This window comes from Pelagibius litoralis (assembly GCF_011683915.1).
Taxonomy (GTDB): Bacteria; Pseudomonadota; Alphaproteobacteria; order Kiloniellales; family Kiloniellaceae; genus Pelagibius; species Pelagibius litoralis.
Genome location: NZ_JAAQPH010000022.1, coordinates 56,939 through 98,212, shown reverse-complemented (window position 1 = coordinate 98,212; position 41,274 = coordinate 56,939). Strand labels below are relative to the sequence as shown.

The 41,274-nt window shown below is 60.2% G+C and carries 26 protein-coding genes and 1 pseudogene (1 of these 27 running past the window's edge); 17 read left to right on the top strand and 10 right to left on the bottom strand.

Going from position 1 to position 41,274, the window contains the following annotated elements:
• A pseudogene (locus HBA54_RS29265) lies at positions 1-217 on the top strand (transposase); the annotation flags it as partial.
• A 156-nt stretch (positions 218-373) separates the two neighbouring features.
• Here HBA54_RS29265 and HBA54_RS29960 read toward each other — a convergent pair.
• The gene (locus HBA54_RS29960) at positions 374-826 is read right to left on the bottom strand and encodes a GFA family protein (RefSeq protein ID WP_167229156.1); all 453 of its coding nucleotides are present in this window, start codon (positions 824-826) and stop codon (positions 374-376) included.
• Between the two features lie 432 nt (positions 827-1,258).
• On the bottom strand, positions 1,259-8,569 hold the full coding sequence (locus tag HBA54_RS23070) for a type I secretion C-terminal target domain-containing protein (RefSeq protein ID WP_167229138.1): 7,311 nt from the start codon (positions 8,567-8,569) through the stop codon (positions 1,259-1,261).
• Positions 8,570-9,195: 626 nt separating this feature from the next.
• On the opposite strand from HBA54_RS23070, the gene HBA54_RS23065 reads away from it, so the two are divergent.
• From HBA54_RS23065 to HBA54_RS23025, 9 genes are all read left to right on the top strand, one after another.
• The gene (locus tag HBA54_RS23065; protein ID WP_167229136.1) at positions 9,196-9,966 is read left to right on the top strand and encodes an alpha/beta hydrolase; all 771 of its coding nucleotides are present in this window, start codon (positions 9,196-9,198) and stop codon (positions 9,964-9,966) included.
• A 99-nt stretch (positions 9,967-10,065) separates the two neighbouring features.
• Positions 10,066-10,929: an IclR family transcriptional regulator gene (locus HBA54_RS23060; RefSeq protein ID WP_167229134.1), complete on the top strand. Its 864-nt coding sequence runs from the start codon at positions 10,066-10,068 to the stop codon at positions 10,927-10,929.
• 183 nt (positions 10,930-11,112) lie between these two features.
• Entirely contained in the window at positions 11,113-13,053 is a 1,941-nt protein-coding gene (locus tag HBA54_RS23055) for an ABC transporter substrate-binding protein (RefSeq protein WP_167229132.1), read from the top strand.
• Between the two features lie 107 nt (positions 13,054-13,160).
• Positions 13,161-14,150, top strand: a complete 990-nt coding sequence (locus HBA54_RS23050) for an ABC transporter permease (protein WP_167229130.1) — start codon at positions 13,161-13,163, stop codon at positions 14,148-14,150.
• A 9-nt stretch (positions 14,151-14,159) separates the two neighbouring features.
• Complete coding sequence (locus tag HBA54_RS23045) at positions 14,160-15,329, top strand: ABC transporter permease (protein ID WP_167229128.1); 1,170 nt, start codon at positions 14,160-14,162, stop codon at positions 15,327-15,329.
• 4 nt (positions 15,330-15,333) lie between these two features.
• The gene (locus HBA54_RS23040; RefSeq protein WP_167229126.1) at positions 15,334-17,109 is read left to right on the top strand and encodes an ABC transporter ATP-binding protein; all 1,776 of its coding nucleotides are present in this window, start codon (positions 15,334-15,336) and stop codon (positions 17,107-17,109) included.
• Between the two features lie 28 nt (positions 17,110-17,137).
• Positions 17,138-18,244: a CapA family protein gene (locus HBA54_RS23035; protein WP_167229124.1), complete on the top strand. Its 1,107-nt coding sequence runs from the start codon at positions 17,138-17,140 to the stop codon at positions 18,242-18,244.
• Between the two features lie 24 nt (positions 18,245-18,268).
• On the top strand, positions 18,269-19,447 hold the full coding sequence (locus HBA54_RS23030; protein WP_167229122.1) for a mandelate racemase/muconate lactonizing enzyme family protein: 1,179 nt from the start codon (positions 18,269-18,271) through the stop codon (positions 19,445-19,447).
• 76 nt (positions 19,448-19,523) lie between these two features.
• The gene (locus HBA54_RS23025; RefSeq protein WP_167229154.1) at positions 19,524-20,696 is read left to right on the top strand and encodes a mandelate racemase/muconate lactonizing enzyme family protein; all 1,173 of its coding nucleotides are present in this window, start codon (positions 19,524-19,526) and stop codon (positions 20,694-20,696) included.
• An 895-nt stretch (positions 20,697-21,591) separates the two neighbouring features.
• On the opposite strand, the gene HBA54_RS23015 is transcribed toward HBA54_RS23025, so the two are convergent.
• From HBA54_RS23015 to HBA54_RS23000, 4 genes are all read right to left on the bottom strand, one after another.
• Positions 21,592-22,110, bottom strand: a complete 519-nt coding sequence (locus HBA54_RS23015) for a hypothetical protein (RefSeq protein WP_167229120.1) — start codon at positions 22,108-22,110, stop codon at positions 21,592-21,594.
• Positions 22,111-22,200: 90 nt separating this feature from the next.
• Positions 22,201-22,590 carry a YybH family protein gene (locus tag HBA54_RS23010; protein ID WP_167229118.1) on the bottom strand — a complete coding sequence of 130 codons (390 nt, stop codon included), beginning with the start codon at positions 22,588-22,590 and terminating at the stop codon, positions 22,201-22,203.
• The gene (locus HBA54_RS23005) at positions 22,559-23,077 is read right to left on the bottom strand and encodes a flavodoxin family protein (protein ID WP_167229116.1); all 519 of its coding nucleotides are present in this window, start codon (positions 23,075-23,077) and stop codon (positions 22,559-22,561) included. The genes HBA54_RS23010 and HBA54_RS23005 overlap by 32 nt, the downstream gene beginning before the upstream one ends.
• A gap of 26 nt (positions 23,078-23,103) precedes the next feature.
• Positions 23,104-23,334 (bottom strand): DUF4387 family protein, encoded by a 231-nt coding sequence (locus tag HBA54_RS23000; protein WP_167229152.1) that lies wholly within the window; start codon positions 23,332-23,334, stop codon positions 23,104-23,106.
• A gap of 290 nt (positions 23,335-23,624) precedes the next feature.
• On the opposite strand from HBA54_RS23000, the gene HBA54_RS22995 reads away from it, so the two are divergent.
• Positions 23,625-25,421: a long-chain-fatty-acid--CoA ligase gene (locus HBA54_RS22995; RefSeq protein ID WP_240932843.1), complete on the top strand. Its 1,797-nt coding sequence runs from the start codon at positions 23,625-23,627 to the stop codon at positions 25,419-25,421.
• Between the two features lie 45 nt (positions 25,422-25,466).
• Here the strand turns inward: HBA54_RS22995 and HBA54_RS22990 are convergent, their stop codons facing one another.
• The 3 genes from HBA54_RS22990 to HBA54_RS22980 form a co-directional block, all read right to left on the bottom strand.
• Positions 25,467-26,726 carry an MFS transporter gene (locus HBA54_RS22990; RefSeq protein ID WP_240932842.1) on the bottom strand — a complete coding sequence of 420 codons (1,260 nt, stop codon included), beginning with the start codon at positions 26,724-26,726 and terminating at the stop codon, positions 25,467-25,469.
• On the bottom strand, positions 26,716-29,565 hold the full coding sequence (locus HBA54_RS22985; protein ID WP_205944857.1) for an AMP-binding protein: 2,850 nt from the start codon (positions 29,563-29,565) through the stop codon (positions 26,716-26,718). Before HBA54_RS22985 ends, HBA54_RS22990 begins: the two co-directional genes overlap by 11 nt.
• A 247-nt stretch (positions 29,566-29,812) precedes the next feature.
• Positions 29,813-30,112 carry a hypothetical protein gene (locus HBA54_RS22980; protein WP_167229112.1) on the bottom strand — a complete coding sequence of 100 codons (300 nt, stop codon included), beginning with the start codon at positions 30,110-30,112 and terminating at the stop codon, positions 29,813-29,815.
• Positions 30,113-30,250: 138 nt separating this feature from the next.
• Here HBA54_RS22980 and HBA54_RS22975 point away from each other — a divergent pair, with 138 nt between their 5' ends.
• From HBA54_RS22975 to HBA54_RS22955, 6 genes are all read left to right on the top strand, one after another.
• Positions 30,251-31,657, top strand: coding sequence for an alpha,alpha-trehalose-phosphate synthase (UDP-forming) (locus HBA54_RS22975; RefSeq protein ID WP_167229110.1), 1,407 nt, complete (start codon positions 30,251-30,253; stop codon positions 31,655-31,657).
• A gap of 88 nt (positions 31,658-31,745) precedes the next feature.
• Complete coding sequence (otsB, locus tag HBA54_RS28810) at positions 31,746-33,371, top strand: trehalose-phosphatase (RefSeq protein WP_240932849.1); 1,626 nt, start codon at positions 31,746-31,748, stop codon at positions 33,369-33,371.
• Positions 33,364-35,880, top strand: a complete 2,517-nt coding sequence (locus HBA54_RS28805; protein ID WP_205944855.1) for a glycoside hydrolase family 65 protein — start codon at positions 33,364-33,366, stop codon at positions 35,878-35,880. Before otsB ends, HBA54_RS28805 begins: the two co-directional genes overlap by 8 nt.
• Before the next feature lie 11 nt (positions 35,881-35,891).
• A complete protein-coding gene (ppsA, locus tag HBA54_RS22965) occupies positions 35,892-38,309 on the top strand; it encodes a phosphoenolpyruvate synthase (protein ID WP_167229108.1) in 2,418 nt (805 codons plus the stop codon).
• Positions 38,310-38,395: 86 nt separating this feature from the next.
• Positions 38,396-40,021, top strand: a complete 1,626-nt coding sequence (gene groL, locus HBA54_RS22960; RefSeq protein ID WP_167229106.1) for a chaperonin GroEL — start codon at positions 38,396-38,398, stop codon at positions 40,019-40,021.
• A 78-nt stretch (positions 40,022-40,099) separates the two neighbouring features.
• Complete coding sequence (locus tag HBA54_RS22955; RefSeq protein WP_167229104.1) at positions 40,100-40,837, top strand: DUF72 domain-containing protein; 738 nt, start codon at positions 40,100-40,102, stop codon at positions 40,835-40,837.
• Positions 40,838-40,877: 40 nt separating this feature from the next.
• Here HBA54_RS22955 and HBA54_RS22950 read toward each other — a convergent pair whose 3' ends face one another.
• Positions 40,878-41,274: the end of a nicotinate phosphoribosyltransferase gene (locus HBA54_RS22950; protein ID WP_167229102.1), read on the bottom strand. Its footprint extends 953 nt past the window's final position; 397 of the gene's 1,350 nt are visible here — the last part of the coding sequence; the start codon falls outside the window, past its right edge — the gene reads right to left on this strand; it ends in the stop codon at positions 40,878-40,880.

Sequence of the window (41,274 nt, the reverse complement as noted above, 5' to 3'; positions counted from 1 at the left end):
GGAACAGCAAAGCGTCTTGATGCGGCACCGGACCCGAAGCCTGTTGGTCCGCCAACGCACCATGCTGGCCAACGCCCTTCGCAGCCATCTGTCGGAGTTCGGCATCGTGGTCGCCAACGCCCTTTCCGTCACCATCACCGACGCTTCTCAGTTCAAGTCAGGCCGGCAACTCGCCGCCTGGCTGGGCTTGGTTCCACGGCAGAACTCCAGCGGCGGCGCAGTTAAGGCTTATTGGCGAAGCAGACTTTCGTGCAACGTGCAGAGAGCGACGGGAAGGAGCCCAAAAGGCCAGATGCTGCGCGGTGTATGAATGGCCGCTTTCGACATGGCGAAGTGTCGGCTCGCTGAAATCTTCCAAACCGTGACGCCAAAATTATCGCTCGGAATACTCGTCCATGAGGGCCTGTAGCTCTTCGAGAGACTCTGGATATTGAGCAAAACTGTGAACGGCAGGAACACTTGCCCAAGGCATTTTTTCGTCTGTCATCAATTCAACGAATGGCTCAAATGACGCGGCTTCGCTGAGCACCGATGTGCGTAGGTTAATCCGCTGATCTGCTCCTCCAATTTGAGAGAAGACAAAATTTAGGCATGATTTGCAAAAGTAGTGCGTTCGCCCGCTTGAGCCGAGACCGCCTTTGATCAGTTCCCCCGTGTAGGAAAAACCGTCACTCGGGAACATCGTGGTCAGTGAATACGCGCTTGCGCATAGTTTTTGACAGTCGCGACAATGGCACGCCAAAGTCAGAAGCGGTGATGCAGTTACGTTGACCTGCACAGCTCCACAAAGGCAGGCACCCCTCAGGGGAGGCTCAGGAAGTACCATCAGAAGTCTTTCATTTTTGATATTCGCTGAAGGATAGCAGACATCTGAGACGGAAAGCCAGATGACAGCTTCGTCCCGCACAGTAGACTTCTGATCCAAAGACTACGAGTGACAGCTTCGGGATGCTATCGGAAGTTTTCGGCTCCTTACCAAGCCTATCCAACTGCCCCAAAACGGAAGCCAAGGCATTCAAAGAGGAACATTTGCCCCAGATCGCGCAATTTCTGGCTCAATCTGGTTGCGGGGTGATTTGAACCTACGGTCCAAGCCATTGATTTTTGGTTCAGCCAAAAGGGCAGCCCGTTGGACCGCCTTGGTTTGTCTTTGATCTAGTTGGATTATCTTGGCTCCAGTTGGTTGCGGGGGCCCGCAACCGCCGAGACCGACAGCAGAGATACCAAGCATCTCACCCAGACATCTCACCCAGACATCTCACAAGGCATTCAGGCTTCCGCTATCGATGAGGGACTGCAGAATGTCCTCTTGTGTCCCCGCGCCGCCGACCAAATTCACGCCCTCCACCACAATGATGAAGTCGTTGAACCCGCTGTCATCGCCATCGACGTCGATGCCGATAACGCTATTGCCCTCTACGTTGTCGTAGGTAACCTCCAGATAACTGCCCAGGCTGGCCCCGTCCTCTGCGCCGAGGCCGACCAGGAGATCCGAGAGATCAAGGATATCGCCGTCCGCCACGACGAAATCCGCTATCACATCCGTCGAGCCGACCAGACCGGCGGTGAAGGTGAAAACATCGCTGCCCGCCCCGCCTTCCAGCGTGTCATTGCCGTCGCCGCCATCCAGCGTGTCGTCACCTGTACCGCCGACAAGCAGGTCTTCCCCGGCATTGCCGAGCAGATAGTCGGACCCTGCGCCACCAAAGAGCGAATCATCGCCGCCCTGCGAGTCGTCGCCGTTGGAATCGCCATAGACCGTATCGCTACCGCTGCCGCCGTAGAGGAGATCGTCGCCACCGCCTCGCGACTCCGCCGTCCCGCCATCCAGAGCCAGGGCATCGCCGGAGATCAGGTCATTGCCGCTACCGCCGAAGATGGTGTCATCACCGCCGATAATCACCGACGCCATACCGCCGGTCGACAAGGCGTCGCCGGCCAGGGTATCGTTGCCCGCATCCGCGACGATCGAATCATTACCGGCCGAGGAGCCGGTCAGGCTTTCGGCAATATCGTTAGAGAGCGATGCGTCGCCGCCATCCGTCGCCAGGGCGTCACCGGAAATCAGGTCAGCGCCGACTCCGGTCACAGTGATCACATCGTTGCCGAGCAGGGCCAGCACCGCTGCGGCCGTGTTGGCCACCACGGCGGCGCCGTTTCGCCCGCTGGCCAAGGCATCTCCGGCAATGGCATAGCCACCGTCGCCGCCGATGATGGTATCGTTGCCGGCCTGACTCTCGCCGACCGCCGCACCGGGCAACAGTTCGGCCCGGTTGGCGAGCCGGGCAATACCGTCGCCCCCGCTGGCCAGAGCATCGCCAGCGGCCCGTGAAAGTGGAACAGCGCCGCCCTCGCGCTCTTCTGTGTTATCGCCGAGGCGTATCAAGTCGTTACCGGCCGAGGCGCCGCCGCCGCTGGCGGTATTCCCCACCTCTGCGATGGAGCCGTTACCCAGGGTGAGGGAGTCTCCGGCGATCGTTAAGACACCGTCGCCGCTGTAAATCGAATCGTCACCGGCCTTTGCCGGGCCAATTCCGCCGAAAACGGAGGCGGTGTTTTTGGTCAATGCCATGGTCTGGCTTGCCACCGTCAGCGCGTCACCGGCGACGCTGTCGTTGCCGTAGAAACCCGGCGTGACGAAACTGAAGCCACCGGCATAGATGGTGTCGCTTCCGGCCATCGGCCGGCCCTGTTCGTTGGCAACCGCCAGGTTCTCCACGGTGGCGTTGCCGCCGTGGAGATCGGATGTCATGGCGTCGCCGGCGATCAGGTCTGATCCAAGGTTTCCAAGGATATTGTCCACGCCAGCTCTGGCCAGGCTCGTATCGTTGGCGGTTGCCGTATTGGTGACACCGGCCGAGGCGCCCGCGCCCAAAGCCAGGGCATCGCCAGCCAGGACGTCATCGCCGTCGTTCCTAAGCTCACTGCCTTCGTCGGCCCAGATATCGTTGGAAAAAAGCACATCGTTTCCAGCCAGAGCCACCGAAGAGTCGAACCCGGTCGCCTGATTCGCAACAATCGCCATTCCATTGTCACCCGCTGACAACGCATCACCGGACAGAGTATCGTCGGCCCGTCCACCGGTGATCCCATCGTCACCGATGGGGGCATAACCGCCCAACTCGGAAACCGACGTGTTCTCTACATCCGCGACACCCTCCTCCCCATAGGCCAGAGAGTCCCCCGCAGCCATGGCATAGAGCGTGGACGCCAGGTCGATACGGTCACCGCCGGCCAATGCATAAGCAAATGCATCGTCGTCTTCACCCGAAGCCAGACCGGTGTTCCTGGTCTCTGCCCGCGCACGGGCGCCATAGGCTAAAGCATCGCCCGCTACTTTGTCGAAGGAGCTTCCGAAAACATCGATGAAATCCCAGGACGCGGTGGCCAGGACATCGCCGTCCCGTGCCTCCGCCGTACTGCTGGCCCGCGCCGTGCTGTCAGCGCCCATGGTGAGGGCATCGCCAGATATCGTGTTGGAGCCTTCACCGCTGATGGCGCCGGCCTGAATACGGTCATCGCCGGCACGAGCACCGCCTCCCCTATCTGCGCTTGTGGCCGTATTGTTCGCGATGGCATCCCCACCGCTTTCGTGGGTCGTTGCCGCATCGCCGGCGACGACGTTTTCGCCGACCCCTGCATCGATAGTGTCGACGCCGCTACGGGCTCCGGTAGAGCCAAATGCGGTGCTCTGGGAGGAAGTATCGGCGATCGAGGCCGCCACATTGAAGGCTTCAGCCGCGCCTTGGGCTCCTGTAGCCAGGGCGTCGCCGACAATGACATCGTTACCGCCGTTGCCTGTTTCATCGACGCCGTCCCCGTAAATCTCATCTGAGCCGGCTTCCGCGATGATCTCGAAGCGACCGAATTCGCTTGGCAGCTGCGTGACCGACGTCTCGTTGTCAGCAACCGCCACGGCGGCTGTCCCCGCCGCCAAGGCGTCACCCGCGACAGTGTCGTTGCCGCCCCCACCCAACAAGGTGTCGCCGCCGGCCCGTGCCGTTGCTAACAGCTCGCCCCTCTCATCGAAATCGGGGCCGGCCCCCGCCACTGAAGCGGTGGTGCTGGCTTTATTGCTTGCGCCGGCGCTGCTGCCGTCGCCGCTGGACATGGCATCGCCGGACAGAAGGTCGCTGTTGGCTCCGCCGTTGATGCTGTCGCTGCCAGCCGAAGCGATTGTCGATCCCTCGCCAGCACCAAGCAGAAAGGCCTCTGTTTCAGCGCTCTGTTCGACGCCGGCGATCGCAGCATCACCCACAGCCAGAGCGTCGCCTGCAACACTGTCGTTCTGACCCCCGCTTTCGAGGATGTCATCACCCGCAAAAGCGAGATTGGTGGCATCCAACAGCGTGCTGGACGCCATGTTGGCGACTTGCGCCATACCACCACCAAGGACTAGCGCATCACCAGCGAGAGTGTCGAGCCCGTCGCCGCTGACGATCACATCACTTCCAGCATGACCATCCGCAGCGACGATGTTTTGCACCTGTGCCAGCGAACCGGAGTCACCCTCGGCCAGGGCGTCGCCGGCAATCAGGTTATAGCCTCCACCGCCATCGATATCATCACTACCGGCATTGCCTGGCATCGCGTTGCCGTAGACCGTGTTGACGGCGATGGCTTCCGCAGAACCGGTTTCCGCCAGGGCCATGGCATCGCCAGCCAGCACATCAGCCGCCCCATCGCCGCTGATGGTGTCGTTGCCTGCCACAGCAAAAGCGCCCTCGTGGCCGTAGGCGATGTTCGTTACTTCCCCCCGGGCCGAAGTGGCACCAACGGCAAGAGCGTCCCCGGCGATACTGTCATGGCCGTCAAGTCCGCGCAGTATGTCGGCGCCGGCGCTCGAATCGGCAACGAGAGAGGTATTTTCTGTCAGTACGTTCGCATGACCGATCGCCACCGCCAGACCGTCACCGGAAACCAGATCGCTACCTGTGCCGGCGGTGACCGTATCGCCACCTGCCTGACCGCCCTGTGCCCGGTTCTCGGCAGAAGCGTCGACGTCCCCCTCGGTCGCATGCGCCAGGGCATCGCCCGCCAGGCGGTCGTCACCTGCACCGCCGCGGATGATATCCGCCGCAGCAATACCGCCCGCGATCGCGATGCCGGTCGCAGTGGCGGAAGCCTGTTGAACACCCCGCGCCAGGCTGTCGCCGGCAATCCAATCGCGCTCGCCACCGCCGGAGGCGCTGTCGTTGCCAGCAGACGCATCCGGCCCATTGGCTTCGTTGGACGTGGTCGCCTTCGCAAACCTCGCTTGTTCAAAGCTGTCGCCGGCAATCAGATCTCTTCCGCTGCCGGCAAGCAGCGTGTCGTTGCCAGCAGCGCCGCCGCTGCTCTGGTTAAATGCCTGTGCGGCCTCAAGAGACGCGCTGTCGTCCAGCTTCTTGATCAGCAAGACATCGCCGGACAACTTGCCAAAGCCGCTACCGCTAACCAACAGATCGTTACCGGCAGAACCGGCATCCGATGCAGTGTTCCGCCCCGTCGCCGAGCGGAAATCCGAGAAACTGCTTTGAACCAAAGCCAGTACATCGCCTGCAAGGGTGTCGTTGCCACTCCCCGCGGTCAGGGTATCGCTGCCCGCAGAAGCCTGTCCCCGCTCTGCCTGGTTCTCACTTTCGGCCAGGACACTACCGCCACCGGAGGCGAAGGCATCGCCGGCCAAGATATTGTTTCCCCCCTGCCCGGCAATCACGTCGCTGCCGGCGATGCCGCCGACGGCGGTGTTCTCCACCAAAGCCTCGACACTTGAGAACGCAGAAATCGCCATCGCATCGCCCGACACGCTGTCAGCGCCCCCATTGCCACTGATGGTGTCGGCACCGGCGGCGCTTTTGCCAGGGTCGTCCAGGAGCGAGCTGTTCTTGACCGACGCATTGGCCAAAGGCCCTCGCGTTGACGATAAGGCATCCCCGGCAATCGAATCGAGGCCGTCAAGGCCGCGCAGGTCATCGTTGCCGGCCGACGAGGAAGCACCGGCGGCAGTATTCTCAGCCGTTGCCCTGGCCTCTCCCTCCGGGGAAACGACCATTGCATCACCGGACACGAGGTCCGCACCGCTGCCGGCGCTGATGATATCGTCGCCGGCCGACCCGCCCTCCGCGTTGTTGCTGCTGTGCGCCTCTGCAAAATCGCCTGTCGAGATTGTCAGCGAGTCCCCGGCCAGGGTGTCGGCGCCGGCCCCGCCACTGATTCGGTCTGCCGAAGCGACACCTCCCTCCGATGCCTTCGCAAGTGCCTCCGAGAACCCTTGCCGATCAATCTCTGCCAAGCTGTCACCGGCAATGGTGTCGTTTCCACCACCGCCTGAGATAGAGTCGTTGCCGGCCGCCCCGGCCGCGCCCCTGGCCTCACTGTCGGCAAGCTTGAAGGATTCACCCGCGATCACATCATTGCCGGAACCCGTCACGATCGTATCGTTTCCGGCGGCGCCATCGTCGGCACGGTTCCGCCCAAGGATGGGTCCAACGGCGCGGATATCGAAGAAAATGGCATAGGCTTCACCAGCAACCTTGTTTGCGCCATCGCCGGCAAGCAGCAGATCGTTGCCGGCAGAGGCACCTGCCGAGGCGCTGTTGGTTACTCTGGGCGTGGCAACCGATCCAAAACCATCCCCCACCATACTATCGTCGCCATCGGTCGCGATCAGCGTATCATCGCCGGCGGAGGCCCCCGGTCCCTCGGCTTGGTTCTCGACCACTACACTGCCCCCGCCACGGGAGGCGTCCCGAGTCAGGGCATCGCCGGACATACGATTGGACCCGCTACCGCCCTCCAGACGGTCGCTGCCCGCCGTCCCACTGGTCGACAGGTTTCGGGCCTCCGCGAAAGCACCGAAGCCGTCACTACGGGTTATGGCCAGGGCGTCGCCTACGATGACATCGCTTCCGTCTCCACCCTCTATGATGTCCGAACCGACGGTGCCACCCTGCGCCGCTACGTTCTCGGCCGTTGCCCCGGCGCTGGGCGCCTCATCGAATGCAAGCGCCTCTCCGGCGACTGTGTCATCGCCGTCGTTCCCCAGGATAAGGTCATTGCCGGCGGAGGCTTGGGGGTCGGCACGATCGCGATTGACCACCGTGGCGCCGGCGAAATTCGTTGTCACAGCCAAGGCCTCGCCCGCTATCAGGTCGTCCCCCGGGCCGCCGTCAATCGTGTCATCCCCACCCTGTTCGATCCGCGCAAAGGCGTCGCTTGGCGGAGGCCCGTAGTCGAGCGACCCCCCGTCAAAGATATCCCCGGCAATGCTGTCGGCCTGCGTCTGGCCGCCGTCGCCCGGATCGAAGCCGTCATCGACGCCGCCGAGAGGGGCCGCGTAGCCGAAAATCCTGTCGTCACCCGTACCGCCATCCAGAGTGTCCCGTCCGGCGCCGCCGATCAGATAGTCGCCGCCGGAACCGCCATAAAGCGCGTCGTCCCCGGCGTCGCCGCTCAGAAAGTCGTTGTGATCAGCGAAAACCGCGCCCGCACCGCCATCGGCGGCCGCCTCTGCCTGCGCCGCCACCAGCGCCTGGCTGCCGCCATAGAGCGTATCGTCGCCGCCGGCACCGAAAAGAAAATCGGGTCCAGGGCCGCCTTCCAGCAGCGCGCCGGCACCGCTCGCCGCGGCCAGGACGGTCTGGCCGGCCGCCGGGTCAGAGTTGGCCTGACCGGGATTGAGATCATCGCGTTGCGGGTCCGCCGGGTTGGGGTCCAATACCTCGACCAAGTCGTTCAACCGACCATCCGTCGCTGTTACGGAGGTCGTCCAATCCGACGCGCTGTCGCTGTCGAGCGGCCCGCCGGAGCCCGGATCGTTCTCATCGAAAACCCGGGAGAAGACCTGGTGGTCATTGGTAAAACTGCCGTTGAAGGTCTGAAAGCCGAGATCGGCGTTATCCGGAACCAGGCCGCCGGCATTCCACCCCGCTGCGGCCAGCGCGCCCAGGTCGGCGGTGGTGAGGTTGGCCGCAAAGCTGTCCAGGGACTCGGCGTCGCCGGAAACCAAATTCACCGCCAGCGGCGCCGTGGTATCCTCACCCAACGCCCAAGGCAGGATATCGGCAATCGCAAACCCGTCGACCGGGGCGCCCGACACATCGAAGACCCGGACGATCACCGTGGTATCGCCGCCCGCATCCGCCGAAGCGTCCTGGTACAGAACCAGGTGACCGCCGGGCGGGATCACAATCCCATCCGGCAAATCCAGCACCACGACATCGCCCGCAGGATTCAGGAACTCCACCGAATTGGCGAAGGTCTCTGTCTGGGCCCCGGTGTTGTTGTAGAACTCCACGAAGTTATAGAGCATCGCTGTTTCTTGAGGGGCCGCTGGCAACCCATCATCGCTTCCGCTGTCGCCAAGCGGCGGGATGTCGAGCGCGGCGGAGATACCGATCTCGTTGATCACAAGGTGTGCGGGGCCGCCCTCATCCAAGCCGCCGATGGCCGCGACGGTAACAATCGGGCTCTCACCAGCGGAGGCATCCTGCGCCACGAAGACCGACGGGCTCTGCAAGTCGGCCGACGGTCCTTGCGGCGAAGGCACAGCCCTGCCCTGGCCGATTCCCTCGATTTCTCGGTTCATCGATTAGCTCCCCTCTTCCCTTTAGGTACAGCCTTGCACCTGCCATGGACCTCACGGCCAACTCGCAACGCGCCCGGCGGAAAACCGCCGTCGATGGAGGGCTTGAAAGGCATTGCCAGTGCCGAGAACAACTTCTCTTCGACTCTACGAAGAGTCGAGAAACCTAAATGAGACAACTTTAGGTTTATGTGTGAGTCTGCTGCCAAGCGAGCGGTCAGAAGGCGCGGTTTTTTCGCAGAACCGCAGATCGGGTCACCGGGTAGCGCAACTGTTGGCCAGTCCTCAGAAACCACCGGGCGCTGAGCTTGCACAGAAGCCAGGCGCTGTGGCAGGCAACGCCTGGTCCAGATAGGCCAGAGTCTTATCTTCGTTGAGAGCGTAGGGAATCGGCGCCGCAACGCGAAGTTCTTGTCACTCGGCGAGAAACATCTCTACCTTGAACCGGTAAGCCAAAGTCATCCGTGTGATCTTCTCGAAAGCCTTTCAATCGTATGCAGCGCAAGACCGGTGACCCCACAGAAAAGCTCGTCTTCGTGACCACAGAGGACGGTCTCGAGCTTGAAGGGTTACTGATTACACCCCAGTCGGCTGGCAGGACGGGCCCTTTGATAATCTGGGTCCATGGCATGCATAGGCGCTTCAGCCAGCGCGAGTTCGTCGAAATCGGCCGACAGTTGGCGCGCCTCGGCCGCCCCTTCCTGACGGTCAATACGCGCGGACACGACCTGGGCGCTTGGTTCCGCACGCCGTCCGGCTTCGTTCTTGGCGGCACGGCCTGGGAGCAGTTCATCGACAGTCCCTTTGATATCGCGGCCTGGACGGAACTGGCCCGGAAAGAGGGTTACAAAAACTACATCCTGGTCGGCGCCGGTTACGGCGCGCCGAAGGTTGTTTTCTATCAGGTCCAACGGCAGGACAGACAGTTGGTCGGCTGTGTTTTCGCCTCCTCGGGCACTATCGTGCGAGACAAGATCACCGATCTGGCGCCCGCCGAAACCACTGCGCTGGCCAAGAGTATGATCGCCGAGGGCCGCGGGCAGGAACTCATGGCCATGGGCGCGGTAAGCGACTCCTTCGGCAGCACCGTGAGCGCCCAGGTCTATGCGGACCGGGCACGCATCCACCGGGAATTCTATGGCGAAGGCAGTGACAGGCCGCCGGCCCTGGCCCAGATCCGCCAAGCCATCTTTGTCCTCTATGGCAGCAAGGCGGAGCGACGGGATCGCCCGCTGCCGGCCTTCATCGAAACCATCCGGCGCACCGCCGTACAGTCGCCGAGCGTCCAGGCAAAGATCATCGACGGCGCCACCAACACCTTCCTGGGTTACGAGGCCGTCGTGGCGCGCGAGATCTCTGGCTGGATCGGCCAAACCTTGGCCCTGCAGGCGAGCGCCTGATCTCACGCCTGCTCGCAAGGATTTATCACTGATTGAAAAATTCCAGGAGCTCCTGCATGCTGGTAGCGGATCAACCTTTGCAAACCAATTTGGATCAGCATGGCGGAGCTCAAGCGCGGCCGGGCCAAGACCCGAACGAATATGGAGGTCACCCGGACTCTGGACAGGGGATTGCGAATCCTGGAGGTCATCGCCGACGAAGCCTCCCTATCGCTTTCAGAGATTTCCAGACGCCTGGATCTGACGCCGGCAACGACATCGCGGTTGTTGGAAACCCTACGCAGCCGGGATTACGTTCACCAGGACGAGCAAACCGGCCTCTATGACGTCGGCCCGCGGGCTTTCCAGGTGGGTTCGGCCTTCACCCAACGCCTCAGGCTGCATCAGGTCGCCGAACCGGTTCTCATCCGTCTTGCGGAAACCCTGGGAGACACGGTGTCGTTGGCGGTTCGTGAGAAGAACGAGATTATCTTCGTCGATCAGCGCGAAGGCCGTGGGATGATTCGTATGGCCTCACGCCTCGGCGTCCGGGCCCCCCTGCATTGTACGGCGGCCGGAAAGGTGATGACGGCCTGGCTTTGGGAATCCGCATTACAGGAGGCATTCGGCGAGGAGCCATTTCAGTCCTTCACCCCGCGGACGATTACCGAGCGTTCGGCTCTTTTGACGGACCTGGACCGTGTTCGCACGCAGGGCTATGCGCTGGATCTGGAAGAGTATGAACAACAGATCTGTTGCCTGGCAGCGCCTGTCCGCGGCCGCGACGGCCATGTCGTCGGTGCGGTTTCCGTCTCCCGCGTTGCCTCGCGCTTCCCGCTGGACAACCCATCGTCAATCGCAAAGACGATTGTGGCCGCTGCAGAGGATCTGTCCCGCCGACTGGGCTGGGCCGCGAGCGCTCAAGCCCCGGTCCGCCGCCTCGCCGACAGCGACCAGCACACCGTCGAAATCTTCGACGACTAAGCCCACCCGCCAGATACCGTTCGGGGCCGATTCATTTCGGCTTCCTTATCTTTATTTATATTTTTCATTAGATGAAAAAGATTTTTGCTCATTGACAAATTAAAAGGCCAATCTCACAGTGAAAGGCATTAGGCAAGAGCAGTGGACAGCTGCCGTCACGATCTAAAGGGAGGAACAATCGCGATGTACGAAATGTCGCCGCGCAAACGCGCCCATCGGACGACGCTCGCCGCTTTCGCGGGTCTCACCGTCGCGGCGGCAGCTACCGTTGGATTGGCAGACACTTATGCCGAGGCACCGCAACTAATCAAAAGGGTCGCGTCAGGGGAACTGCCGCCGGTGGCGGAACGCCTGCCAAAAAACCCGCGTGTCCTTGAGCCTTTGGACAGCGTCGGCGTTTATGGCGGCGTCTGGCGTACGGGCTCGAAGCCCAGTGCGCCGACATGGAATCTTCGCACGGTCGGTTATGACCACATGTTTCATTGGTCGGCGGACTGGACCGGCGTCGTGCCCAACATCGCCGCTTCTTTCGACGTCAGCGCCGATGCCAAGGTCTACACCATCACACTGCGCGAAGGCATGAGGTGGTCGGATGGCGATCCTTTCGATACCGACGATATCCTTTTCGCCTACGAACAGGTCTTCGGCCACCCCGATCTGGCGGAATTTCCCGGCTACCTGCGCAGCGGTAAGGAGAGCCCGGCCGTCATCGAGAAAGTGGATGCGCAAACCTTTACGGTCACCTTCGAAAGACCGAATGCGAGCTTTCTGGAAGGTATGGCACAGGTCACCACGCAGATCGGCGGCGATGCCCTGACCAAGTATCCCGCACACTACATGCGCCAGTTTCACCCGGCCTTCAATAAAGACGGTCTCGACGCCCTGGTGAAGGGGGCCGGCACCAGTTCCTGGGCGGACCTGTTCAGCCTGAAGGCGGATACCTGGCTCAATCCCGACAAGCCCACGTTGAATGCATGGGTCGTCCGGGTGCCTTACGGAAGCGGCAATCAGGTGGTGGCCGAACGGAACCCCTACTACTGGAAAGTGGATACACAGGGTCAGCAACTGCCCTACATCGACCGGGTTGTCTTTGAGATCGTCCAGGACCCCGAGGTGTTGCTACTGAAAGCCCTGGCCGGCGAGATCGACATGATCGCGACGATGGTCAACACGGTGGCCAACAAGGCGGTCCTGTTCGACGGCCGTGAAAAGGGTGACTTCGACTTCTTCGAGCTGATTCCCTCCGACTCCAATCTCGCAACTTATTCCTTCAATCAAGTGCACAAGGATCCGGTGCTAAGGGAGGTCTTGGCGAACAAGGATTTCCGGGCAGGGCTCAGTCATGCCATCAACCGCCAGGAAATCATCGATCTGGTCTTCATCGGTCAAGGCACGCCCATGCAAACCGGCGTACTGCCAAGCTACGAGCCACTCTATAACGAGCAACTCGCCAAGCAGTTCCTTGATTACGACGTCGACAAGGCAAACGCCCTGCTCGACAAGGCGGGTTTCGCGCAGCGCGATGACGACGGCTGGCGGCTCGGCCCCGACGGCCAGCCCATCGAATTCGCCATCCTGACCCGCGCGGACAAAAAGTTCATGGCCGATTCAAGCCTGATGGTGGTCGAGCACTGGCAGAAGGTCGGCATCAACGCAAGGGTCGATATTGTCGAGCGCTCTCTGGTGCGATCGCGCAAGAACGCCAACGAGCACGACGTCATCATCGAGGACTTTCCCGGTGGCGCTCGCGATGCCTTTCTGCGGCCTACGCCCTGGGTACCGATGCATCACAACGCCGCCTATGGCATTCCCTGGTACGACTGGCATCGTGGCCGCGAGGGCGGGACGGAACCACCGGCCCATGTGAAACGCCAGCTGGAGCTTTGGGATCAGGTGAACTCGCTTGCCGAACCGGCCGAACGCGAGGCGGCGATGCGGGAAATCCTGCAGATCGCCGCAGACAGCTTTTACACCATCGGCATCGTCGTACCGAAGGCAGACTATGGCATCGTGTCGAACCGGATGAAAAACGTGCCGAAGCAAATGCACGGATCCTATTGGTTCGCACCGCCGGGCCCCACCGATCCACCGACCTATTATTTCGTCGACGGAAAGAACGGCTGACGCGTGATGAAGACAGGGAAAGGCGGCCCGCCTGGGGATCGGGCCGCCTTTTCCCGTCTTCTGGGCAGATGATGGACCGGCACATTCAACAGGGATAGCCCACGGCAATGCTCTCCAACTACGTGATCAGGCGTTTGGTTTTCATGATCCCGACGTTGCTGGCGATCTCGATCGTGTCGTTCGGGATCGTTCAGCTGCCGCCTGGCGATTTTCTCGACACCTACATCTCGACCCTGGAAGCCGACGGCGGCGACATCAGCGGTATCGAGATCGAAAACCTGAAAAAGCGCTATCGCCTCGATGAACCCGTCGTGGTGCAGTATTGGCAGTGGATCACCGGCATCGTTTTCGCCGGTGATTTCGGTTGGTCATTTCAGTACCAGCGTCCGGTTTCCGACGTGCTTTGGGATCGGGTCGGGCTGACCTTCGCCATCTCCCTTGCCTCGCTGGTCTTCGTTTACGTCGTCGCCTTTCCCATCGGCGTCTACTCCGCCGTGAAAAAGTACTCGGTCGGCGACTACGCCTTCACCTTTCTGGGGTTCTTGGGCCTGGCGATTCCGAACTTCCTACTGGCCCTGATCCTGATGTACGGCGCCCTGACTTTCTTCGGCCAAAGCGTCGGCGGCCTGTTCTCGCCGGAATTCGCTGAGGCGCCCTGGAGCTGGGCGAGATTCTGGGACCTGATGGCCCACATCTGGATCCCGGTCATCATCATCGGCACCGCCAGCACCGCCGGACTGATCCGGATCATGCGCGCCAACCTGGCCGACGAACTGAACAAACCCTATGTCGAGACCGCGCGCGCCAAGGGCGTCTCGGAGGGCCGGCTGCTGATGCGCTATCCGGTCAGGCTGGCACTCAATCCCTTTGTAAGCCAGGTTGGCTGGGAACTGCCCTCGCTGGTTTCCGGCGCTGCGATTACATCCATCGTCTTGAACCTTCCCACAACCGGCCCTGTCCTGCTGATCGCCCTGAAGTCACAGGACATGTACCTGGCCGGCAGCTTTATCATGATCCTGAGCATCCTGACGGTGATCGGCACCCTGGTTTCCGACCTTCTGCTGGCGTGGCTGGACCCACGCATCCGCTACAAATGAGGCGGCGCCATGACCGTTTCTGACAGCGCCGACAGGCTTCCCCCGGGCAGGCCGGGCGACGGCGGCGTTCCGGTGACCGCGGCGCGGGGGGCCGACTATGCCAGCCAGTGGCAGTTGATGTGGTGGCGCTTCAAACGCCACCGCCTCGCCGTGATCAGCGTCCTGGTGGTTCTGGGGATCTATCTGGTTGCTATCTTTGCCGAGTTTCTGGCGCCTTTGCCGCCGAACCAGACAAGCACAAGACACACCTATGCGCCGCCCCAGGCGGTCGGTTTCCTTGTTCCCGGTGAAAACGGCGGCACCCGGTTTCAACCCCATGTCACCGGCTACAAAGTCGAAATCGACCCCATCGCCATTCGCCGCACCTTCGTCCCCGACGATACCAGGATCATCCCGATCGGTTTCTTTGTGACCAGTGATCCCTACCTGCTCTTGGGATTCATCCCCCTGGAGACCAAATTTATCGGTCCGGTCAACAAGGGCGACCCCTTTTATCTGCTCGGCGCCGACCGGCTGGGACGCGATATGCTGAGCCGGATCGTCCATGGGGCCCGGGTTTCCATGTCCATCGGTCTCGTCGGGGTCTTCGTCAGCCTCTTCGTCGGTGTGCTGCTGGGCGGGATATCGGGCTACTACGGCGGCCTTGTCGACGACGCCATCCAAAGAACCATCGAGTTCCTGAAAGCGATTCCGACGATTCCGCTGTGGATGGGCCTGGCCGCGGCGATCCCACAGAACTGGTCGCCGCTCATGGTCTACTTTCTTATCACCGTGCTGATTTCGCTGATCGGCTGGACTTCTCTGGCAAGGGAGGTGCGCGGACGCTTCCTCTCGATGAAAACCGAAGACTTCGTCGCGGCGGCGAAACTCGACGGTGCCGGCGAGGTGCGGATCATCCTGCGCCACATGGCCCCGTCGTTCCTGAGCCATATCATCGCCACCCTGACGCTGGCCATCCCGACCATGATCCTGGCCGAAACCGCTTTGAGTTTCCTCGGCATCGGCCTGCGCCCGCCTGTGGTCAGCTGGGGCGTTCTGCTCCAGGAAGCGCAGAACGTGCGGGCGGTGGCCACGGCGCCCTGGCTGTTGCTGCCCGGCCTCTCCGTGGTGGTTGCGGTGCTGTCTTTGAACTTCCTGGGCGACGGCATGCGCGATGCCGCCGACCCTTACGCGGACTAGCGCTATGGATCGATCTTTGAGCGATGCCGACAGCGCGGTTTCAGTCCTGCCCCAGAGGGCGGAGCCCGCTGGCGACGTGGTTCTCGAGGTCAGAAACCTTTCCACAGAGTTCAGCCTTCGCACCGGGGTTTTGAAGGCGGTGGACGACATCAGCTTTACCCTGCGGCGCGGCGAGACCCTCTGCATCGTCGGTGAGAGCGGTTCCGGCAAGAGCGTGACGGCACGCTCGATCCTGCGGATCGTGCAGAGCCCCGGAAGGGTGACGGCCGGCGAGATCCTGCTGCATGGCGTGGGCGGCGATGCGGCAAGAACCGTCGACATGGCAAAGCTGGATTCGCGCGGCAGCGAAGTGCGCAGCATCCGGGGTAAGGAGATCTCCATGATCTTCCAGGAACCCATGAGCTCCCTGTCCCCGGTTCACAAGATCGGTTTTCAGATCGACGAGGCGCTGAAGCTCCATACCGATCTGGACAAGAAGGACCGCCGCACCCGAACCATCGCACTACTGCGCCGGGTCGAGATTCCCGACCCCGAGACGACGGTGGACCGCTACCCTTTCGAATATTCCGGGGGCATGCGCCAGCGCGCCATGATCGCCATGGCCTTGGCCTGCAATCCCTCTGTACTGATCGCCGACGAACCGACAACGGCCCTGGACGTCACGACCCAGGCCGAAATTCTCGATCTCATCAAGGAACTTCAGACCGATTTCGGTATGGCGGTCATCTTCATTACCCATGACATGGGGGTGGTTGCGGAAATCGCCGATACCGTCTGCGTAATGCGGCATGGCGCCATGGTCGAAAGCGGTCCGGTGGGGGCGCTCTTCAAAAATCCACAGCACCCCTATTCCCGGATGCTGATCGGTTCTGCACTGCGATTGGAAAGACCCGCCGAACTGCGGCTGTCGCGGCCTCGAATCGATGAGCACAAGCCACCGATCCTGCGGGTGGAAAACCTTGAAAAGGACTTTGCCGCCCATAAGGGCTTCTTCAGACGCACTCAGTCCGTGGTGCGCGCCGTCGCCGATGTCAGCCTGCAACTGCGCGAAGGTGAGAACCTGGGGATCGTGGGGGAAAGCGGGTCCGGCAAGACCACGCTCGGCCGCTGCCTCCTGCGCATGATCGAACCGACCGCCGGATCCGTTTTCTATCGCCGCCCTGACGGCTCGGAGGTCGATATCAGCTGCGTCGGCAGGGCCGAGCTGCGCCAGATCTATCGCGAGATCAGGATGATTTTCCAGGACCCCTTCGGCTCCCTCAACCCCCGCATGACCATCGAACAGATCGTCGGCGAGCCGCTGCTGATGATGGGCTGGAAGCCCAAAGCCGTCCGCGAGCGGGTTGTCGAACTGATGGAGCGCGTCGACCTGAAGGCGACCTTTCTGGAGCGCTACCCCCATGCTTTCTCCGGCGGTCAGCGGCAACGTATCTCCATTGCGCGCGCCCTGGCGCCCTCGCCCAGGGTGATCGTCGCCGACGAGGCGACGTCGGCCCTGGATGTCAGCCTGCGCGCCCAGGTTCTCGACCTGCTGCTGTCACTTCAGGCGCAGATGAACCTGAGCTTTCTTTTCATCAGCCACGACATCAGCGTGATCCGCTACTTCTGCGACCGGGTCGCGGTTATGTACAGGGGAGAGATCGTCGAGATCGGCGACGCGCTCGCTGTCTGTGACAACCCCCAACATGCCTATACCAAGGCGCTTTTGTCGGCCGTCCCACGGCCGGACCCAACGCAGCGCAGGATTCACGAACGACACCGTTACGTGGCCAGCGGATGACGTTCAAGAGAGAATGGAGGTGACAACCATGACGCATGCCGCAGATGCCTGGAACTGGTCTCAACAACCAGGCAACGACGACGCCACCCTGATCCTGGTCGGCGACACCAACATCCAGGGCCGCGACGAGCCGGCGGGTGCGTTCAAGCATGTCGGCACGACGCTGAAGGCCGCCGATCTTCTCTACGGTCAGTTGGAAGGCCCCCTCAGCCCGCCCTCGGAAGATCCAGAAAATCCAGACATCGCCCATAAACTGCTGTGGCGCCATAGCGAACCAAGAATGGCTGAGGGGTACAAGGCCGCTGGCTTCAAGGTCTTCGCCTGCGCCAGCAATGTCTGCTATCCGCCCAGCGCCGCCCTTGCCAGCAATGCCACGCTCGATCTTGCCGGGATCGCTCATTGCGGTGCAGGTGTCAATCTGGAAGAGGCACGCAAACCGGCGATCCTGGAAGCAAACGGAATCCGTTTCGGGTTCCTCAGCTACACTTCGGTCTTTTGGCATGTCAATCATGCGGCAACGGCGGATACCGCCGGCTGCGCAACCATCAAGATCCACACCGGCTATCAGCCGGGAAGACGGGCTTTGGAGATGCCCGGCACGCCGCCGCTCATCCTGACCGTTCCCGACCGCGAGGAGCTGGCGGCGATGGAAAACGACATCCGACGGCTCAAAGAGCAGGTCGACTTGGTCGCAATGTCCTGTCACTGGGGAATATCCGGTAGCCCCGACATCGCCGACTACCAGCAGACCGTCGGGCGCACAGCCGTTGATGCCGGCGCCGACGTCGTTTTCGGCCATCACCCCCACGTCGTTCAGGGCACCGAACTCTACAAGGGTAAGCCGATCTTCTACAGCCTGGGCAACTTCGCCTTCGACTGGGTCCGCATGTTGGGCCGCAACCTCGACGGGATCATGGTCCGACTCATCGTTTCGAAACAGGGGCTCAAGGATGTCTCCGTCGTTCCGGTACGGCGCGATGAGGACAACCTGGTCGCCATCCTCGATCCCTCGATACCGCAAGGCGATGCAATCGTCGAACAGTTGGCGGAACGCTCGCTGCCTTTCGGAACCGCTATCGAAAAACGGGGTTCAGACCTAACCTTGACCCGCAGTTCCTCCGCCAAGGCAGCCTGACCGAAACCAATTCCGGGAGCCGCGATGAAAATCAAAACTGTCACGCCGGTCTTCGCCGACCGCTTTCTCTACGCCGTGATCGAGACCGACGACGGCCTGACCGGATACGGCGAGTGCGGCGCCTGGGGCCAGTTGGAACCGGCAGCGACCGCGATTGAGAAGTGCGGCGACTACCTCGTCGGCAAGGATGCCGGCGCCATCGAACACCATTGGAACGTGCTCACACGATGGTCGTACTTCCGGGGGGCGGCGCTCTACGGCGCCGTCTCGGCGATCGACGTGGCGCTCTGGGATATCAAGGGCAAGGCTTTCGGAGTTCCAGTCCATGTCCTGCTCGGCGGGCCGACCCGCCGCAGGGCGCGCGTCTATGCACACGTCAAGGCCAAAAGCCGGGAGGAGATGATTGCCCGTTGCCTGGAGCTGAAGGATCTCGGTTTCACGGCCATCGGTCACCTCAATCCATTTCTCGACGAGGATCGCTCGATCGCCTACGACCGCGCCCACGCCCGTAAGATCGGTGATGCCGTAGCGGTGGTTCGCGATCTGCGCGAAGCCCTGGGGCCGGAGGTCGACCTCTGCATCGAAATCCACCGCCGCCTGACCCCGGCGGAAGCCATCGTTTTCGGCAACGAGATCGCCCCTTATCGGCCGATGTTCTACGAAGATCCCATGGCCCCGACAGCCCCGGACTCGATGGCGCGCATCGCCGAAAAGGTGACGGTGCCTATCGCTACCGGGGAGCGCCTGTTCTCGCCCTACGAGTTCCAAACCCATATCGCCCGCAAGGCGCTGGCCTACGCGCGGGTTTCGGTCTGCCTTTGTGGCGGCATTACCGGCGCGCGCAAGGTTGCGGCCCTGGCCGAAGCGCATGACATACAGGTGATCCCCCACAATCCGCTGTCGCCGATCTCGCTGGCCGCCTGCCTGCAGCTCGATGCGGCGATTCCCAACTTCGCCATCCAGGAATACCCCACCGTGGGACTGGGCTTCTCGGACCCGGCCGCGGCCGACCGTCCGGATCACCAGCTGCGCGGCTTTGAACTGGTCGACGCGGTTCCGCCGGTGCAAGATGGTTTCATCGACGTCCCGACGCGTCCGGGAATCGGCATAAACCTCGTCGGCGACATCGAGAAGGTGGCACCGAAGATCGCGCGGCCGATTTCTATGCGGGCCCACCGAGACGGCTTTGTCGTCGACCAGTGAAGCAGCGGCAGGATAAGGCTTCTGTGCCGCAGGAAGGCACCAAATGACAGCAATAGTCGCGGACAAGTCCGCATGCGTGAGAATTGTCGACCTGCGGGAAACGGTGGTTCCGATCAAGTCGGACCTGCGCAACGCCTACATCGACTTCAGCCAGATGACCGTCAGCGTCGTCGCCGTAGTCACCGATGTGGTACGGGATGGCCGCCCGGTCGTCGGCTACGGCTTCAACTCCAACGGCCGCTATGCGCCGAGCGGCCTGCTGCGCGAGCGTTTCATGCCGCGCCTGCGCAACGCCGAGCCGCAGACCCTGATCGACGAGGAAAGGGAGACTCTCGATCCCTTTCGAATCTGGGATTGCCTGATGGCCAACGAAAAGCCCGGCGGCCACGGTGAACGCTCCGTGGCCGTGGGTGTTCTCGACATGGCGGTTTGGGATGCCGTCGCCAAGATTGCCGGTGTACCGCTCTACCGGCTGCTGGCGGACCGCTACCGGGGCGGCGAGGTTGACGAGAAGGTCTTCGTCTACGCCGCCGGCGGCTATTACTACCCGGACAAGGGCCTGCAGGGGCTGCGCGACGAACTGCGCAGCTATCTCGACCGTGGCTACCGGGTTTGCAAGATGAAGATCGGCGGTACCTCGCTGGCCGAGGACATTAAGCGCATCGAGGCGGCGATCGCGGTGGTCGGGGCCGCGGATCGTCTCGCCGTCGATGCCAACGGGCGCTTCGACCTGGACACGGCCATTGCCTACGCCCGCGCCTTGGAGCCCTATGGCCTGTTCTGGTACGAAGAAGCGGGCGATCCCTTGGACTATCAACTTCAAGCGACCCTCGCACAGTACTACGCCCCTGCCATGGCCACCGGAGAGAACCTCTTCTCGCACCAGGATGCGCGCAACCTGCTGCGCTACGGCGGACTGCGAGCCGACCGGGATTGGCTGCAGTTCGATTGCGCCCTAAGCTACGGCTTGGTCGAATACCTCCGCACCCTCGACGTTCTTGCCGTCCATGGCTGGTCGGCCCGACGCTGTATTCCGCACGGGGGACACCAGTTCTCCCTCAACATCGCGGCCGGCCTGGGTCTCGGCGGCAACGAGAGCTACCCGGACGTCTTCTGGCCTTTCAACGGCTTCGCCGCGGACTGCGCGGTAGAAGACTCCTATGTCGGGCTACCGGACGCAGCAGGCATCGGTTTCGAGCGCAAGCCGGAACTCTATGCAGTTATGCAACGGCTGGGGGAATCCCAATAAATTCTGGAACCGGTTGTCGCACCCAAAATAGCCTACAAGACATTGACACGTTAACTGCCACAGTCACCAGAATTCTTCCGACTTGAGCCGATATGCTATCAACAGCTCAACGTCACTCACTTAAAACGAGATAAGACTCCCGCGCCCGAAGGCGCGCGAGCCGATAGAAGGCCGTCAGTCGGCCGGGTTCCAGATGACCGCGAAGACCTCCGGGTCATCCTGGCCGGCGGCCCGGCCCAGGTTGGCGCAGAGCTTGCGGGGGCCGAATTCCCGGGTCGCCAGTCTCAGGCTGACATAGTCCTTGCCGGAAGCCTCGCCGGCTGGGTCCGCACCGGCGAGGCTTCCTACAACCAGGATCCGTCCTGAAACTGCGCGACGACACGATCAAACGTGCTCTTCGATTTACAGGTGATTTACAGGGGAAGGCCAACAGGGACCTGTATCTTGGAGTCAAGGAAAGGCCGGGTTCGACCCAAAGGCGTCTTTTCGTTCGCGTGACTTCAATGTCCGCTTCCAAGTGGCGAATCAGTTACCCGGATGCAGCGGCTTGTTCGTAGTGATCATTTCGCAACGCGGCCGAACGGCCTGTCTTGCGGTTCGCCCCAAGGCCCGTCTCTCGTTCAGCGACCGCTGGCGCGTTGTGTCCTTTACACCCTCCACCCTGCCTAGAGCAGATCCTGGTCGGATGGAATCGCCGGAGGCGATCCATCGACCGGGTGAATCTGCTCTACTGTTTGATGGCGATTGGATTTACATGTTTTGGCGCAACCACGAAGTGGTTCCGTCAAAACATGTGAATCCGATCTAGAACAGTGGTCCGCACGAATGTCATGCCGCTGAAGCCGAGGGTGTTTCTACACAGCGCCAGCGGTCCAGCTCTCAACATCCATCAAAGCTATCTCGCGACTTCCGGTCTTTCGCCCGTCTTTAGGAAGTGTTCCAGCCCGTCAAGAACGATATCAAAGTCTGGGTCCTTATCTGGCATCGCTTCAATCACGGCGTTTCCGTCTTCACCAATCGCCGTGAATTTGAGCGTCCAGATGCCCTCGCATGTGCCATCGCCATTGTCTATCAACTCGATTCTGACATGCTCAACGATGTTGTTCGCATGTATCACGACCAATTCCACAATCCTGTTCGGCTCAAACCGAGTAAAAACCCAGAGCCCTGAGCCGAGAACGTTGCTTTCCGGTGTGGTGAATATGCAATCCGGTTCGGCATAGCCGTTGGTGGTGTAGATTAACTCTGCAACCCAGCCATCGATCCAGTCGACCTCCCGCGTTGGACAAAGTTGCGGGAAGATCGTTTCCGGTACAGCGCTGAATTGTTTTCTGTAGGTTTGCACCTTTCTTTGAAACGGCTGTCTCTTGGCCAAAAATTCTTGAGCCATTTTCGTTGACCGGGATATGTTCATGACGAGTCTCCTGACAAGCCAAAATCAGCTGGCTGACCTTTTCCCCGCCACAGGCAACTTTCAGGGCGGCGATCCGCTCGGTGGAAGGCGCTAGTCTAAAACGTCGCCACCCCACGGATTGTCAAAAAGGTGGACCCAGGTGCCATCAGGCCGCCGGCGCATTACCTCGGTCCCACTGCCTGCCATATGAACTGGTTGGCCGTCCGGGCTGGTACCCGTGAAATGCCACCTCGAGCGCGTTAGCGCCAAGTCATCGCGCTCAATGCAGAATACGGTCTTAAGCTCAACGTTCGACGGCTTGAGTTTCTGCAAGGCTTCAAGCGCCTTGCGGATGGCTAAGTGCCCGCGCACTGGCTTTTCACCTGGGCCCGGCACCATGACACCATCCGGATCGTAGAGGGCGATCAGCGCATCCAGATCATGCACTTTAAAGGCTTCCGTGAATTGCTCATGGACTTGCCGGGGCGTGAGTGCCGGCATGGGGCTCTCCCAATTCTTGATCTATGGACCGTTGGAAAGCCCGCACCTTTTCGCCAAAGCTTCCCGATTTGATCTCACCTTCAGTGACGATGAGCGTGGCGACCGGCTGCTTGCCGCAGAGATCAGCCATCTGCTTGAAGACGCCCTCGCCGCCCGCCGAGCCCGCAGTACAGAAAAAGGCAACCTTCTTGAACTCGGTTCCCTGTTCGGCGATGTAGGTCCGGACCGGAGACGAGAGGTTCATCATCCAGACCGGTGTTCCGATTGCGATAAGATCGTATTGGCCGGGGCTTGCTTGGACCGGGCGGATGTGAGCGGCACGCTTCGTGAATGCCTGCCATCCAGACCGTAGGTAACCCAACATACCCGCGCGGCTGTTCACGTCCTCTATCTGTTCGATATCTGCGCCGCAGTCCGCAGTGATGGCCTCGGCTATCTGCCGGGTATGACCGGTTTGGGAATAGTAGGCGACGAGAATTCTCTGCATGATCGCGAAAATACCTGAGAGCGGCGTTATGGGCATTGATCTACGGCAATTTGCTCCGGATCGGATTCGACGAAGAATGGACGCGGTGACGGAGCGAGTCGCCTAGCGACTGCAATACTTAGGGTCAACGCGCCACTGCGTTTGACTTGTTCGTAGATCTCGGCCGTGCGGAAGACCACATCGAAAGTGATCTCGTTCACTCCGGCGTTCTTCGAGCGGATCGTCCTGGCTAGTTCGGATAGCTTCTTGGCGGGTATGGTTGTGTTCCTTCAGACCCCGGTCTCAGTCATGTGGGTGGGGAAAAGCTCGCGCCCATCCCTCACCGCCAGGGTGTGATTCAGGGTCCAACGGTCAGCCAGCTGCTCCGCGGCATTGCAAAACGACGGCGTAAATCGAACATAAAGCCAGTCCGTATGCCGAATGACTATCGGCGGGAACCGATGGCGCTTGACGGATACCGGGATCATTTGTCGACGCTAGCGACACCTGACCGCCATCGCCAGGCACTTAGCGTGTCAGTGCCGCCAAGATTGATGTGAATCACAGCATGTTGGGCGACCGCGATGCAGACTGCCCAAAGTTCGACATGGCAAACATCGTCAACCAACACGCTGGACACCCCTGGGAACTCACCTATCCCAAGGGCCTTGACTGGCGTTCGCAGATCCAGTCGCGCCCTCTCTTCGCCTTGCTTGACGACGCCGCGAAGAAATATGGACCACGCCCCTTCCTCGATTTCCTTGGAAAAAAGTACTGTTATCAGGAATCCGCCGAAACAGTCGATCGGTTGGCGAGGGGATTCCAAAACCTCGGCGTCGAGAAGGGTACCAAGGTCGGACTCTTTCTGCCCAACTGCCCCTATTTCGTGCTGTGCTACTTCGCCGTACTCAAGGCAGGTGGCACCATCGTCACCTACAATCCCCTGCTGGCTAAGCAAGAGCTGGAACGGCAGGTCCGTGATTCCGAATCCGAGTTCATGGTGACGCTGGACCTGGCGCGGCTTTACGACAAACTCGCCGTTCTTCGCGACGCCCTCAAGCTCCGCAAGCTCGTGATTTGCAGGATGTCCCGTATCCTGCCATTTCCCAAGAACCTTCTGTTTGCCCTGTTTAAACGTAGAGAACGCGCTGCTGCTCCCCATTCCGATGACTATCATGTACCCTTAGAACATCTCCTTATGGAGCCCGGTAGCGCCCCACTCCCTGAAGTTGATCCGCACAATGATATCGCGGCCCTGCTCTACACCGGAGGAACGACCGGAGAGCCCAAGGGCGTGTGTCTTACACACGACAATCTCTACGCCAATGCGATGCAGAGTGCCCTTGGCCTCACAACGGCCGAGCCGGGAAGAGAGCGGGCTCTCGCCGTAATTCCCTTCTTTCACGCTTTCGGTATGACGGCGGTGATGAACACAAGCATAGCGCTGGGTGCCGAGATGGTTCTAATGCCGCGTTTCGAAGTGAGCGAACTCTTGCAGACGATCGACCGGAAGAAACCAACACTGTTTGCTGCAGTACCGACCATCTACGTTGCGATCAACACGGCGCCCAACGTCCGGAGCTACAGTTTCTCCTCACTCAAGTTCTGCACGTCAGGTGGGGACGCTCTGCCGATCAAGGTCAAGGAAACCTTCGAGCGGCTAAGCGGTTGTAGGCTGCTAGAAGGCTATGGCTTAACCGAAGCATCTCCGGTCGCAACCTTCAACTTGCCTGGCGTTGCCGACAAGTCAGGATCTGTTGGTCTGCCCATGCCTCGCACCACCATCGAGATTCTCTCTACGGACGACCGTTGCACCCCGCTTCGTCCTGGTAACACAGGCGAAATCTGTATCTCCGGGCCGCAAGTCATGGCCGGCTATTGGAAGCATCCCAAAGAGACGGCTGACGTCTTGGTCGAGGGCCACCTTCATACCGGCGACGTCGGTTGCATGGACGGAGAAGGTTACGTCTACCTGATCGATCGTCTCAAGGATGTGATCAAGACCGGAGGCTACACAGTATATCCTCGCTTGATAGAGGCTGCGATCCGGCTCCATCCACAGGTGGCGGACGCCGCCGTGCTCGGTCTTCCCGATCCTTACTGGGGACAGAGGGTTGCGGCTGTCGTTATCCCGGTGCCGGGTCAGAAACTGCAAGAAGATCTACTTCTGGACTTCCTCAAAGATAAGCTCTCGTCCATCGAAACCCCGAAGCAAATTGAGTTTCGGGAGGCTTTGCCGTACTCCGTCATCGGCAAAGTCCTCAAGGCTAAACTCTTGGCCGAAATGGCCGGCGATGGCGAAGACGACGGCGACGGTGAGGGCCCCGAATCCTCCAATCCAAGCACCGGCCCTTTCACGAAGTAATCTGACTCACACACGACAATAGCGCCGGCGAGAAACCCATGGAACCTATCGCTCCGGCTCGTGCAAACCCCTCAGAACCACAAACCCGAGGATGAAGAAGATCAGTATGGTGGCCATGCCCGCACGCTGACTGTCGAAGAGATCGGTTGCAAGGGAGAAGACCAACGGGCCCAGAAAAACCGTAGCCTTTCCTGCAAGCGCGTAGAGGCCGAACATCTCGGTTTCCCGATCCCTCGGCGTCAGCCGCGCCATAAGACTGCGTCCTGCCGCCTGTGCCGGGCCGACGAAGATCCCGAGCATGACACCGAATGTCCACAAAAACTGCTTTGACTGGACGACAACCAGGATGCCGCCGAGCAGGATTAAGCCGGACAGGGCAATCAAGATGGTGCGTTTCGAACCAATTCTGTCGTCAATCCAGGCAAATGCCAAGGCACCACATCCGGCGGAAATATTGAGGGCGATACCGAAGCGCAGAACCTCCCCGAAATCCATCCCGAAGGTGCCTGCCGCGTAGATTGCCCCAAACGCGAAGAGCGTCGTGAGACCGTTGGTATAGAAAAGGTGAGCGATGAGAAACCGCAGAATAGCGGCGTGGCGCCTGGCGGCCTGCAGCGTACCCCAAAGCGTCTTGAGACCATCAGTCGCCGCGCGTACAAACGACATCTCAGTCGCGGGCCGGTCGGGCGTGAGCAGAAAAAGCGGTACCGAAAAGATCGCGAACCACAAGCCGGCTACGATAGCGGCAAGCCGATGCTGCTGCATGCTTCCTGCGTCGAGAACACTCGACAAAGCCCCGCCTCGCGCCAGCAACAAGACCAGCAAGAGACACACTAAACCTCCAAAGTATCCCAGGCCCCACCCCCATCCGGAGACCCGCCCGCGCCATTGAGAAGATACGAGCGTCGGCAGCATGGCATCGTAGAACACCATAGCGAGGCTGAATGCGACCGAGGCCAGAAAAACAAGGATGAGGGCAGGCATCATGTCGTCGGTGGTGGGCTCGACGAACCACATCAGGCTCGTTGCGACGACACAAGCGAGGGTGCAACACAACAACCAAGGTTTGCGGCGGCCGCATTTGTCCGCAATTGCACCAAGAGCGGGGCTCAGAACGGCCACTACGAGGGCGGCCAGGCTCAGAGCTCGCGCCCAAAAGATAGTCCCGGTGATCGGATCCGGTGCTACAGCCTGAGTGAAGTAGGTCGCAAAGACAAAGGTGACAATGACCGTGGAAAACGCCGAGTTCGCCCAGTCGTAGAGACACCAAGAGAAGATCCCGAGACGCCGCCGTTCACCGCTCAAGGTCCGGTTCTCCGCAATGCGCCAGGATCTTGTGGCGAACCTTGTCGCGCAACCGCAGGGCTGCATTGAAGTCTTCGCCGTCCGGCCGGATCGGCTCACCTATAGTGACTTTTACCTGCCCGCGCCTGGGAAACCAGTAGTTGCTGCGCATGACCGAGCGCGTGCCCTGCAGGGCAATCGGCACAACTGGCAGTTTCGCCTGACACGAGGCGATAAAGGCACCGAGACGGAACGGCAACAGACCGGGAGCACGCGTAAAGGTTCCTTCTGCAAAAAACACAAGCCGTTTACCGGCCCGAGCAGCGGCGAGCACACTGTCCAACTCCTGAACACTCGCTTCGCGGTCAAACCGTTCGACGAAGACTGTACCAAGACGCCGGAGGAACGGCCCCGCAACACGTTGCGCGGCAAGTTCCCTTTTTGCGACGAAAGCCAAAGGACCTGAAACGGACGCGGCCAGGATCAGACCGTCGATATAGCTGGCGTGGTTCGCCACGACAACGCAACCGCCGTGTGGCAGGCCCTCACCTCCCCTGATTTCGACAGGTATTGCCAGGAGGCGAAACGCGAGCCGCGCTGCGTAATGAAGCAGCGTCCAGCGCATCCCCTCGCCAGGCAGCACAAGGGCCAGCGGCCACACCAAGCCGCCCAGCAGAAAGATCACGCCCCACCAGTAACCTGCATAGAATAGGCTTGCCAGCACATTCAATCCACGGCGTGCCTGAGGCCTGAGACCAGCCAGGATCAGACGCACGACCTGCCACCAGAGGGGCGTCGACTTTACGCCAAGGCGGCCCTCCTCATAGAGCGCACGTGCCGCCGCCCGGCGAACCTTGCCGCTTGAGGTCTTGGGCACGGTGCGTGGCGGGACCAGAACGACCTCGTCAGGCGGGTTCTCAAGTATGTCCAGAGTGACTTCCGACACGCGGCGGCGTAGGTCTGCCATAATCTCAAGGTCTGTTGCCCGCGTTTCCGCGAGAATAACGACGCGTTCCGTGCCCGAGGTGGGATCAGGGCTGCCGAATACGGCCGTGCAGCCCTTACGTAGGCCCTCGACCTCGCCAACAGCCTCCTCGACCTCTTGCGGATAAATGTTGCGACCAGCCCGAAGAATGACGTCCTTGATGCGCCCGGTTATAAACACATCCCCGCCAGCCTCGTAGGCGAGATCGCCACTGTCGAGCCAATCTTCAACGAAGAGCTCGCGGTTCTTCGATTCGTTCTGGAAATACCCTTTTGTCGCTGAAGGCCCGCGGAAATGCAGACGTCCTTGGCGGCGCTCACCGAGTTCCTGCCCCGTCGCATCGACTATGCGGATTTCGTGCCCCGGTAAGGGACGACCGCAAGCGACGAACTCAATCTTCGTTGCGTCGTCCGCAGTCGTCGGAACCGCCAGTCCGTTGACGCTTAAGGCACTGCGCTCGATCTGATCGATCACCGGCGCGCGCGTGGAGGGCGGAAAGGCTAAGCCGACAGCGCTCTCAGCCAGGCCATACACCGGTTTCATGGCCTCGCGACGAAACCCATAGTCTGCGAAGCGATCTGTAAACCGCCGGATGGTATCCGGGTTGATCGGCTCCGCACCATTTGCCACGAAGCGCAGCGAGCCAAGATCCAGCCCCTCGATGCTCGCCGCATCGATCCGATGCAGACACAGTTCGAATGCAAAATTCGGTGCCGCCGACAAGGTGCCACGATGCCGATGTATGGCCCAAAGCCAACGTTCCGGGCGTGCAAGAAAGCTTATTGGTGACATGATCACCGCCGGCGCCGCGTAGTAGAGGCTTCCAAGCCAAGCTCCGATCAATCCCATGTCGTGGTAAAGTGGTAACCAGCTTACAAAAACATCAGAGGAACTGGCCTCCATCTGGTCACCCATCGCGCGGATGTTGCTAAGAAGATTCTGATGGCTGAGGACAACCCCCTTAGGATCACCGGTGCTGCCGGATGTGTATTGAATAAGCGCTGTAGCCAATGACGAAGCGGCCTCGGGTAGCTTAACGGAAGTCGAGAGAGTAAGCTCCTCCACCGTGGCTATCGCCTGAAGTGCCGTCACTTGTGACCTCAGGAGGACCGCTACGGGATGCGCTTCCGCTCCGACAATCAAGAAACTGGCACCGGCATTTTGAAGAATCTTCGCTTGGCGCCGCAGATGTTCTTCGATCTGCGACCGACGCATCGGCGGGTAAATCGGCACCGGCACTCCACCGGCATAGAGAATGCCGAAGAAAGCGGCGAAGAAAGCCGCGCCCGTCGGCAGCATGATCGCAACTCGCTCAGCCGGCGCAAGGCCGCGCTCCCGCAATCCTGCGGCAACTGAACGCGCTCGCACCGACAACTCGGTGTAGGTTAATGTTTCCTCTTGTCCACTCTCCGTTAGAAGCTGGAGATGTGGTCGCTCGGGGTGTGCCTGAACATGCCAGTCCAGGACTTCAGGAAGGGTCGCCGCTTGACGCGGAGCTGCCTCCACGGCCCCAAGAACGCCGAGCGTCGACTTCATATCAAGGGCCGGCTTTTCCCTTCCCTCGGCGCTGAGAATAGCGATGAGGAGATCGCCGGGGGTTTCCGCTTCACCGAGCAACGCTTCGGGTAAACTGACGCCGAAAGCGCGCTCCAGTCGATACAACAACTCGACCCGACCCAGGCTATCAAAGCCCAGATCGCGATCCAGTTGACTGTCTAATCCAAGCTGTACTCTGCCCGAACGCCCTGGGTGCAGTTCCTCAACCAAGTCGCCGACGAGGCCCAACAATCGTCCCGTCGCTTGCGGCCCGGCGGGCTCAGCGGTCGCTAGCGGTTTCCCGCTCGATCGGCCCGAGCTGTGATCTTTGCCCGACACGGCGCACTCCATGGCTGTGGATGCTGAAGCAACCTCTAGCAGAGCCTCGCTTCGGATACATTGATCTAAATCTGGTTTCTTTGTCTGCGCCCCGCCCATGTTGGGGTCGTTCAGCACAGCCCATCGAGGCCAATTTTGAGTGCGCAAAGATCCAGTATGTCCTTCAGCATGAGGGCGCCAATAAGACGGCCGTCGTCTCCCAATACCTACTGGCCCAGTGTGTTGTTCTGCATTGTGTCCATGATCTTCACAGCGTCGGTCTCGGCAGCAAACAATGCTCTGCGGCGTGCGGTTCAAGCATCTCACCGATACCTAAAATCCGTAAACCCGTTCGCTGATACGCCCTTGATTCACATCGACCGCACCACTCTGCCAACAGGACCGCAGAGACAAGGTTTTCCATCCCGATGACAGCAATGATTGGCTGAAAGCCAGCGCTTTTACGCTCCACGCAACTCTGTTTCTCGGCGTCTTGCGCCAGATCAAGGCGCTCCCAAACCAGAAAGTGCAATATGAGCAACGAATAAATCAGTCGGTCCTGCTGCACGCCTACCCGCCCGGTTATCAATCGCCCAACATCGCGGGAAGGCAGCCAGGACTCCTGCTCTAGCAAAAAACCTGATGGTTAAAAAGCGGTGGTTCCAACACCAGCAGGGCAAGGCTTGAAATATACGGAGAAACTGCAATGGAACGGCTCGTCATCGTCTCAAACCGGGTGCCTTCGCTTTCCCTTGAGACAAGCGCTGGCGGGTTAGCGGTAGCGCTCAAGGCATCGCTTGAGGAAAGTGGGGGCCTCTGGTTCGGGTGGAGCGGCACGATCACCGAACGTCCTGGCCCGCAGCCCCGACTGGATCAATGCGGCGCATTCTCACTCGCAACCTTGGATCTCTCGGATGAGGAATTCCACGGCTACTATGAGGAATTCTCCAATCGCACCTTGTGGCCTGTCTTCCATGGCCGGCTCGATCTGCTCAGACCGGACCGCAAGGCCTACCAAATCTATCGAAAGGTAAGTTTCAGGTTCGCTCACGCTCTCTCGTCATTGCTGCAAACCGGCGATGCGATTTGGATTCAGGACTATCATCTGGTTCCGTTGGGAAAAGAACTCCGCAGTCTTGGTAAAATGGCACCTCTCGGGTTCTTCCTTCATGTTCCATTTCCCCAAGCCGAAACCTTCGCCGCCTTGCCGTATCACCGCGAACTCCTCTCGGACTTCTGCGCATACGACCTAGTTGGATTCCAGACTTCGGCCTGCGCCGAGAATTTCCGAGAGGCGGCCCTACGGTATCTGGGTGGTAGTCTTCGAAACGATGGAGACATCGCCTTCGGCACTCATTCCGTTCGCGTGGGTGTCTTCCCGGTTGGCATCGATACAAAGGCGTTCAGAGAGATGGCCGGATCATCCGATGTGCAGCGTCGAACTCAACGGCTTCGCGCCTGCATGCATGAGCGCGACTGGATCTGCGGCGTCGATCGCCTCGACTACACCAAAGGGCTTGCCGAACGTTTTCGTGCGTTCGAGATGGTTCTCGACGAGACCCCGGCACTTCAAGAGAATATTTCACTTATACAGATCGCGGCGCCCTCGAGAGAGTCAGTTCTGGAATATCGTGATATGCGAAGCCAGTTGGAGTCCCTGTCGGGCCGCATCAACGGCCGTCTCGGTACCTTTGACTGGGCGCCGATCCGCTATCTCAACAAGGCCTTCAACCAAGCTCAATTGGCCGCGCTCTACCGCGTCAGCCGCATTGGACTTGTAACACCGCTGCGCGATGGCATGAATCTCGTCGCCAAGGAATACGTGGCAGCCCAGGACCCTGAAGACCCTGGGGTACTGATCCTCTCGCGCTTTGCAGGGGCCGCCCAGGAACTGACGAATGCGCTGCTCGTGAACCCTTTCGATACCTCAGCTGTTGCCGCGGCGATCCGGGAAGCCCTGAGAATGCCATTGATGGACCGACAAATGCGATGGCGGCAGATGATGAACCACCTGGAAACCAATGACGTGCATGCATGGCGCCGTGAGTTCCTGAAAGCGCTGAAGGCCACGTCCAATCGAGCGCGAGATGACAGCTCCCCAAGGGCCGCCTAAATGATCCGGCTGGCGAAAGCAACCCGTCGACCCATGTTTGGATCATTTTGGTTCCATTCAAAACCCTGTGGACTCCTGATTGGCTGCGATGATCCAGAGACATGAAACGATGCCGAGCATTTTCCCTCAGGCCAAAGGTTCAAAAAAAACCTGCTTGTTGGATACTCAGAAATTCGACGCGGTACTTGTGGACCTCGACGGTGTTGTCACCGAGACAGCAAAGACTCACGCCGATGCTTGGAGAACGATGTTCGATGAGTATTTGAGCGAGCGCGCTGCCCGCCTCAACGGCACCTTTGAGCCTTTCGATCTGGATCATGACTACAAACAGTTTGTCGACGGCAAACCACGGTGCGACGGTGTGGCCGACTTTCTGCAATCGCGGGGCATCTCCCTGCCATCCGGCGAAGGGAATGACCCTTCAGAAACAGAGACGATTTGTAGCCTCGCGAAGCGGAAGAATCAGCTTTTTCTGGAAACAATCCGACGGTTTGGGGTTGGGACCTATCGGTCCTCGGTGGACTTCATCCGCCAGGCCAGGTCACAGGGCCTCAATGTCGCCGTCGTCACGTCCAGTTGCAACTGCGAAGAGATCCTCGAAGCCGCCGCAATCGAATATCTGTTCGATGTGCAGGTGGACGGAAACACCGTCCGTGAATACTGGCTCAACGGCAAGCCAGCACCGGATATCTTCCTTGAGGCCGCCCGACGCCTGGGCGTAAAGCCGATAAGAGCGATTGTCATCGAGGACGCGGTCTCGGGGGTCCAAGCAGGCAAAGCGGGTCGGTTCGGGTTGGTCATCGGCGTCTGTCGCAGCGGTGCACCCGAACTCCTGCAGAAAAGTGGTGCCGATATCGTGGTATCCGACCTGGGTGAACTGAATCTCGGCGAAGAAAGCCATGAAGCCACCGCCATGCCGGCATCAGCACTCCAGAACCTGGACGAGATACAGGCGCGCCTCAAGAACCGACGGGCTGCAGTCTTTCTGGACTACGATGGAACGCTGACACCGATCGTCGAACGCCCGGACTTGGCGATCCTGCCTGACAACATGCGAACCACCCTTTCAGCGCTTGCGGCAGGCTGCAACGTTATCGTCGTAAGCGGCCGTAAGCGCAGCGATGTCGAGCGCTTGGTTGGACTTGACGAAATCGTCTATGCGGGGTGCCACGGCTTTGACATCAGGGGGCCGAAGAACACCAAGATCCAGCACGTGGAGGGCCAAACCTACGTGCCCTTGATCAAGCAGGTCGCCGAGGAGCTCTATCACCAACTCGCCCAGATAGAAGGCATCATCGTCGAAAACAAGACTTATACTATCGCAGTTCACTTTCGCATGGTCAGACCTGAAGATATCGCCTGTGTCGAACGCGCCGTCGACGGCGCCCTTGAGAATCATCCTCTCCTGCGCAAGACCGGCGGCAAGAAAGTGTTAGAGCTTCGACCCAACATCCATTGGAACAAGGGCAAAGCAACCCTTTGGCTGCTCAAGGCCCTGGATCTCGACAGGGCAGACGTCATACCTGTCTATCTCGGCGACGACGTTACGGATCGCGATGCTTTCATGGCGTTGCGCAGAAGGGGAATATCGATTCTCGTTTCGGAACAACCACAACACAGCTGCGCAGACTATCGGCTGTCCGATCCGGCCGAGGTTCAAGTCTTCCTGAATAAACTTACCCAGATGACTCAAGAGAGTACCCGCAATGAGTGACTGGCGCCTCCTCTACGAAGGATACGACCCACAGCAGGAGGGCCTGCGCGAGACGCTATGCACCCTGGGTAACGGGTATTTCGTCACGCGCGGGGCTGCACCTAATGCCCTCGCCGACGGAGTCCACTACCCTGGCAGCTACCTGGCCGGTGGATACAATCGTCTGACCAGCGAGATCGCCGGGCACGAGGTCGAGAATGAGGACCTGGTCAATATTCCAAACTGGCTGCCCCTTGTGATCCGCATCGATGACGGGCCGTGGCTGCGCCCGGACGAGATCGAGTATGACGACTACCGTCAGGAGCTCTTGTTAAAGGAGGGCCTGCTTCAACGCTTTTTGCGGCTGCAAGACTCTCAGGGCCGGAGAACCTGCTGGCAAGAACGACGCTTTGTCTCCATGGACCATCCTCATCTGGCAACGCTGGAGGTCTGCCTAACGCCTGAGAACTGGTCCGGGCGCATGACCGTCCGCTCGGCACTGGACGGTGGTGTCGTCAACGACGGCGTCGCCCGCTACAGGCAGTTGAACAGCCGGCACCTGGAGAGCCTGGAGTCTGCGCAAACAGACGACGAAACGATCCTGCTGCGCAGCCGTACGGTACAGAGCCGACGTGAGATCGTCGAAGCCGCACGCACACGTCTTTATCAGGCTGGCGAGCCCCTGCCCGCTGAGCGGCAGTTGGAGCGACTACCCGATTTGGTTGCCCAGGATATCTCGTTCGACGTCGAAGAAGGACAGGAAGTAACGGTTGAGAAGGTAGTCGCACTCTATACCTCGCATGACACCGCGATTTCAGAACCTGGGCTGGCCGCAGTCCAGCAGTTAGGCCACGCCGGCTCATTCGATTCTCTGTTCACGGCTCATCGGCGCGCCTGGGCGCATCTTTGGCAGGAATGCGGGATCGAGATCAAGACAAGGGTGGAATCGGCCGTCGAGATGAAGCTCCATCTGCACATCTTTCATCTGCTGCAGACAGTCTCCACCCATTCCATCGACCTCGACATCGGGGTGCCGCCGCGGGGGTGGCACGGCGAAGCCTATCGTGGTCACATCATGTGGGATGAACTCTTCATCTTCCCGTTTCTCAACCTGCGCAAGCCGGTGCTTGCCCGCAGTCTGCTGGGCTATCGATACCGCCGGCTTGAAGAGGCGCGCCGGGCGGCGCAGGAAGCCGGATACCGCGGCGCGATGTTCCCCTGGCAGAGCGGCAGCGACGGCCGTGAGGAGAGCCAGAAGCTACACCTCAATCCTATGTCCGGGCGCTGGATTCCCGATAACTCACGCCGGCAACGCCACATCAATGCCGCCATCGCATTCAATGTCTGGCAATACTACGAGGTAACTGAGGATCGTGAATTCCTTTACGATTTCGGCGCCGAATTGATGCTTGAGATCGCCCGTTTCTGGGCGAGCCTGGCCAACTATGACGAGGTTGAGGGTCGCTATGCAATCCGCGGGGTGATGGGGCCGGATGAGTTCCATACCGCTTATCCAGGCAAGGACCCCAGTGACGAAGGTGGCCTGAACAATAACGCCTATACCAACATCATGGTCTCCTGGTCTCTAACACGGGCCCTCGACGTGCTTGACCTGCTGCCCGATATCCGCCGTCGCGAGCTGTGCGACAGTCTCGAACTGGGCGCTGAGGAATTGCGCGACTGGGACGACATCAGCCGCAACCTGATCATTCCCTTCAACGGTAACGGCGTCATAAGTCAATTCGAAGGATACGACGAACTGATCGAGTTCGACTGGGAAGGGTATCGGCAAAAGTATGGTCAGGTCCAACGCTTGGACCGGATCCTCGAGGGCGAAGGGACCGACCCCAATTGCTACAAAGTCTCGAAGCAAGCCGACGTTCTCATGCTCTTCCTCCTCTTCTCGACGGAAGAACTCACAGAAATCTTCGAGCGCCTGGGCTACGACTTCACACCTGATGTGATATTCAAGACTATCCACTATTACATGCAGCGCACCTCTCACGGCTCGACTCTAAGTTGGGTCGCCCATGCCTGGGTGCTGGCGCGGGCTGATCGGCCACGCTCCTGGCTGCTTCTTTGCCAGGCGCTTGACAGTGACTTTGCCGACCTGCAGGGCGGCACCACTGCAGAGGGTATTCACCTTGGTGCCATGGCCGGCACCGTCGATCTGATCCAGCGCTGCTACATAGGCATCGAACCACGCGCCAACGTACTGACTTTCAATCCGCGCCTACCCGACGAATTGACCAGCCTCAGGACTACGGTCCGCTACCGTGGTCAGACCCTCGATCTCGAGGTCACCCATGACACGCTTTGCGTTTCAAGTCGGCCCTTTACCGCCTACCCCATCACCATCGCCTATCGCGGCCACGTGCGTGAGATTAGCCCTGGCCAGCGCTATGAGTTTCGCCTTGTCTTCCAGAAAGACCGTGATCGAATCGCCAAGCAGCGCGACCGCACGAACCTACAGCGCCAGCGCCGGGATGCCCCTGCCCGATCCGCCAAACAGAAAGAGCCGATCGCATGAGCCATGGGCCAATGATCCTCTGGCTTTCCGATATCCGCCGTGGCGAAGTCGGCACGGTGGGCGGGAAGAATGCCTCTCTAGGCGAGATGATCGGCGGGCTAAAAAGCGCCGGCATTCGGGTGCCGTCCGGTTTTGCCACGACAGCGGATGCCTACCGGTCCTTCATCGCGGCAAACGACCTGGAAGACAAGATTCGCGGCGCGCTATCGGGCCTGGAAGACGACCTGAGCAACCTGGCAAAGGTCGGCGCGGCAGTGCGCAAGCTGGTCTTGAAAGCCACGCTTCCTGCCGCTCTAAAGGAGGCCATTACGCGGGGATACGCCGGGATGACGACGGAAATCGGGCACCAACCGGACGTCGCCGTCAGATCGAGCGCGACCGCTGAAGACCTGCCGGAAGCCAGCTTCGCGGGCCAGTTGGAAACCTACCTCAACGTGCGCGGCGAAAAGGAACTCCTTACAGCATGCAAGCGATGCTTCGCCTCACTGTTCACGGACAGGGCTATCAGCTATCGCAAGAATCACGGATTCGACCGTATGGAGGTGGCCCTCTCTGTCGGCGTCCAGCGTATGGTGCGCTCGGATCTGGCCGGGTCGGGCGTCATGTTTTCGATCGACACCGAAACCGGCTTTCCCGGTATCGTTCTGATCAATGCCGGCTGGGGCCTCGGTGAAACCGTTGTCCAAGGCATGATCGACCCAGATGAGTACAATGTCTTCAAGCCCCTCTTGGATAGGGACGGCCTTATACCGATCGTTCACAAGGCGCTCGGCACGAAGGCGCGAAAAATGGTCTATAACGACGAAAAGTCCGGCCGCTCGACGCTCATCGACACCCCGCAAGAAGAGCGCGCCGCCTACGTGCTGACAGATGCAGAAGTGCTGCAACTCTCGCGCTGGGCCGTCGCCATCGAGAAACACTACGGCCAGCCGATGGACATGGAATGGGCCAAGGATGGCAAGACCGGTGAGATATACATCGTTCAGGCGCGCCCGGAGACGGTGCAGTCACGACGCGAGGCCGCGCATCTCAAGACCTTCCACCTGAATGAGAAGGGTGAACGGCTGCTAAGCGGGCTCGCCATAGGTGACGCCATCGCCGCTGGAAGCGTATGCCGTCTAAGCAGCGCACAGGAGATCGATCGTTTCGTGAAAGGCTCCGTGCTGGTCACGGAAACAACCGATCCGGACTGGGTTCCCATTATGAAGCAGGCAGCAGCGATCATCACCAATCACGGAGGAAGGACCAGCCACGCGGCCATCGTCAGCCGCGAGCTCGGTCTGCCCGCCATCGTCGGTGCCGGATGCGCCACGGCAAAACTGACGGACGGACAGGAAGTGACGGTGTCCTGTGCCGAGGGCGACGAGGGCACCGTCTATGCAGGTATCGCCGAAGTTGAAGAGCAGGACATCGATACGACAAGAATTCCCACGACACGTACCAAGGTCATGATTAACCTCGCCAATCCGGCTGCGGCCTTTCGTTGGTGGCAACTGCCAAGCGACGGCGTCGGGCTGGCCCGCATGGAGTTCATCATCGGCAATCTTATTAAGATCCACCCGATGGCACTGGTACATTTCGATACGATCGAAGACAAAGACGTATGCGCCGCTATCGAAGTGCTGACCAAAGGATTTGAAGATAAGACGGAGTTCTTCGTCGATACCCTGGCCCGCGGCATTGCGCGCATCGCAGCCGCCCATTTTCCGAATCCAGTCATCGTACGTATGAGCGATTTCAAGACCAACGAGTATGCCCGGCTGATCGGTGGCGCGGACTTCGAGCCGCAAGAGGAAAATCCAATGCTCGGCTGGCGCGGGGCGAGCCGCTACTACAGCGAAGGTTACCGCCAGGGCTTTGATCTGGAATGTCGCGCGCTGCGCAGATGCCGCGACAAAATCGGGCTGACGAATGTTGTCCTGATGATCCCTTTTTGCCGCACCCTGGACGAAGCGGACAAAGTGCTCAGCGTGATGGCAGCGAACGGTCTGATTCGCGGCAAGGATGGCCTCGAAATCTACGTTATGGCTGAGATTCCGGCAAACGTGATCCTGGCCGGACGCTTCGCCGAGCGCTTCGACGGATTCTCCATCGGCTCAAACGATCTGACACAACTGGTTCTTGGTGTGGACCGCGACAGCGAAATTCTAAGCGGACTGTTCGACGAAAGGAATGACGCGGTAACCGCCGCCATTGCAGAGCTGCTCGCCAAGGCGCAGAAGAGCGGAACGCATACCGGCATTTGCGGTCAGGCCCCCAGCGATCATCCCGAGTTCGCGCGCTTCCTCGTGGATCACGGTATTGAATCCATCTCCGTCACACCCGACAGCTTCCTGCGCGTAAAGGAGCAGGTCGCGGTTGCGGAGACTATGCTTCGAAATGCGCCGAAACGGTCCGCACAACACCAATTGAGCAACCGACAATCTTGATCTGGCTCAAGGAGGCAGCTGCCCAAGAGCACTATACGGTATGTTACCTTTCTTGCCCGCAATGCTCGGTCAGGGAGTAGGCGCTTATGGCGCACAAACAGATCCTTTTCCACTCGTCGGCACGGGAAAAAATTCTCCGGGGCACCGCAGCCCTGGCCGACGCCGTGCGCGTGACCCTCGGCCCCAAATCCAAATCGGTTCTGTTACAAAGAAAGTGGGGGACTCCGATCGTCTGCAATGACGGCGTGACCATCGCGAAGGAAGTGGACCTGAAGGACCCGGAAGAAAACCTGGGCGCCCAGATGTTACGGCAGGCGGCCGAGAAGACCGGCGATGCCGTGGGCGACGGCACCAGCACCGCGACAATCCTGGCACATGCGATTTTCGCCGATGGAACGCGGAACGTGGTCGCCGGCGCCAGCGGGATCGATATCAAACGTGGACTCGACCGTGGACTGGCTGTCGCTGTGGAAACGCTTCGGGCGATGTCGAGGCCGGTAAAGACCCGAAAGGAAAAGGTGCAGGTTGCCACGATATCCGCACACAATGATGCGGCCATTGGCGAGCTGGTGGCCGATGCCATGGAAAGAGTCGGCAACGATGGTGTCATCACGGTCGAGGAATCCAAGACGACCGAAACCGTCCTCGAAGTCGTTGAAGGGATGCAGTTCGATCGGGGCTTTCTATCTCCCTACTTCGTTACCGATCCGGAAAAGATGGAGGCGGTTTTGGAGAGCCCCTACATCCTCTTCTGTGACCGCAAAGTGAATAATCTGAAGGACCTCCTCCCCCTCCTGGAACAAGTGGCGAAGAGCGGAGAGCCGGTCCTTTTCGTAGCTGAGAACGTCGAGGGAGAGGCTCTCGCGACGCTCATCGTCAACCAGCTCCGCGGCGTTTTTCGTAGTGTGGCCGCCAAGGCGCCGGGCTTCGGCGACAGGCGCAAGGCCATGCTGGAAGACATGGCCGCGCTGACGGGCGGGCAGTTGATCTCAGAAGACCTGGGCACCAAACTGGAATCGGTACAACTCAAACAGCTCGGCCGCGCTGAACGCGTGGTGTCCGACCGCGAAACCACAACTATCATCGGCGGGTTGGGCGACAAAGCAGCGATCGCGGGACGAATCCGGCAAATTCGCGCCCAGATCGAGAAAACCACCAGCGACTACGACCGCGAAAAACTGGAAGAGCGTCTTGCCAAACTGTCCGGTGGCGTGGCGGTCATTCGCGTGGGCGCCCCGTCAGAAGCGGAGATGAAGAGCAAGAAAGAGGCGCTTGATGACGCGATCAACGCCACCAAGGCAGCGGTCGCAGAAGGCATCGTACCGGGCGGTGGTTTGGCGCTCCTGCGCTGTACGAAAGCGCTCGCCAAGGAAGAGACGGATGCGGCAGGCGACGTGAAAACTGGCCTGCAGATCCTGCGTCGTTCCTTGAGTGCCCCGACTCGCCAAATCGCCGAAAACTCCGCGGTCGATGGCGGCGTCGTGGTTGCGCGTATGTTAGAGAGCAAAGGCAGTGTCGGTTATGATGCGGCGCTGGATGCGTATGTCGATCTGGTCGAAACCGGTATCGTAGATCCAACCAAAGTGGTGCGTGTCGCCCTTGAGAATGCCGTATCGGTGGCCAGTATTCTGCTGCTTACCGAAGCAACAATGACTGAAATTCCGGACGAAGAGAGGAAGCAACAGCCAACGACCATGGAGATGGGCATGTGACGTATCCCGTGCCATTGCAAGAGACGTGGATCGATTAGCTGTCACGAGGTGCCAGACTGTGCGTCCAGCAAGGCCGTGATGAAAAGGCTTGGCAGCCTGCATATCGGCACCTGCGGATGGCACTACAAGCATTGGGCCGGCCCGTTCTATCCGGCCGACAGCAAGAGTTCGGCTATGCTGAAAATCTACACCCAACAGTTCTCAAGCGTCGAGATCGACAACAGCTTCTACCGCCTGCCCTCTCTCAGCAGCCTGCACCGTTGGAAATCGGAAACCCCGGATGACTTTACTTTCACCTGCAAGGCCAGCCGATACATCACCCACATGAAGAAATTGAAGGATCCGGCGCGAAGCCTGCCGGCCTTCTTCGAGCGAATTGGCAATCTGGGCGACAAGTTAAAAGTGGTGGTCTTCCAGCTACCCCCTCGATGGCGCTGCAACCTGGAACGGCTCGAGCAATTTCTGGCCGCTTTGCCAAGCCGGTACCGCTGCGCCTTCGAGTTTCGCGACGAAAGCTGGTTCAACCCGGCAGTCTATGCGGCCCTCGTCAACTACGGAGCGGCCTTCTGCATCTACGATCTGGGTGGTCGCCGCGCGCCACCGGAGATCACCAGCGACTTCGTTTATCTGCGCCTCCATGGGCCAGGCAAGGCCTACGCAGGCGCCTACAGCCCCCGCCGCCTTGCCCATCTCGCGGCGCAAATCGGCGATTGGCGGCAAGACGGCCTGGACATCTTCGTGTTCTTTGACAATGACGCCGAAGGCCATGCGCCGCGCGATGCACTGCGGTTGAAAAGACTACTCGAAAGGACCTGAACGCGCTCTAAGTTGGGCCGTCCCCACGGCCGCAAGATTATCATGACTCCGCAGAGGCTCGCTGGTCATGATCCACCTTTGCAGTAAGGGATCGTAGCGCGTGGGAGACCTCGGCCACATAGGGTTCTGCCGGTTTCAGATCACGCAGCCTGACCGGTAGGCGTTGCCGCTCAGCAGTCGCGTGCGCCCTACTGTCAGCGAGACTCGGCGCTGTTTCAAGGCTTTTCCCTGCTCTCATAGCCGGCTGCAGCAAGGGCTCGCCGACCACCGTGTCGCCCTCAAGTGTCAAGGTGTCACCGGTCATCACGCCGTTGCTGTCATAGCGGCGATAGACCTGTTTGCGGCCGGGCCAAGTCGCCTTGCCTTCGGAGCGTTTGCGCTTCGCCTGCCCGGCGTACTCCTGGAGTTTGTAAGCACAATCAAGTGCGGGAACGTCT

Excerpts from the sequence above, each read along its gene's own strand:
- HBA54_RS23010 (WP_167229118.1), bottom strand. The coding sequence starts at position 22,590 with ATGCCGGCACTCACGCCCCGGCAAGTCCATGAGCAATTCACGGAAGCC.
- HBA54_RS23040 (WP_167229126.1), top strand. The coding sequence starts at position 15,334 with ATGGATCGATCTTTGAGCGATGCCGACAGCGCGGTTTCAGTCCTGCCC.
- HBA54_RS23030 (WP_167229122.1), top strand. The coding sequence starts at position 18,269 with ATGAAAATCAAAACTGTCACGCCGGTCTTCGCCGACCGCTTTCTCTAC.
- HBA54_RS23035 (WP_167229124.1), top strand. The coding sequence starts at position 17,138 with ATGACGCATGCCGCAGATGCCTGGAACTGGTCTCAACAACCAGGCAAC.
- HBA54_RS29960 (WP_167229156.1), bottom strand. The coding sequence starts at position 826 with ATGGTACTTCCTGAGCCTCCCCTGAGGGGTGCCTGCCTTTGTGGAGCT.
- ppsA (WP_167229108.1), top strand. The coding sequence starts at position 35,892 with ATGATCCTCTGGCTTTCCGATATCCGCCGTGGCGAAGTCGGCACGGTG.
- HBA54_RS23070 (WP_167229138.1), bottom strand. The coding sequence starts at position 8,569 with ATGAACCGAGAAATCGAGGGAATCGGCCAGGGCAGGGCTGTGCCTTCG.
- otsB (WP_240932849.1), top strand. The coding sequence starts at position 31,746 with ATGATCCAGAGACATGAAACGATGCCGAGCATTTTCCCTCAGGCCAAA.
- HBA54_RS23015 (WP_167229120.1), bottom strand. The coding sequence starts at position 22,110 with ATGAACATATCCCGGTCAACGAAAATGGCTCAAGAATTTTTGGCCAAG.
- HBA54_RS23065 (WP_167229136.1), top strand. The coding sequence starts at position 9,196 with ATGCATAGGCGCTTCAGCCAGCGCGAGTTCGTCGAAATCGGCCGACAG.
- HBA54_RS23005 (WP_167229116.1), bottom strand. The coding sequence starts at position 23,077 with ATGCAGAGAATTCTCGTCGCCTACTATTCCCAAACCGGTCATACCCGG.
- HBA54_RS23055 (WP_167229132.1), top strand. The coding sequence starts at position 11,113 with ATGTACGAAATGTCGCCGCGCAAACGCGCCCATCGGACGACGCTCGCC.
- HBA54_RS22995 (WP_240932843.1), top strand. The coding sequence starts at position 23,625 with ATGTTGGGCGACCGCGATGCAGACTGCCCAAAGTTCGACATGGCAAAC.
- HBA54_RS23050 (WP_167229130.1), top strand. The coding sequence starts at position 13,161 with ATGCTCTCCAACTACGTGATCAGGCGTTTGGTTTTCATGATCCCGACG.
- HBA54_RS28805 (WP_205944855.1), top strand. The coding sequence starts at position 33,364 with ATGAGTGACTGGCGCCTCCTCTACGAAGGATACGACCCACAGCAGGAG.
- HBA54_RS22975 (WP_167229110.1), top strand. The coding sequence starts at position 30,251 with ATGGAACGGCTCGTCATCGTCTCAAACCGGGTGCCTTCGCTTTCCCTT.
- groL (WP_167229106.1), top strand. The coding sequence starts at position 38,396 with ATGGCGCACAAACAGATCCTTTTCCACTCGTCGGCACGGGAAAAAATT.
- HBA54_RS23060 (WP_167229134.1), top strand. The coding sequence starts at position 10,066 with ATGGCGGAGCTCAAGCGCGGCCGGGCCAAGACCCGAACGAATATGGAG.
- HBA54_RS23045 (WP_167229128.1), top strand. The coding sequence starts at position 14,160 with ATGACCGTTTCTGACAGCGCCGACAGGCTTCCCCCGGGCAGGCCGGGC.
- HBA54_RS22955 (WP_167229104.1), top strand. The coding sequence starts at position 40,100 with ATGAAAAGGCTTGGCAGCCTGCATATCGGCACCTGCGGATGGCACTAC.